The organism is Nitrosomonas eutropha (assembly GCF_900116685.1).
Lineage (GTDB): Bacteria > Pseudomonadota > Gammaproteobacteria > Burkholderiales > Nitrosomonadaceae > Nitrosomonas > Nitrosomonas eutropha_A.
In genome coordinates this window covers 1-57,671 of sequence record NZ_FPBL01000005.1, presented here as the reverse complement: position 1 = coordinate 57,671, position 57,671 = coordinate 1, and the positions used below count along the sequence as shown (strand labels likewise).

Here is a 57,671-nt window from a genome sequence, read left to right as displayed (position 1 = left end):
AGCCAAACGTTGCTCGCCTTGCCAGACAACAGGTGATATTGATTCTGACAAGAAATCAGCAGGCAGAAATTCGATTAGCCCACGGTAGCAGCGAATTTCCAAAGTATCTACCTTGAACCGAAAATGGGAATCAGTTTGTATGTTGTACAGCTGACGTAAAATCTCTTCCAGTTTTGCGGAACTTGGCAACCGCACCATTTGCTGTGCTAACAAATAACGCAGCAAATTTCTGGCACGGGAGAGATCGAGCTCACGCAACCCTCGCAAGCTCAATTTATCTGCAATCATAGTATTTTTAGCGTCTATTTTTGCCAGTTCATCCAGTAAATGGGCTGCTTCACCAAGATGTCGGACAGATCGGGACAATATTTTGCGATAGGAGGGGTAGCGCTGTTCTATTAAGGGTAAAATCCGGTGCCGTAAATAATTACGGTCATAAGAAATATCCAGATTGCTTTCATCAGTTACCCATGACAAACCATGCAACTTTGCATATTTCATGATTTCTGAGCGCGGAATGTTGAGTAAGGGTCTGAGTAATTTGATGACTTTGCCTGATTCAAATAATCTGACTGTCGGCATAGCACTGAGTCCTTTAACGCCCGCACCGCGCAATAATTGCAACATCAATGTCTCAACCTGATCATCCTGATGTTGCGCCAACAAGACATAATCTGCCTGAATTTGCCTGAATATTTGATAACGGGCCTCTCTAGCAACCGCTTCCAGGCTTTCTTGTGGCTGCCTGCTGATCTTTAATCGATGGATTGATAAGGGAATAGCGACACTGTCGCAAAGTGTTTGGCAGAAAGCGCTCCATTGACCTGAATATGTGCTGATACCATGTTCAACATGAATTGCGGACATATCCAGTTGCATTGATTTGGAAAACTTTATAAGCAGGTGTAGCAACACCACAGAATCCACACCTCCACTCAGAGCAACTGCCAGACAATCACCAGGTCGGATTTGTGCATTCAGGTTATGGAAAAAACAGCTGGTTATATCATCAGTCGGGTTTGTTAATTTTGAATCTACCATATCCAAGCAGCCGATCAAGGCGTTTCTGCAGTAATGTTTCCAAGGGAATATCCTGCAATTTCCGTAGTGATTCTTGCAATGCCTGTCTGACAGATTGCATCACAGCCGGGTAGTCACGGTGTGCACCACCAACAGGCTCGGGAATGACGGCATCGATTAGAGCCATTTCTTTGAGTCGGTCGGCAGTAATACCCAGTATCTCAGCTGCATCGGATGCCTTATCTGCGCTTTTCCATAAAATAGAGGCACATCCTTCCGGCGAGATTACTGAATAGACTGAATATTGCAACATTAGACTGGTATCACCCACAGCAATAGCCAATGCCCCCCCTGATCCACCTTCGCCGATAATAATACAAATAATAGGGATTCTCAGTCCTGCCATAACATAAAGATTTTTACCAATGGCCTCAGATTGCCCGCGCTCTTCGGCATCTATACCTGGATAGGCGCCTGGTGTATCGACAAAGGTAATCAATGGAATCGAGAATTTCTCTGCAAGACGCATGAGCCGGAGTGCTTTGCGATATCCCTCCGGCTTGGGCATACCAAAATTACGATAAATTTTTTCCTTGGTGTCGTGTCCTTTCTGGTGCCCGATCAGCATAACAGTCTGGCCATTAAAGTGCGCCAGTCCACCAACAATAGCCCGGTCATCCGCAAAATTTCTATCGCCATGCAGTTCTTCAAAATCCGTAAACAAATGTTTTATGTAATCAAGCGTAGACGGACGTAGAGGATGGCGTGCCACTTGTGAAATCTGCCAAGGTGTCAGTTTTGCATAAACACTTTTGGTCAACCCTTGGCTTTTTGCTTGTAAGCGGGTGATTTCAGCCGAGATGTCCAATGCAGAATTATCCTGGGCAAAGCGCAATTGCTCTATTTTTGCCTCAAATTCCTCAATGCCTTTTTCAAAGTCTAGAAAGACGTTTTTCATGCAGATTGATAAGGTTGAAAGAAGTGAAAAAGCGCGATGATACAGGATTAACCTATACCACCCATTGATGTCTAAAAGAACCGAACGGGCATGCAGCACCGAAAGCCAATTACCTTTATTATTATGACAGTTACTGTCTGATCACTTCAAATCCAGCGCCTTCTATTGCCTGGCAAAAAATTATATCTTCGCGTGAGCCATCGTGCTGAACGATTGCTTGTCCATCATTAAGAGATACCTCAACATTGCTTACCCCGGGAATCTTTTCTAATACAGTCTTGACACTGCTGACGCATCCTCCACAAGTCATTCCCTTGATATGAACAATAGTCGTTAGCATAAAAAATTCCTCTTACTAAAAGATAAAATGAGCAAAGTTCTTACTTGCCAGAATTTTTAACAGTATTGAACTGATGAGTGCTGATACGGCTAAATTAAGATCACATGCGCCCCTAGGTAACTCTTGATAGGTTATTTTAGGGCGCATGCGGACACAAACCTTATCCTCTCAACAAATAACTCTTCAGGAATTAATGAAGACAGTTTATTATTTTTCATCAAGTGATTAACTTCAGTCTCTTTCACCAAGTAATGCAAGCAATAACTGTATCAGACTTATAAATAAATTATACAGACTGAGATAAATACCCAGTGTCGCCATAACGTAGTTGGTTTCACCGCCATTTACAATCCGGCTTACATCAAACAGGATAAATCCCGAGAAAACCAGTATTGCTGCAGCTGAAATGATCAGTGAAATCGCCGGGATTGCCAGAAACAAATTAACTAGAGAAGCTAAAATAACTAATATCAGTCCGGTCAGCAAAAAATTACCAAGGAATCCGAAATCCTTGCGAGTTACCGTCGCTACACTTGCTAATGTAAAAAAGATGATACCGGTTCCTGCAGCAGCAAAACCAATCAGCTGGGTACCATTGTTAAACTGCAGAGCGTACTGAAGCAGGGGGCCTAACCACCACCCAGCAACAAAGGTAAACAAGAAAAGAAGAATTACGCCCCCAATGCTGTTGCGTGTAGCACTGACAGCAAACATTAAACCAACCATTACGGCCAGCATTATAAGTGAACCCATAATTGGGGATTGTGCCAAGAATGAAAAGTCCGTATTAATACCGATAGCCGAGCCAGCTATGGTTGGAATCATGGTTAATGCAAGCATCAAATAAGTATTTCTCAATACCTTGTTACGTATACTTGGACTTAATGCCCCTAATACAGGAGCCGCATATTTGGAATCAGATTGCATATCCTTTATTTCCCCTCAAAAATTAAATAAATAAATGTAAGCAACTTAGGCTACCTTGAGGAGACAAAAGTTGCAATTCGATTTTTAAGCCATCACACATATCCACTTTGATACAAAGGTTTTGGTGAATTATTTATCAAATTCCCTATATTTTCTGGTGAACAGGCTCTGTATAAAATGACAAAATAAAAAATATCCCAAGGCAGCAAAAGGCATTTGAGTACAAGAAGATAAAAAGAACAATATCCATGATACTAACAAGGATATTTTTTCTATAAAAATCATGCATCTTCCTTCTTGTGCAAGCAGCGTCCGAATGCTAAGATTGCCCCAAAAAATCGTCATCCGGCTCCTGCTTCTGTTTGTTGATCCGGTTGAACGGCTAGGCAAATATTCTCATGAGCAGCTAATTTTGTGAGGCGTGGAGAAACATTGCAGGATCACAGGCGAGCTGCTGAAATTGATTTGGTAATTAATGTGGGGGGTAAGATATGAAGGGTAGTAAGTTGATGGCGTTGCTATCAAATTTTGTAGTTCTTGGTTCTTATTCAGGGTTGGCGATATCGAGCAAGTATAACCTGCCTGAACCACAGACTCCGATTGCACAGGAGATATATGATCAGCACATAATGGCTCTATGGATCTGCCTGGTAATATTTATTGGTGTATTCGGTGTGATGGGTTATTCCATTGTTAAGCACCGTAAATCGGTTGGCTATAAAGCAGCAAATTTTCATCACAGCACGATCGTTGAGCTGATATGGACAGTTATCCCTGTATTGATCTTAATCGCAATATCATGGCCAGCAACCAAAACAATTATTGCGATGAAAGATACGAGCGAAGCAGACATTACTATCAAGGCTACCGGGTATCAGTGGATGTGGGGATATGACTACATTCAAGGAGAAGGTGAGGGAATCAGTTTTTACAGTCAATTAGCTACTTCCCAGGATCAGATCCGTAATCAGGCACCTAAGGGGGAAAATTATTTGCTGGAAGTGGATAATCGTGTGGTAGTACCGACTGGAAAGAAAATTAGAGTACTCATGACAGCCAATGATGTCATTCATGCTTGGTGGGTACCTGCACTTGGCGTAAAACAAGACGCTATACCTGGATTTATTCGTGATGCATGGTTTAAAGTCGAAAAACCGGGTATCTATCGCGGCCAGTGTGCAGAGCTTTGCGGCAAAGAACATGGATTTATGCCAGTAGTCGTAGAGGTAATGGAACAGGAAAAATACAGTCGGTGGGTTGTGGAGAGACAAAAGGCCGCATCAGCTGCAGTTGTGAATACAGCGCTCGTTAAAAATGGGGCGAGTAAAAACTGATATATCCAGATATGGTTAGTCGGGATATAGATCAATTAGATTAAAAAAGGAGAAGATAATGGCGGTAATACAAGACGTACATGGCCATACACATGATCATCCGACCGGTATAATGCGTTGGTTAACCACTACCAACCATAAAGATATCGGAACACTTTATTTGTGTTTCAGTCTGGCTATGTTGTTCGTGGGTGGTTTTCTGGCCATGGGTATCAGAGCAGAACTTTTTATGCCTGGTATTCAGATATTGGAACCAGAAGTATTTAATTCATTTACCACATTGCATGGCCTGATTATGGTATTTGGTGCCGTAATGCCAGCATGGGTGGGATTTGCGAATTGGCAGATACCATTAATGATAGGTGCTCCAGATATGGCGTTTGCTCGTCTGAATAACTGGAGCTTCTGGTTATTGCCGATTGCAGCATTGTTATTAATAACTTCATTTTTTGTACCCGGCGGGGCTGCAGCCGGTGGCTGGACATTCTACCCACCACTATCCACACAAGGTGGTATGGGAACAGACATGATGTTGTTCGCAGTTCATGTCTTTGGAATGTCTTCAATTATGGGTTCTATCAACATCATTACGACCATCTTGAATATGCGTGCACCAGGCATGACATTGATGAAGATGCCAATGTTCGTGTGGAGCTGGTTAATTACTGCATACCTGCTTGTATTGGTAATGCCGGTATTAGCTGGGGCTGTGACAATGGTACTTACAGATCGTAACTTTGGTACAAGCTTCTTCAATGCTGCTGGCGGCGGTGATCCGGTTATGTTTCAGCACATCTTCTGGTTCTTCGGACACCCAGAGGTATACATCATGATATTACCGGCGTTTGGTGTGGTTTCCGAGGTTATTACAACATTTTCACGTAAGCCTTTGTTTGGTTATACATCAATGGTTTATGCGATTGCCGCAATTGCATTGTTATCTTGCTTTGTATGGGCACATCATATGTTTACCGTAGGTATGCCTGTTACTGGACAACTGTTTTTCATGTACGCAACGATGTTGATTGCTGTACCAACCGGCGTTAAGGTCTTTAACTGGACCGCAACCATGTGGCGAGGCTCTTTGACCTTTGAAACACCGATGTTGTTTTCAATAGGGTTTATCGTTCTGTTTGTTATTGGTGGATTTAGCGGTGTTGTTTGCGCAATAGTCCCGATCGATGTGCAAGTACAAGATACATACTATGTTATTGCACACTTCCATTACGTGTTAGTTTCTGGGGCATTATTTGCATTATTTTCAGGCGCATACTACTGGTTACCTAAATGGACCGGCCATATGTACAACGAAACATTAGGCAAATGGCATTTCTGGCTGTCAATGATTTTCTTTAACGTAGCATTCTTTGTTCAGCATTTCCTTGGATTAGCTGGAATGCCTCGTAGAATCCCGGACTACGCACTCCAGTTTGCTGACTTCAACATGATTTCCAGTATCGGTGCATTTGGATTCGGATTGACACAGCTACTGTTTGTATACATTGTTGTTAAATGTGTGCGTGGTGGAGAAAAAGCTAAAGATAAAACATGGGAAGGAGCACATACTCTGGAATGGACACATTTGCCCTCACCGGCCCCTTACCATAGCTTTGAAACACCACCTGTCGTTAAATAAGCAGGTATAAGCAATGGCTGAAAATAAGGATACAGAATTACAACGCAGAAAATTACGTACTGCATCAATTCTAGTCATCTTGGTAATAGTAGTTTTTATAGTAACAGCTGTATTTAAATAGGAATAAAACAAGACGTGACCAAGGCCAATAACATAGATATATTAAAAAAGTTACTTATTTTTAGTGTGGTTATGTTTGGTTTTGGTTACGCACTTGTACCTATATACAAGAAATTCTGTGAAGTAACCGGTATATACGAGCTAGAACGTCCGGACACAGTATCTAAAAAGATCAAAGTAGATATTACGAGGGAGATCAATTTACAATTAGATGCAAATATACGTGGACTTCCCTGGAAATTTAAGCCACTGCAATCTCATATTCGTTTACATCCTGGTAAACTTACAGAAGTTATGTATGAAATCAGTAACGAATCTGAAGAGCCCCAAATTGGGCAGGCCATTCCAAGTTACAGCCCCAAAAACCTTGAAAGATATTTGAAAAAAGTTGAATGTTTTTGTTTTTCACAGCAAGAACTCCGTGGTAAGGAGACCAGGCAATTGCCAGTCAGATTTTTGATAGATCCAGAAATGCCTGACGATATTCATACCGCAACAATTTCATATACCTTTTTCAAAGTTAAAGCGAATTAAACAGGGAGTGCACAGATAAAAGTATTATTAAGGGTACTCTTCTATTTCAAGTTACAGAAGTTGTCTGGCTTTATTTATACCAAGATCAGCAATAATCAGTAACTTTGCATAGCATCATGCAGTTTTATTTTGAATTAATTATCAATAGTTGGGCTTGTAGCAGGTTAAGTTTAATAACGAGGAGGAAGATTATATGAGTCAAGGAACGGGTTATTATGTGCCCTCTCCATCCAAGTGGCCGATCGTAGGAACAACGGCTCTCTTTTTCATGGCGTTTGGAGCGGCGTTTACTATGAGTAAATTGCCTCTTGGATATGGCATGCTGCTCACTGGGTTGGCTATACTCGCCTTCCTGATTTATGGTTGGTTTCGAGAAGTTGCTCTTGAAAGTGAAGCAGGCAAGTATAAGGTTCAAGAAGATAAATCCTTCAGATGGAGTATGGGATGGTTTATTTTCTCCGAAGTTATGTTCTTTGCATCATTTTTTGGTGCGCTGTTTTATATGCGTGTTCTTTCAATACCTTGGCTTGCTGGTTCCGAACAAGAGCTGCTCTGGCCCGATTTTTCTGGGGTATGGCCAACAGCCGGCCCAGGATTTGATGAAAAATTTACTCCTATGGGAGCTTGGGGAATCCCTGCCATCAATACGACACTGTTGCTGACTTCTGGTATTACCATCACTCTTGCACATTGGGCATTAAAAAAGAATGACCGCGGTGCTTTAAAGCTGTGGTTATTTGCGACTATAGCATTGGGTATCACGTTCCTTGGTTTCCAGATATATGAATATGGACATGCATATGCTGACCTGAATCTCAAGATGACCAGTGGTGCATATGGATCAACTTTCTTCATGTTAACGGGATTCCATGGATTCCACGTGACGGTTGGCACAATTATGTTGATCGCGATCTTCTTCAGAAGTTTAAATGGCCATTTTACGCCGGAACACCATTTTGGATTTGAAGGGGTAGCTTGGTACTGGCACTTCGTTGACGTTGTCTGGTTGGCATTGTTTATATTTGTCTATTTACTGTAACACGAAGAAGTAAATAACGGAGAAAAGGTTCGATTCTGTCAGATAAAGAGAATCGAACCTTAAAAAGTTTATATGGTTGTGTACAAGGCTATCTGATGCCTGGTTTTCTACAACAATTCAAGCCATCGCTATGGTCAACAATAGTTACTGTATTTGCGATCGCTGTCTTTTTGAAACTAGGTTTTTGGCAATTATCCAGAGCAGAGGAAAAAGATAATCGTTTTTCTCTTATAGAATACTATGCCCAGCAACCACCCGTTATAATTCCAGAATCACTTGTAAAGCTGAGCGATTATTTATATCGTCGAGTTGAAGTTGATGGGTATTTTGATTCGGAGCGGAGTATATTTCTTGATAACAAAATTCATCAGGGAATTGCGGGCTATCATGTACTTACGCCCCTACGGTTAGCGAACAGCTCAATAGATATATTGGTCAATCGAGGCTGGGTAGCTGTAGGTAATGACCGATCAGTTTTGCCTAATATTCGCACTCCAGGAGGATTGGTTCATATCCTCGGAATCGTAGTATCACCATCAATCAAAGCGCTATCGCTTTCAGACGATGATATTAAAGGTAACGTTTGGCAAAATTTTGACCTGGATACTTATCAAGGCATGACCGGTCTTACCTTGCAACCCTTGTTACTATTGCAGCAAAATGATGCAACAGACGATGGTTTAATTAGGCAATGGGGAAATCCGGATTCTGGCTCTTCAAGAAATACAGGTTACGCTCTTCAGTGGTTCTCATTCGCCGCAATGACTTTTATCATCTACATTGTATTAAATGTCAAACGAAAAAGTAACGCGTAGTCGACTTACTCTAATTATATTAATACTGGTGATATTATCGCCAATCGTAATCTCATCCGTCTTGCATCGGTGGGATTTCCGTCCGGATCATACCGTAAATTATGGTGAGCTACTGGAAATCAAACCATTACAAGGGACAGCAACAAATCTCAAAGACAACACGATCTTCCGAAGTCGTCAATTAAAAGGTATCTGGAGTTTATTGATTATTGACTCGGGAAAGTGTGATGGATATTGTCAGGAAAAACTTTACATAATGAGACAAATTCGCTTAGCCCAGAATGTTGATAAGGATAAGGTTCAGCGAATATGGTTAATTAATGACGATATCAAACCTGATCCTGAAATAGTGGATAAATATGAAGGTACTAGATTGGTTCTTGCACAGGGAAGAAATCTATTGGATGAATTCCCCTTTATGAACAGACAGGATGACCACATCTATGTTATCGATCCGATGGGGAATTTAATGATGAGATATCCCAAGGATCCAGATCCAAAAAAGATGATTGGAGATTTGAAAAGATTGCTAAAACTCTCACATCCCGAGTATTAGCTGAAGATTCTCACATGGCATATTAGCGAAAAAAAGCAAACAGGTGTTATAACATCTGTAACTATGAATTAGTTTCATAAGGAGTGAGTGATGTCAACAAATCCATTAGTCTGGCAACAGGCGACTGCGCGTATTCAGCAGTTTTACCGACTTACCAAACCACGAGTAGTTTCTCTAATCGTTTTCACTGCTGTGATTGGTATGTTTTTATCGGTCCCTGGCGCGGTGCCCCTAGACAAGTTGCTCCTGGGTACGATTGGAATATCACTTGTTGCCGGTGCAGCTGCTGCGCTTAATTGCCTGGTTGAGTATAAGTTTGATGCAATCATGGCTAGAACAAAGGGACGACCCTTACCCCAGGGAAAAGTAAGTGTTCCTGAAACGCTGTTCTTTCTGGTAATGGTTGGTGGGCTTGGGCTCTTCATTCTCCACCAATGGATAAACCCTTTGACCATGTGGCTAACTCTCGGCACATTTGTGGGGTATGCAATTATATACACGGTAATACTCAAACCACTCACACCACAGAACATTGTCATTGGAGGCGCATCTGGCGCTATGCCACCCGTATTAGGATGGACAGCAGTTACAGGAGAAATTTCGGCTGATGCCTTGCTACTGTTCCTTATCATTTTTGCCTGGACACCCCCACATTTCTGGGCATTGGCGCTTTACCGTAAATCAGATTATGCAAAAATTGGGATGCCAATGCTCCCAGTAACACACGGTGAAGAGTTTACTCGCCTGCATGTATTGCTCTATACAATTATTCTTTGTATCGCAACAATTTTGCCTTATCTCACCCAGATGAGTGGTTTGATTTATCTTGCAAGTGTGCTGATTCTTGATGCAGTATTTCTTTATTACGCTGTCAGGATCTATTTGCACTACACTGACCAAATTGCCAGAGAAGCTTTCCGTTACTCTATAATTTATCTGGCATTGCTGTTTACTGCGTTACTGGTGGATCACTACTTTTATTTCTGATACCAGAAATAAGCGGATTCACTAAAACCAAACAAAAAGCAGCCTGATAAAGATTACATCTTTATCAGGCTGCTTTTTGTTTATCTCGTTGAAAAATATTCAAGGAAATAATTTTCCTGGGTTCAAGATATTACAAGGATCAAATGTTAATTTGATCTGTTTCATTAAAGTTAGAGTAGCCTCATTGAGTTCTTTATCGATATAAGGACGTTTTTCAGAGCCGATACCATGCTCACCAGAAAGTGTTCCATTAAGGTTGATCACCAGATCAAATATCTGATTCAAGCATTTATATGCACGTTCACTCTCTCCAGGATTATCCGGGTCAATCAGCAGATTAACATGAATATTTCCATTGCCAGCATGGCCAAAATTTACGTTGGGTATCTGATATTGCTGACATAATGAAGATAACCCAGTTAACAATTGGGGAATTTTATCAACGGGCACTACAATATCTTCATTTATTTTCTTCGGCGCGATATCTCTTAGTAAGGGTGATAACGTTTTTCTGGCCTTCCACAAATCTGCAGTATTTTGAACGGGTAATGCCTTTAACAGCCCGGAATTTTGGCAAGCAGCTAGGAGCTTGGTTGTTATTTCCAAAATTGCGTGTTCTGTACCATCGACCTCTATCATTAGCATGGCACGAGAATTGTCCGGCAATATCCCGGGATTCCTGGAACGAATAAGATCAAGTGCGCCGGAATCCAGAAATTCAAGCGCGCTGGGTCCTTGCGGCTCTTTCATAATAGTTGCTATCGCTGATGCGCAACTCACAGCATTCTGATAATGAGCAACCAGTCCGCTTCTTGCTGCAGGTAACGGGGTTAACTTAAGCGTTGCTTCGGTTATAACGGCAAGTGTGCCTTCTGATCCAATTAACAGCCGGGTGAGATCGTATCCGACAACCCCCTTGGTGGTATAGCTCCCCGTTTTAATAACATTGCCCTGCCCTGTTACTGCAGTCAGCCCTAATACATGATCGCGGGTTGTGCCATATTTAACAGCATGTGGCCCCCCTGCACAGGTGGCAAGATTGCCACCGATACTTGAAAAAGCAGCACTGGAAGGATCTGGTGGCCAAAAAAAACCAGAAGGCTTGACAGCCGTCTGGACAGATTCATTTAAAACACCCGGTTCTGCAACGAGTACTCGATTGGCCGTGTCGATCGATACGATCCGCGTCATGCGTTCCAACGAAAGTGAAGCACCTCCCTGCTCGGCGAGACTGCCGCCAGCAGTACCGGTACCTCGTCCACGCGGTGTTAAGGGAATCTTGAATCGATTACATAACCGGATTGTCTTCACGACTTCGTCAGTCGTCAAAGGGAAAATGACACACTCAGGCGGAAAATACTTCCTGCTGTTATCGTAGGCGTAAGCGTAACAATCAACCGGATCAAGATAGAGACGGTCGGATGGAATCAGATTCTGTAGTAACTGAATAAACTCAGCGGGCAGCAGCATTTATTGATGCCTGAAGATGTTCTGAAAAGGTACTTACTAATCAAGATATTCAAATACCTTAACCACCTTTAATACACTTTCCGTCGTACTGGCAATACGTGTAGCGGTGTCCCCCTCTTTTCTGGTAACCAGCCCCAGTAAATACACCACACCGTTTTCTGTAACAACTTTTATGTGGTTCATCTGGAACACCTTGTTATTAATGAAACGGGCCTTTACCTTGGAAGTAATTAAAGCATCATTACTGCGAGAAGATAACGAGCTCTTGGGAGCAATAGTAATTTCATTGGAAATATTTTGTACGTTTTCAATGCTCATTGCCAATTTCTCAATCTCTTTTTTGGTGAATTCATCGGGGGCCTCACCAGTCAGCAAAACGTTACGGTTAAAACTGGTGACATTGACATGCACTCTGTCGCCCAATCGTTCGCCAATTCTGCGACTGGTTTTAAGTTCAATTCCCTCGTCATCTATGTACATTCCACTACTACGGCGATCTTCTACCATTAACGCTCCGGCTCCCGCACCAACCCCCACGCCTGTTAAGATCATTGGCGCACAACCTGGTAGAAGGAACAATAAAGCCTGTATCCACAATATCAATCTGATGAAAGTGTTTTGCATAATGATTTAAACGTAAAATAAACTTAATCTATCTACCCAAAATAAAAGTCTGAAAACGCTCGGGCACAAGTCATTGAACTGGCAGCAAAATCGTACGAAAATACAAAGCACATAGTCTAACACCGCTTTAACCTATACTGATGATTAACCGCTGCGCTTTATTGTCTGCAGACAAAGCCTTAAAATACAAAGTTGTTATTTCTGCCCGGGTTTATTTGGATACCGTGTGAATAAATACAAATTTTACTGAGAATCTCGCATGACAGTCAGGACGATATTGGTAGTCGATGACTCACCGACAGATCGCCATATTATTTCCAGCATACTAACCCAAAATGGGTATCAGGTAGGTGTGGCTGAAAGTGGTGAGGAGGGTGTTACCAAGGCCAGAGAGACTTGGCCTGATCTGGTTTTGATGGATGTAGTAATGCCTGGAATCAACGGCTATCAAGCAACACGCATGCTTGCGCGAGATAGTGCAACTCGCCATATTCCTGTCATCCTGTGTACAACCAAAGATCAGCAAACCGATAAAATCTGGGGGCTGCGGCAAGGTGCGCAAGATTACATTACCAAGCCGGTTGTGGTTGCAGAATTACTGCAAAAAATTGCCAGATTGGGTTAATGTTTAAAAACAGATCACGCTGAATACCATGCTGGTTGAACAAATCAATAATAAAACTCAGGAAATTCCACTTACCATCCCCGTATTGGGGGTCACGATTGGTGAAGATCGCTGGCTGATTCCAATGAATGACATCAGTGAAATATTACTGGTCCCAAAAATAACACCGGTTTTTCTGACACATCTATGGTTTCTGGGCATTATCAATGTACGCGGCAATATTTACGGTTTATGTGATCTGGCTTATTACCTGGATAAGAAGCCAACCCGCATTAATGTGAAAACCAGAATTTTCCTGACGGCTTCCCGTCCGGGAACAGGCTATGCCATATTAGCTGAAAGTGTTCTTGGTATCCGGGATTTGATGGAATTTACTCGCCAGCCAGATCATGAGGACAAGCGATCCGTCATCGCCGATGTATACAATGACCGCCAGAACAGACTTTGGCGCATGCTGAACTTACCAACACTGGTACAGCTCAAATCCTTCCTTCAAGCAAGCAGTTAAATTGTCCTGGGCACTCGCACACGATTTCACCATAAACAATAGAATCTCTTTCCAACATGCAATCTTCCCTTGCCGTTAACGAAAAAGTCGAAATCCTCGCTGAGGCGCTACCATACATACGACGTTTCCATAATAAAACCATCGTAATCAAATACGGTGGCAATGCCATGACCGAGGAAATACTTAAACAGAGCTTTGCTAAAGATGTGGTGTTGCTGAAACTGGTCGGTATGAACCCGGTCATCGTCCACGGCGGCGGCCCGCAAATAGACAACATGCTGAAGCGCATCGGCAAGGAAGGCGTCTTCATACAAGGAATGCGAGTTACAGATGCCGAAACTATGGATATCGTCGAGATGATACTTGGCGGGCTTATCAACAAAGAAATTGTCAATCTTATCAACCGTCATGGCGGGCAGGCAGTAGGATTGACCGGCAAAGACGGAATGTTTATTCGCGCGAAGAGAATGCTGATTAAGGACAAAGAAGATGCCGATAAGTGGATCAATATTGGCCAGGTTGGCGAAATAGAGTACATCGATCCCTCGCTGATCAAGCTACTGGACGCCCGCGACTTCATTCCTGTAATAGCCCCTATCGGTGTCGGTGAAGAAGGTGAATCCTACAATATCAATGCTGATCTTGTTGCAGGCCGCCTGGCGGAAACACTCAAAGCTGAAAAGCTGATATTAATGACCAATACACCTGGTGTACTGGATAAAAATGGCAATCTGCTCACAGGCCTGACTGCCAGCCGAGTAGATGAGCTATTTGCCGACGGCACCATCTCCGGCGGAATGCTGCCCAAAATCAAATCAGCGCTGGATGCTGTAAAGAATGGTGTCAAATCCTGCCATATCATCGATGGACGTGTACAACATGCTCTTTTGCTTGAAATACTGACTGATGAGGGAGTAGGAACCCTGATCAAAAGCGAAGGATAAAGAACAACCGGAGCAGAAGTAATCTGCTCTGTCTGTCCTGATTTACTGGAGGGGAAAGTTGCTTGTCCTGGAGATTCTACAGAGTTGTTGGACACACCGCTGAAATGCGATCAGATGTCATTGTTGTGTGCTTCCTGTAGATTGCGCAACACTGCCGGGATAGCCGGACGCTGAGTTGTTTCAGGCAATCGATCGTACATTCACCATTTGCAATCTTATCGTCACGCTTGCTTCACAAGCTGTTTGCAGGCTTGTATGGCGTGTAATCTTTCCCGGCCATAGATTCTAGTTTCGATTGATCCGGGCAGAAAACAGGCTGGCAGATGCAATCATGAATCCCCCCGCCCAATCTCTGTTTGTCAGGTGTTCGTCGGTCAGAAAATAGGCAGCTACAGCTGCGACCACCAGCTCAAACAGCATGATTACAATAGCCTGATTGGCCGGTACATGAGTCATTCCGTACTGCAGCAATATACTGAGGAAAAAAACCAACCCGCCCGTACCGAGCAATATCAGCCATACGCTGGCAGGCAGATGGGTGATATCAGAAGTATTTCCCATGAACAGGGTGGCGGCAAATCCGGTCAAGGCGGCGCCAGAGAGTACCGCCAGCAGCTTTATGTGGATGCCGTGCTGCTGATCTTTGCGGATCAGAACATTGGTCAGCGCAAAAGCGAATCCACCCGATAGCCCCATCCAGTCACCGTAGGAAGTTGGCAAAGGTAATCCGCCTTTCGGTTGCCAGAGCAGAAGTAAGGCTCCCGTTAGAGATAACAAAATGATTAGGTAACCTTGTCTGCTTAGACGCTCTTGCAGCAGGATGCGGGAAAACAAAATGGTCCATAGCGGTGCCAGATAGAACAGGAGCAGGACCCGCATGACTTCGCCGTGAATAATCCCGAGCACATAGGCGATACTGGTCCAGCCTGCACCCAGATTGATCCAGAGCAGAATCCAGGCTGTCGTATTAAGTACTTCAGAGATCCGGATCTGTTTCCTGAACAAAGCCAGGCTGATCAACAATGCAATGGAGTAAGCCAGCGCAGTGGATAATTCGCCCTGCATACCGGCCTGTTCCAGTAGACGGTAAGGATACCAGGCTACTCCCCAAGCGGAAGCGCCCAGCAATATACTGGCTATCGGCAATAATTTTTTTTGTTTGGTCAACGTTGCCAGTGCCCTTTATAATTGCTACTTAACATTTTTGCTGCCCCTAACCTGTTCCACAAGCCCAACATTTGTGGACAATCCTGAAAAGTATGAACCCTTCACTGGAAAACCTTCAGTTATACCCGTTTCAAAAACTTACCAGACTGTTTGAGGATCTCACGCTGAATGATGCCTCTCTGACTCCCATTGGTTTGCATATTGGAGAGCCAAGACACAATACGCCTGAGTTTATCAGGCAAGAGCTGGTGAATAATCTTGAAGGGCTGGCACATTATCCCACAGTACTTGGAACCAGCCAGTTGCGGATCAGCATTGCGAACTGGCTGACACAGCGCTATCGCTTGGTTGCCATCAATCCGGATACCGAGATTATCCCGGTCAACGGCAGTCGGGAAGCATTGTTTTCATTTGCCCAAGCAGTTATTGATGTCGATGCGCGTGAGGTTACGCAACCTGTAGAAGTTTGCCAAAATCCTTTTTATCAAATCTATGAAGGTGCTGCATTGCTGGCTGGTGCCAAACCCTATTTTCTGAATCAGCTTCCAGAAAATGGTTTTTCAGTAGATACCGCTCAGTTGCCTGATTCGGTGTGGGAACGTACTCAGCTGACTTATATCTGTTCACCCAACAATCCGACTGGTAAGGTACTGACGCTGGATGAATGGCAACATCTGTTTGATTTGTCTGATCGTTATGGATTTGTAATTGCAGCGGATGAATGCTATTCAGAAATCTATTTCGATGAGGATCACCCTCCTCTGGGGGCGTTGGAGGCGGCGGAAAAGTTAGGCCGCAGCGGCTTTCCCCGTCTAGTTGTGTTCAGCAGCCTTTCCAAGCGCTCTAATGTACCGGGCATGCGTTCCGGTTTTGTAGCAGGGGATGCTGCTATTCTCAAAAAATTTTTGCTTTACCGGACTTATCACGGCAGTGCTATGAATCCGGCGGTGCAGGCAGCCAGCACCGTTACATGGGGCGATGAGCAGCATGTGATTGAAAACCGGCGACTGTATCGTGAAAAATTTGCCGGTGCCATGCGTATACTGGGAGATACCCTGCCTGTTAGCATGCCGGATGCCGGGTTTTATTTATGGTTAAAAGCGCCTGTCAGTGGTATCGAATTTTCCAGGCGTTTGTATCGGGAAGGAAGTGTTACCGTGTTGCCCGGTAGCTATCTGGCGCGAGAGGCGCACGGCATTAACCCTGGTGAGCATTTTGTGCGGATTGCGCTGGTTGCGCCGGTGGTAGAGTGCATGGAGGCAATGGAGCGAATCAGGGATATTGCTAGAAAGTTTTGATCTGATTATTTTTTAGTTAGGAGTCACATGGAGCAATTACAAGCTGTCATTGAGGATGCTTTTGAAAGGCGTTCTGAAATTACCCCTCGTAATGTTGAGGCCAATCTCAAGGAGTCGGTTGCCCAGGTTATCAATATGCTGGATACGGGCAAGTTGCGAGTTGCCGAGAAAATTAACGGCGAATGGGTAACCCATCAGTGGGTTAAAAAGGCTGTTTTGTTGTCTTTTCGTATGGAAGATAATTACTTTATCAAGGGCGGGTTCTCTAATTATTTTGACAAGATTCCATCCAAATTTGCTGATTACAGCTCACGTGATTTTCGTGATGGCGGATTTCGTGTGGTCCCACCAGCTGCTGTTCGTAAAGGAGCTTTTATCGCGAATAACGTGGTACTGATGCCGTCTTATGTGAATATTGGTGCGTATGTTGACGAAGGTACTATGGTGGATACTTGGGCAACTGTAGGCTCTTGTGCGCAAGTGGGTAAAAACGTTCATCTGTCCGGTGGCGTCGGTATTGGTGGTGTACTGGAACCGGTGCAGGCCAGCCCTACTATTATTGAGGATAACTGCTTTATTGGCGCACGTTCTGAAATTGTTGAAGGCGTCATTGTTGGCGAAAATTCAGTCATCTCAATGGGTGTATACATTGGCCAAAGCACCAGGATTTACAATCGTGAAACCGGGGAGGTTACCTATGGCCGGATTCCTTCAGGATCAGTAGTGGTTTCCGGGAGCCTGCCAGCTGATAATGGCCGCTACAGTCTGTATTGTGCGGTGATTGTGAAGCAGGTCGATGCAAAGACCCGTTCTAAAACCGGGATTAATGAATTATTGCGCGGTATCTGATTATTAGGATCGGTGAATGCTATCTGTTAGTAGTGATCTGTGGTATAAAAATAATCGTGTGAATTCTGCACAAAGTGTGGCGGGGTTCGGTCTGTAACATTAGTTGGCTTTACTCCCTACTTATTGTCGTATTGTTATAGAAAATTCATACATCTTGACCAACCAATACAAGAGGAGAAGCTATTATGAAAAGGACTCTGATAAATTTGATCGCAGCTTTTGCAACAGCATTGTTTATGAGTATGCAAGTATATGCAGCTGCGCCAACCCATTTGGATGAAGCATTGGAACATGCCGAAGAAGCTGTAGTACATGGTAAAGAAGGTCATGTTAAAGAATTACTTGAGCATGCAAAGGAAAGTCTGATACATGCCAAAGCTGCCAGAGCGGCTGGTGAAGGTAATACGCATACCGATCACGGTATTAAACATATGGAAGACGCTATCAAGCATGCTGAAGAGGGACATGTTGATGTTGCCACCAAACATGCTCAGGAAGCTGTCGATCACATGCGTGCTTCCGAGCCTTCTGAACATGAACATTCCGGACATTAAAATCATATCGGAAAATTGAAAAGCTGACGTGCTGCCTCTGATGTATTTTATAGAAAGCACGTCAGCTTACATAAGAGGAGAGGCTATTATGAAAAGAACTCTGATAAGTATGATCACAGTCTTTGCTGCTGCATTGTTCTTGAGCATGCAGGTATATGCAGATTCACATACCGTTCATGTGGATGAGGCGCTGAAGCATGCTGATGAAGCCGTGATACATGGGAAAGAAGGACATACCAGCGTACTGCTGGAACATGCAAAAGAAAGTTTGGCCCACGCCAAGGCTGCTGGTGAGAGTGGTGAGGCCAATGCGCATGTTGTTCATGGAATTAAATATCTGGAAGATGCCATCAAACATGCTGAGGAAGGCCATGTTGATGTTGCTACCAAACGCGTGCAGAAGGCTATCGAACACTTGCGTGCTTCTGAGCGTTAAGTCGGATTTATTTACAAGGAGGGGTGTGCCGCTGATAAGTTTTGCCGGAGGCATGTCGAGCAGCAAAAAAAGCGGAGTAATCCGCTTTTTTTGTTATGGTATATCTGATCAGGAAAGCTACAACAGCAAGATTGCTCGAAGTGAATGAATCAGTAGTGTCTACGAGATGTTGTTGGCCGGAAATTTAATATGAATCCGTTTGCATTTACCATCCTGAGAATGCTGAGTGATGGAAACTATCATTCCGGTACAGCACTGGGCCAAGCACTGAATGTTTCCCGCACCAGCATATCCAATGCGCTGAGTGATCTGGATTGCTACGGGTTAGTAATACACAGGATTCGTGGTCGAGGGTATCGCTGGTTGAATCCAGCGCAATGGCTGGACAGTGAACAAATACGCCACTATCTTGCCGAATATGCGGATTCCATACAAATAGAAATCGTGGAAGTTGTTGAATCTACTAATTCACTACTATTGCAGCGCGTGATTGATCAGGGCGCTTCTGCTGGCAGATTAAAGCAGGTTCTGGCTACGGAGTTACAGACGCAAGGACGCGGGCGGCGCGGACGTACATGGATATCAGGGTTGGGAGACAGCCTGACTTTCTCCGTTTTATGGCCATCACAATGTGCAGTCAATGTTCTTTCCGGGTTGAGCCTGGCGGTGGGTGTGGCGATTGTTCGTGCACTGACATTATTCGGAATTCGTGACATTGCACTGAAATGGCCGAATGATGTGCTATCCGATTACAACAAGCTGGCAGGAGTGCTGATCGAGCTGCATGGAGATATGTTGAGTCCGGGTACCGTGATTATTGGTATCGGGCTGAATCTTAGACTCTCTAACGTTACAAAAGCTCAGATTGATCAAAAGGTAACTGATGTCGCCAGTGTTGCAGGGCAAATGCCGGACAGAAATCGGCTGTTGGCTATTTTGTTGAAAGAGCTGGTCAAGATACTTGATACATTTGAGCAGCATGGTTTCGAGCCTTTTGCGGAGGAATGGGAGCGTTATCATGCTTATCAGGATAAGGCTGTGCGGATTAGTTTGCCAGATGGTGCCATCAAAAATGGCATCGCAATCGGTGTTGCGCCCGATGGCGCCTTGCAGATCAATACCCCGGCAGGTGTTGTGCAGTTGAGAAGCGGAGAAGTTTCTCTGCGCGGGCTGATCTGATACGGGTATCAGAGATTCCCTAATTGAATGAACGTATCCTCTTTTCTGCTGGCGATTGATTCCGGTAATACTGCTATCAAATGGGGGTTGCACACGGGTGATCAGTGGCTGGTGCGTGGCAGTGCACTGCAAAGTGAACGCATGGTACTGAAACGAGCTTGGGCGGTACTACCAGCACCTGCATCAGTGCTGATTTCCAATGTGGCCGGATTACAGGCTGCAGACGATCTAACAGCGTTGTTAAAACCATGGTATGTACAGCCGCAGTGGATCACGGCAAGTGCCAGTCAATGTGGTGTAACCAGCCGTTATGCCAAACCGGAGCAGCTGGGCTGTGATCGCTGGGCAGCATTGATTGCCGCTTGGTACAGGGTGCAACGGGCGTGCCTGGTTGTGGATGTGGGTACTGCCATGACAGTCGATGCGCTGTCCTCCACGGGTGAATTTCTGGGGGGTATTATCGTACCTGGGCCGGATGCGATGAAACAGGCACTGACAGGCCGTGCTGGGACATTAGCAGTATCTGTTTCCGGCTGCTTCCAGAATTTTCCGATTAATACTGAAAATGCGTTGTACAGCGGCATGATTCAGGCATTAAGCGGTGCGCTGGAGCGAATGTATCATCTGCTTTCCAGCTATTCGGAAAACCAAACCTTGATGGAAGTTATCATGACGGGAGGCGGTGCTGCGCTGCTGGATCAGCATATTCACATTCCTCACCAGATTGTCGATAGCCTGGTGCTGGAGGGGCTGGCTATTATTGCGAAATCGGGCAATCCCGGTTACAACAAAAAATAAACATCAGGACAACGCATTATGGTACACCCGCTTTTTAGGTACGCTGAATTCTACACGACAGTCAACCATCTCAAGGACTTACCGCAAGCGACTGGTGTTGAGATTGCTTTTGTCGGTCGTTCAAATGCAGGAAAATCAAGCGCGATCAATACGTTGGTGGGGAGAGGGCGGTTTGCTTTTACCAGCAAAACACCTGGCCGGACGCAACATATTAATTTTTTCCGGCTCGGAGAGGAGCGTTTCATGGTTGATCTTCCAGGATACGGTTATGCACAAGTACCTCTAGCCATTCGTCAGCACTGGGTACATTTGCTGAGCACCTACCTGCAAACTCGTCAGGCGTTGTACGGTATGATACTGATCATGGATATACGCCATCCGCTGACCAAGCTGGATTTACAGATGCTGGAATGGTTTGCGCAAACGGGGAAATTGGTGCATGTTCTGCTGACCAAAGCTGACAAGCTAAGCCGGAGTAAGGCGCTCGCGGTATTGGATGAGGTCAGGCAGTTCTTATCTGTTAGTTACTCTGGCTGTACAGTTCAAATTTTTTCCAGTTCAACCTCTGAGGGAGCAGAAGAGGCTTCCAGGTTGTTGCAAGACTGGTTTGATGAGGGAGGGGCTGGAATACAGCGGTTGAATAACGGTAAAATCAGTGATCAAAAAAAAACCCCGGCTAAAGGGGATTAAGCCGGGGAGAATCGCCTTGCTTGTAAGGCCTCGCCTCAGGGAGGGAAGGCGAGAGGCAGTTATCAACAACCACCTATTTAATAAGAGAGAACTAATTGGAGTTAGTTCCGTGATGCATCAATTTTTTTATTTTCAGATATAAACATGACATTTTTCAGCCAGTTTCCACAAAAAAGAATGCGTCGTAATCGCCGAGATAATTTTTCTCGTCGCCTGGTTCGGGAAAATCACTTGCGGGCGGATGATCTGATCTACCCAGTATTTGTACTGGATGGCCATAAGCGCGAAGAGCAAGTAGCATCAATGCCCGGCATTGTCCGGCAGAGTGTTGATCTGCTTTTGTTTCAGGCAGAGAAATGTCTGCATTTGGGAATCCCTGCGCTGGCAATTTTTCCGGTTATCGATGCTTCCCTGAAAAGCCTGACCGCTGATGAAGCCTATAATCCTGATGGCCTGGTGCCTCGCGCCGTAAGGGAGTTGAAAAAACACTTTCCAGAATTGGGTGTAATTACCGATGTGGCACTTGATCCGTATACTAGTCATGGTCAGGATGGTCTGATTGATGCAAATGGTTATGTGTTGAATGATGAAACTGTCAGTGTGCTGGAGCGGCAGGCGTTAATGCACGCCCAAGCCGGGGCGGATGTCGTGGCACCTTCTGACATGATGGATGGTCGGATCGCAGCGATCCGATCGATACTGGATCGTGATCGCCTCATTCATACGCGAATACTGGCTTACTCAGCCAAATATGCCTCCAGTTTTTATGGCCCGTTCCGGGATGCGGTTGGTTCGGCTGCTATGCTGGGGGTAGGCAATAAATATACCTACCAGATGGATCCGGCCAATTCAGATGAAGCATTATGGGAAGCAGGGTTGGATATCCAGGAAGGCGCAGATATGATCATGGTCAAACCCGGTATGCCTTATCTCGATATCGTACGCAGAGTGAAGGATAAGCTGGGTGTACCCACTTTTGTTTATCAGGTAAGTGGTGAATATTCCATGCTGAAAGCAGCGGCAATGAACGGGTGGCTGGATGAAAAAGCCTGTGTTACCGAAGCACTGCTGGCGTGCAAACGTGCTGGTGCCGATGCGATCTTGACTTATTTTGCGCCGGTAGTTGCCAGCTGGTTACAGGAGAATGCTTGAAGCCAGATTATCGAAGTTGCGGTAGCATCAGTATCAGCTGATTCAACCTTTGTGAATGCTCCAGAAAGTTGATAAAACTTCAAAGAAATATCACGGACATAAAAAATAGGAATTTCCCTAACCGAACCGACCGGTTATGTAATCCTCTGTCTGTTTGTTTTTTGGCTTGATAAAGATATTGTCAGTAGCGCCAAATTCAATTAATTCCCCCATATACATGTAGGCAGTGTAGTCCGAAACTCTGGCTGCCTGCTGCATGTTATGAGTCACAATCAGAATCGTTACTTTATTTCTGATATCTGAAATCAATTCTTCGATACTGGCAGTTGCGATTGGATCCAGTGCAGAAGTGGGTTCATCGAACAACAGAATTTCTGGATCGGTTGCTAGTGCGCGTGCGATGCACAATCGTTGTTGCTGACCCCCTGAAAGATTAAATGCGAGATCTCCCAGCCGATCTTTGACTTCCCCCCATAAGGCGGCATTACGTAGCGCATTTTCTACTCTTTCTTCCAGAATTGAGCGACGCTTGACGCCTCTTATCCTGAGGCCATAGGCTACATTTTCAAAAATTGATTTAGGGAAGGGATTAGGTTTTTGAAATACCATACTGATCCGCATTCTGACTTCGATTGGATCAACCTCGGGTGAGAGAATATTTTCGTTGTCCGGGTACAGGAGAATCTCACCTTCGTAATGGTTATGTGGGTAAAGATCATGCATGCGGTTAAAGCACCGCAGAAAAGTTGATTTGCCACAGCCTGATGGCCCGATCAAGGCAGTTACCTGCTTTTCATGAACCACCATATTAATATTCTTAAGTGCCTGATAACCTCCGTAATAGAAGTTCAGTTTATTAACTGCTGCCTTTTGAGCAGTTGGAGAAGCAGCATTGGCGGGTTTAAATATTTGCATAACTTTGATTTACCACTTAATTTTTTTACGCAGATGGTAGCGCAGATAGATAGCCAACCCGTTCATCAATAATGTCATGAGGACCAGCACCAAGCCGGCTGCAGCAGCATTATGCTGGAAAGCTTCCTGGGGTCTTGAGATCCAGTTGAACATTTGGATGGGCATGACTGTAAACGGCTCCATTAACCACTCGAAGGACAGAAACGGAAATTGATCCTGAACAGGGGATGGAGGCAGAAAAGCGATAAATGTCAGTGCACCGATAGTGATGATCGGCGCTGTTTCTCCGATCGCCCGCGCCAGTCCGATAATGATACCAGTCAGAATGCCAGCGGCAGAATAGGGCAATACATGATCTGCAACCGTTTGCCATTTGGTTGCGCCCAGCGCATAAGCGCCTTCACGAATAGTCACAGGGATGGATCGGATCGCTTCACGTGTTGCCACAATGACAATTGGCAGGATCAGCAGCGCAAGCGTTAATCCGGCTGCAAGGATACTCTGCCCAAGTCCAAGCTGATAAACGAATAATCCCAGTGCCAGCAAGCCGTAAATGATGGAAGGTACCCCTGCCAGATTGGTAACATTAATTTCAATAATTTCGGTAATAAAATTTTTCGGTGCGTACTCCTCAAGATAGACACCGGCTGCTACGCCAAGGGGAACAGCGGCTACTGCCGTTACCAGCATGACCAGTGTCGTACCGACCCATGCAGAAAGAATCCCAGCAATTTCTGGCTTGCGAGATGGAAAAGAGGTGAAAAATTCCCAAGTCAGACGAGGCATTCCGTCGATCACCATGTTGCCAAACAATGCAATAAATGTCAGAACAGCGATCATCAGTGCGATGATACCTGCTACCAGCGCCAGCAGATCCCAGCGTTTGTGGCGGGCAATAATGGTGCGAATTTCATTAATATTGTTTGTGTTATTCATGGGTGTCAGTGAATTAAATCATTCTGCATGCGCTGTCAGTACCTGGTAGCGACTGTGAATGAATCATGGCGTATCAATAAACTTCCCGGAATCGCTTACGCAGCAGATGCCCCAGGATATTGAAAATCAGCGTTAACAAGAGCAGCGTTAATCCCGCAGCAAAAATGGTTTGATACCCTACGCTGCCATGCGGCAGATCACCCAGACTGACCTGCACGATGTAAGTGGTAATGGTCGCAGCGGGTTCCATGGGATTCCATACCAGATTCGGCTGCATACCTGCTGCGATTGCAACCACCATGGTTTCCCCGACTGCGCGGGAAATACCAAGGATATAGGCGGCAGCAATGCCGGATAGTGAAGCGGGCATTACCACCTTGGCAGCTGTTTGGAAGCGTGTGGCACCGATAGCATAGGAACCCTCTCGCAGATGCATGGGTACAGAACGCATGGCATCTTCCGTCATTGAGCTGACGTAGGGGATAATCATAATTCCCATCACCAGCCCTGCAGATAAAAGACTGAAACCAGGCAGATTCGGAAAGATGGTTTGCAGCATGGGAGTAACGAACAGTAACGCAAAATATCCGTAAACGACTGTTGGAATACCGCCAAGCAGCTCAAGAAATGGCTTGGCGATCTCCCTCACCGCAAAGGGGGCAAATTCTGAGAGATAGATGGCAATGATCGTGCCGAAAGGAAGGGCAATAGCAAGCGCGACCAGCGAACTGACGGCTGTTCCGGAAACGAGAGGAAGAATTCCGTAATGAGCATCGTCAAACAGCGGTGTCCATTGCGTATCGGTCAAAAAATCCCAGAGGGAAACATGCTCGAAAAATACCAGTGACTCTGAGATCAGCAGGTAAATAATCGCGAACGTAATAAAAACAGAAAAGGAAGCTGCTAAAAACAGCAGCAGCTCTATTATTCGCTCTTTCAGATGGCGTTTGTGGTTGCGACGTAGACTTTTGGGTGGATGACTGATAGCTGGAACAGGCACTCTAACCATGAAATAGCAAGCCGGTTATGTTGAAGAAATTTATTTTAATTTTAGAAACCAATTATTACAATTTGATGAAAATATGAAAATGAAGAACAAAATAGCGGTTGATATTACCAGCTGGTACTGCGAGTTACTTCGCAGGTGTATGACATATTCAGTTACAAACGGCTAAACCCGTAATAGGCTCAAGCCGATACTGCAAAATAACCACCTTGTTGGAAGTTTGAAAGGAGTACGTTTATGACGCTGAAAAGCACTCTAAAAGAATTTGCCGCTTTTCTGGGTAGCCAGGAATCAATTCTTGACAGAGACTATCCAAGGGTTGCGGATCAGCTCAAGCTATTGTGGGGTTACGCAGAATTTTCTCTTTATCTGGAGAAATTGCTGGTTACAGAAAAAGGGCGAGATCGAGCTGGTTTTTCATTTGAAGTTATCCTGGAGTTGGACAAACTGAAAGAAATCCACGAACGTCTATTTCCCCGAGAAAACTGATTTATCGATCAATCTGATTGATGCCTGTCTACTGGCAGCATTGAAGATGCTACCAGGCCGTCTCCGAAGAGGCAGCCCGACAAGCGTCATAAAATATAAAAATGCAGATTGCTTATAGTTGAAATATCTCTATTAGAGGATCTTTAGTCAGCCTGTTTTCTAAGGAAGGCAGGAATATCCATCGGATCCATTCCTGCTTGCTGCATGGCAGTTACAGCGGCGTTGCTTCTTCTTCCGGTTCTCATTACAGCGGGCTCATCTACCTGATGAGAGGATACTCTGTCATCAGTACCGGTACGGGTATGGATGATGGTCATGGGTCTCTGGGATTGCTGGGAAATATTGCCAAGTCCCGTTGCAACGAGTGTGACACGCAGACTGTCACCCATATTCTCGTCAATAACTGTACCAACAATTACGGTTGCATCTTCAGCCGTCATTTTTTTGACGGTATCCATAACTTCCTGTACTTCACGCATTTTCATGGCTGAACTGGCGGTGATGTTGACCAGTACTCCGCGTGCTCCCGTTAAAGTGATTTCTTCGAGCAGTGGACTGGCAACAGCCTCTTCTGCGGCCATGCGTGCACGATCAACACCGCCGGCAGCTGCAGAACCCATCATGGCCATACCCATTTCGGACATGACGGTTTTAACGTCGGCAAAGTCCACGTTAACCAGCCCCGGGCAATTAATAACTTCTGCGATTCCTGCTACAGCACCATACAACACATCATTTGCCGCCTTGAAGGCATCCAGCATGCTGATATCATTTCCCAGTACTTTCATCAGCTTGTCATTCGGAATAACGATCAGTGAATCAACGTGTTCTGCCAATGCTTCCATTCCAGCCTGCGCAGCTTTCAAACGTTTACCCTCAAAAGAGAATGGTTTGCTGACGACTGCAACGGTCAAAATACCCATTTCCTTGGCAATTTGAGCAACAACCGGAGCAGCGCCTGTACCGGTACCACCTCCCATTCCGGCAGTAATGAACAGCATGTCGGCACCTTGAACGATTTCGGCGATACGATCCCGATCTTCCAGTGCAGCCTCCTTACCAATATCCGGATTGGCACCAGCGCCCAGCCCCCGGGTAACGCTTGTACCCAGTTGTATTGCGGTTTGTGCAAGGCTGCCTTGCAATGCTTGTGCATCAGTATTCATGCAAATAAATTCGACACCTTTAACCTCGTTGCGAATCATATGATCCACGGCGTTGCCACCACATCCGCCAATACCTATGACTTTGATGACAGCTTCCAGGGATTCGCTATTTGTGATCTCAAACATTACATTTCTCCTCTTGCATGGTGAATTTTCAAACAATATTTTGCTAACAGAACTCTTTAAATCCAATTTAGAAATTTTCCTGAAACCAGCCTTTCATTTTTGCCAAAATCTGTCTGGTGGAACCACTTTTCAGTTTTGCCTGATGATGGTGAAGATGATCTTCCATACCTGTCATCACCAGGCCGATGGCAGTCGAGTATCTTGGTGTCCGTACAACTTCTTCCAGGCTGCCGTTATAGACGGGCAGCCCGAGCCGAACGGGCATATGAAAAATCTCTTCTCCCAGTTCAACCATACCCAGCATGGAACTGCTGCCACCAGTGATAACAATGCCCGATGAAAGCAGCTGCTCAAACCCGCTACGCCTCAACTCTGCCTGAATCAGTAAATAGAGCTCTTCTACACGTGGTTCGATAACTTCGGCCAGGGTTTGTCGTGATAATGGGCGGGCGCCACGATTGCCCACATCCGGGACTTCAACCATTTCTCGGATATCAGCCAGCGTGCGTAAGGCAGTGCCATAACGGCATTTGATATCCTCTGCATCTTTTGTCGGAGTGCGCAACGCCATGGCAATGTCATTAGTGATCTGATCGCCAGCCACCGGGATCACTGCAGTGTGCCGTATGGAGCCATCTGTAAAAACAGCAATATCAGTCGTTCCGCCACCGATATCGACCAGACATACACCCAAATCCTTTTCGTCCTCGGAAAGCACGGCTGTAGCCGAAGCCAGCGGTTGCAGGATAAGATCCCGCACGTCCAATCCGCAACGATTGATGCATTTGGCAATATTCTGGGCGGCGGATACTGCTCCGGTTACGATGTGAACTTTGACTTCCAGCCGGATACCACTCATCCCGACTGGTTCGCGCACATCTTCCTGGCCATCGATAATAAATTCCTGTTGCAGAATGTGCAGTATTTGCTGATCAGTCGGAATATTGACCGCTTTGGCGGTTTCCATTACTTTATCCACATCCGCTTGGGTGACTTCCTTATCTTTGATCGCCACCATGCCGTGTGAATTAAAGCTCTTGATATGGCTACCGGCAATCCCGGCATATACTTCGCTAATCCGGCAACCCGCCATCAGTTCAACTTCTTCAAGTGCACGCTGAATGGCGTTGACGGTTGCTTCAATATTGACCACTACGCCTTTTTTCAGACCTCGCGAGGGATGACTACCCAGACCAATAATCTCGAAACCACCCTCGGGCTTTATTTCGGCGACAATAGCCACGATTTTCGATGTGCCGATATCAAGACCGACAATCATGTTCTTGCCTTCCTTGACTTTACTCATTTGAAAATCCCCCGATTTCATAGTTATGGTGCTCTGTTTGCCTTGAATTGAATACACAAACTCAGTGTATGCGAACAGCAAACCCGTTGGCATAACGCAAATCTACATAAGTGGAGTTGCCGTACCAATCCAGACTTTCGTTATATTGCGTATGAACTGCCACATAACGTTTTAAACGTTGTTCCATCTGTTTTCTTCCCAGTTTAAGCCAGGTTCCAGTGTTCAGTCGTATGTGCCATGCATGCCGTGGTGTCAGGGCGATTTCCGTGACCATGTACCCAGTCGGCTGCAGCAGTTTGTTAAAAATATGATACTGGCGTGTAATCAAATGATTGCTTTTATCGGGACCTGTAAACATCGGAAGACGCGCATTATCCATTATCGCGTGAAATATTTCTCCATTCGTATTGACCAGTGCCGCCTCTCCCCAAGATGCAAGCGGTTTATGCTCTTCGAGTAATATGTCCAATGCAGGTGGCCAATCGCGCAAAATTTTAACTGAACGTACCCATGGCAGCTCCATGAAAGCTTTTTGTAAAATCTTTAGATCGATCATTATGAAATTACCATTCGCCGAGTTGTGTATAACCTGTTCAATCTGGTCCCGGGTGATGTGCGCCAGGCGCGTATCGCTTGTCTGGCTCTTATCCACCGCCTCTACCCGAACCTCGCGTAATGAAAAAAACGGCAATGCCAGTACCCTGATTCCTACTGCGTAGATCATGGCCAGCAAGACACCTGTCAGCAGTATATTTGCCAGAAGATTCAAGGATTGATGATCGTTCCACATATGTCCTGGTTACAGTATCAATTTGCCTTGATCACCTTGATCCGGATTTCTGTCTTTAGGCACGCTCACAACTCAACTCCAGAATTTGTATCACGAGTTCATCAAAGGAAATGCCTGCAGCCTGTGCCGCCATCGGTACAAGACTGTGATCAGTCATTCCTGGTGAAGTATTGGCCTCAAGGAAAAAAGGGTGTCTATTTTTATCCAGAATCAGATCCACTCTGCTCCAGCCGGTACATCCCAGTATCCGATGAGCATATAAAGCCTGTTCCTGGATGTGGGTTGTCAATGTTTCCGACAACCCGCTTGGACAAGTGTAGCGTGTGCTTTCAGAAAAATATTTAGCCTGATAATCATATAGACCTTCTGTCACATCGATGCGTACCAGTGGAAGGGGCATATCATCCAGAATGGCTGCCGTCAGCTCAACTCCTTGAATGAACTGCTCTGCCATTACAAGTGAATCGTGTTGTGCGGCAATCTGATAGGCAGATTGCATATCCTGTTCGTGATCCACTTTGCTCAACCCGATAGTTGAACCTTCCCGGGCAGGTTTTATGATGAGTGGCAATCCCAGTCTATCAGTCACTTCCTGGAAATTGCTGTCAGCATCCAGCATGACGTAGTCAGGTGTGCTGATACCTGCCGCCTGCCAGATCATTTTTGTGCGCCATTTATCCATTGCCAGTGCGCTGGCGAGTATGCCGCTGCCGGTATAAGGCAGATCCATCAGCTCCAGCGCCCCCTGGACAGAGCCATCTTCACCATAACGGCCATGCAGCGCGATAAATACCCGGTCAAAGCCCTGTTTTAAAAGATTTTCCAGAGGCTGCCCGACCGGATCAAATGCGTGCGCATCAACCTGGCTTCGCTGTAGTGCTGCCAGTACGGCATGGCCACTTTTAAGTGAGATTTCACGTTCAGCGGAACGTCCACCCAGCAATACAGCTACTTTTCCAAGGTCGCGAATGTTCACGGTTCATTTCCTTTGTGTTGCCCGATAATGCGTACTTCCGTGACTAGCCTGATTCCAGTTTTCTTGTAAACGATAGCCTGCGCAGTATTAATCACTGTTTCGATTTCGGTAGCAGTAGCGTGTCCACAGTTAATAATAAAATTGGCATGTAACGTAGAAATCATGGCATCACCGATACGGAACCCCTTCAGATCACATTGTTCAACTAACCGGGCGGCGTAATCTCCTGGCGGATTGCGAAAAACCGATCCTGCGCTGGGAAATCCCAAGGGTTGCGTTTTGATACGTGTGCCAAGTAACGCTTTGACCGCCTGACGGGAAGATTCCTGCTGACCAGGACGAAGTCTGAACCAGCCGCCGACAAACCAGCCGCAAGACGTATCGGGCGGCATGGCCTCATGTAATTCGACCTGACGGTAGCCGATACGGTAATCCCCAGGTGTTCGCTCATGCAATGTACCGTCGCGATCAATGGTTTTGACCCGCTCTACCCGTTCCCATGTTTCAGAGCCGTAACACCCTGCATTCATCGCCAGTGCGCCGCCGACCGTACCGGGAATACCGGCCAGAAATTCTGCACCGGCCAGGTTATGTAATGAAGCAAACCTGGCCAGCTTGGCGCAGGGTACCCCCGCTCCGACATAAATCAGGCCACTATCCTTATCTTGTTCAACCAGTAGCAGATCGTTAAGTTTTGCATGCAATGCAATGATTACTCCCGGTAATCCACCATCCCGAACCAGCAAATTGCTGCCAAGGCCAATCATCACGACAGGTTCGTCTTTCGGCCAGAGGCGTAAAAATACAACCAAATCTTCCAGATCTGCCGGTTGGTAAAAACAGGCAGCGTGTCCACCGGCGCGCCAGGAAACATGCTGCTTCATGGGTTCATGCTGACGTAATTCGCTGCGTAGCAGACGTGTGTCGATACCGGGCGTAGGGGGTTGCAAGCTCGGAACATTTATATCGACTGGCAGTCGGGCTTCTGTCTGCATATTTTTCAATCAGCCTGTTATCAGTGTCAGTTTCATCGTTGGTTCTGCCAGGTCGGGTGCGACTTTTCCAATGGATCCGGCCCCCATAATGAGTACTACGTCACCCTCCTGTACAACGGTATGAACGGCGGATTTCAGCTCGTCGATGTGCTCAATATAGATAGGTTCAACCTTTCCCTGCACCCGGATCGCCCGAGCCAGGGATTTGCTGTCGGCAGCAATGATTGATTCTTCCCCGGCTGAATATATTTCAGTCAGCAACAGTGCATCCGCGCTGGATAACACCCGGACAAAATCCTCGAATAAATCTCGTGTACGACTGTAGCGATGTGGTTGAAACACCAGAACCAGGCGGCGATCGGGAAAAGCGTTGCGGGCAGCTGCTATCGTGACAGCGATTTCAGCCGGATGATGGCCATAATCATCAATGAGGGTAAAAGATCTTCGATCCGGCAGGCGTATCTCACCATACTGCTGAAATCTTCTATCGACTCCGCCAAAGGTTGCCAGTGCTTTTACCATTGCTTCATCCGGTACATTCAGTTCGTTGCCAACCGCAATGGCTGCCAACGCATTCAGAACATTGTGTTTACCTGGCAGATTTAATGTGATGTCCAGCGTTCGTGCCGAGCCATTGACGCCAATATGGGCACAGAAATGCATCTTGCATTGATCGTGGCGAATATCGGTAGCACGTATTTGTGCATTTTCAGATGTAATGCCATACGTGGTTACTTGCTTGGAAATCATCGGTATGATGGCGCGCACATGTGGATCATCTGCACAAAGTACCGCCATGCCATAAAAAGGCAGGTGTTCAATGAATTCGACAAAAGTCTGTTTGAGCCGGTTGAAATCATGCTCGTAAGTGCTCATGTGATCTGCATCGATATTGGTCACCACGGTCAGCACTGGTTGCAGATAGAGGAACGAAGCGTCGGATTCATCCGCCTCAACCACAATGAATTCTCCTTTGCCCAGCCTGGCGTGACTATCGACTGTTTTAAGTCTGCCACCTATTACAAACGTTGGATCTTGGCCTGCTTCCGCCAGAATACTGGCAACCAGACTTGTGGTGGTGGTTTTACCGTGAGTGCCTGCGATTGCAATGCCCTGGTGCAGGCGTAACAACTCAGCCAGCATCATAGCCCGAGGTACCACGGGTATACGGCGTTCACGTGCTGCAATAACTTCCGGGTTATCCGGCTGGATAGCAGTTGAAATGACGACGGCATCCGCAGACTGGATGTTTTCAGCCGCATGGGTGTGATGAATGACAGCACCCAGGCATTGCAGGCGTCTGGTGGTTGAATTGCCATTCAGATCCGAGCCGCTGATCTGGAAGCCCTGGTTGATCAGCACCTCAGCAATTCCGCCCATTCCCGAGCCACCAATCCCTACAAAATGAATGCGTTTGATTTTATGTTTCATGGGTTTGTCTCATCAATAAGTTGTTGACAAACTTTGACTACTCTTTGTGCAGCTTCAGGCATGGCCAGTGTGCGTGCATTGGTTGCCATTGTTTGCAGTTGTATGCGTGTACAAGTCATCAGCCATTGTGCAAGTGAGTTTGCGGTCAGTTCGGATTGAGGCCATAAAACAGCCGCATTGTGTTCACTCAGAAATCGCGCATTAGCCGTCTGATGATCATCCACTGCGTAAGGGTAGGGCACCAGAATACTGGCTACCCCTGCAGCAGCCAGTTCGGCGATCGTCAGTGCGCCGGCGCGACAGATTACCAGATCACAATTCTGGTAATGCACGGCCATATTCTCAATGAATGCGACCAAATTACCTGTGACACCATGCTCAACGTAAGCCTGTTGCAGCGTAGCCAGATGAACTTTTCCGGACTGGTGGGTAACAAATGGCCGTTGATTTCCAGGAATCATGCTCAAAGCCTGCGGCAGCACGGTATTCAATGCCTGTGCACCAAGGCTGCCACCCACCACCAGGATGTTCAGCTTGCCTGTCCGTTTTGCGTAACGTACTTCCGGTGACGGGAGCTGTGCGATCTCTGCTCGTACCGGATTGCCAGTAACCTGAATCTTGTCTGCCTGGTCCGTAATGGTGCCGGGAAATGCCAACAGGATACGGCTGGCAATTTTTGCCAGTATTTTGTTGGTTAGTCCTGCGATTCTGTTTTGCTCATGAATCAGCAGTGGCTTGCCAGACAAAACAGCCATTATTCCTCCAGGAAGCGCCGGATAACCCCCCATCCCGAGTACAACTTGCGGGCGTTGGCGACGCAAGATGCGGAAACTTTGCCAGCAGGCTTTTGCCAATCTCCAGGGGAGCAACAAATAGCTGACCAGTTTTTTGCCGCGCAGCCCGGAAAAATTGATCAGTTCAATAGTAAAACCATGTTGTGGTACCAGTGTGGCCTCCATGCCATTACGAGTACCCAGCCAGATGACTCGCCAGCCCTCAGCCTGCATGGCACGAGCTACCGCAAGCCCGGGAAATACATGTCCGCCGGTTCCCCCCGCCATAATCATGATTGTGCGGGACAAGCTGTGAACTCCACATGTGGTGTATGCCATGAACCAGATTGCAGGTGTTTATTCATACAGCCAGTCCTCTGCGTTTTTGTCGGTTTTCCCAATCAATCCGCAGCAATATGGCAATTGCAATACTGTTGATAACGATACTGCTGCCGCCATAGCTCATGAATGGCAATGTCAAGCCTTTGGTAGGGATCAGGCCCATATTGACACCCATATTAATGAAAGCCTGAAAACCCAGCCAGACCCCGATACCCTGCGCGACCAGTGCCCCAAATTGATCTCCCAGGGTGGCTGCCGCACGGCCGATTCTGAATGTGCGGATCAGCAGAAAGAAAAACAGCGATATAACAGTGGCCACGCCTGCAAAACCAAGTTCTTCGGCCAGTACCGCAAACATGAAATCAGTGTGGGCCTCGGGCAGATAATTTAATTTTTCTACACTGCCTCCAAGCCCCACTCCCCACCATTCACCGAGCCCGAATGCGATCAATGCATGGGTGAGTTGGTAGCCTTTGTTGAATGGATCATTCCAGGGATCAAAAATAGCGTTGATCCGATCCATGCGATAAGGCTCGAATATAATTAGCAGAATTAGCGGAATTGGTATCAGGCATAACAGCCCCAGAAACATTTTTAGGCTCATTCCGTTGATGAACATGACGGATAGCACGATGGCAGCTATGATCACTGTAGCCCCCAGATCCGGTTCCATCAGCAAAAGCAGGGAAACAATAGCCAGTAATGTAAGAATGGGCAGAAAACCTTTGAAAAAATGATCTTTGTAAGCGGTTTTGCGTACAACGTAATCTGCTGTGAAAATCAGAATGAGTAACTTCATCAGTTCGGAAGGCTGGAAGTTAAATATCACCAGAGGAAGCCAGCGACGGCTGCCATTGATTTCAAGGCCGATACCCGGGATCAGCACTACGAGCAGCAGCACGATACCTACTGCAAGCAGATAGTGAGAATAAGTTTGCCACTGGCGTAACGAAACCTGGAAAGCGATCATCCCGGCAAATATTCCCAATAAGATGGAAAGAGCTTGCCGGACAAGAAAATAATAAGTACCGCCCTCACCATATTTTGATTCGGCAATTGCAATCGAAGCGGAATACACCATGACTAGCCCCAGGCCCAGCAATAGCAGAACAGCTGAAAGCAGATGCAGATCCAGTTTGGGCTGGATTGGCTGATTATGTGTAGTGGATGGGTTTATCATACGGTTAGTGACATGTCTGTGCCGTGAGCACAAATTTGCGTTCGATTCCCTGGACAGCAGCTGTAAAAACCTCGGCGCGATGGATGTAGTTATTGAACATATCAAGACTAGCACAGGCCGGGGAGAGCAGAACGACATCGCCACGCTCTGCCAGCAAAAAACTTACCCGGACAGCTTCGTCCATGGTTGCCACGCGATGTACCGGCACATTGCAGCCCTGGATTGCCTGTGAAATTTTCTCAGCATCTCTTCCCAACAGCACAATGCTGCGTGTATGTTTGTTGATAGACCGTTCCAGAGGTGAAAAATCCTGCCCTTTGCCATCTCCGCCTGCAATCAGAATCACGTTTTTACGGAAACCATTCAGTGCGGCAACGGCGGAACCCACGTTGGTGCTTTTGGAATCATCATAAAAAGTCACGCCATTGAACTCGGCAATTTTCTGCATGCGATGCGGCAATCCCCTGAAGATGTGCAAGGCATGCAACAACGGTTCAAAAGGCAGATCAATCGCCCGGCATAATGCCAGTGCTGCTAGTGCGTTGGCCGCGTTATGTAATCCTGCGACAGCAAGTTCGCTGACTTTCATCAAGCGGGTGGTGCCTTGTGCCAGCCACAAATCCGATCCGCTGGGTAGCACGCCGAATTCATCGTCAAATGCCGGTGCAGACAAACCGAAAGTTAATTGTTTGTTGTTTTCGCGGGCCATGGCGTATACCCGAGTGTCATCCCGATTGAGTACCTGTACGCAGCTGTTGTGTGGATCGGGAAATATCTTTGCTTTTGCAGCTGCGTATTCCTCGATAGTGCGGTAGCGATCCAGATGATCTTCGCTGAGGTTTAATACAACGGCAGCATTGGGATGCAGACTGTTGGTAGTTTCCAACTGAAAGCTTGACAGTTCAAGTACCCATAAATGCGGCCATTTTCCTGTATCCATTCGCTGCATCAGCGCATCTAATGCCGCCAGGCCGATATTACCCGCTACTTCGACGTCCCATCCGGTATTCCCTGCCATTTCACCCACCATGGTGGCAACAGTGGTTTTTCCATTGGATCCGGTGATCGCCAGAATTTTCGTGCCTGGTGGCGCGTGCTGATCAAGTGCAATGGCAAATAGCTCGATATCTCCGATGACTGACATGCCCAGTTGCAACGCTGCCTGTACCAGTGGTTCGGCAACTGCCACACCGGGGCTGATAGCAATTGCATCAATTCCCTTGAGCAGCCCCGCCTTGAACGGACCACAGAAAATGGCTTCACGCGGTACCATTTGATTCAACAGTTCAAGATTTGGCGGAGTGGCACGAGTATCGGCTACGGACACCCGGGCTCCGGCACGGGAAAGCCACTTAACCATGGACATACCGGTTTTACCCATACCCAGAACCAGCACATTTTTGTCGGCGTAATTCATCGCAGTTTCAGTGTTGATAAGCCGATCAGCACCAGAATGATGGTAATAATCCAGAACCTCACCACAACCTGGTTCTCCTTCCATCCCTTGAGCTCGTAATGATGATGCAGCGGTGCCATGCGGAAAACACGCCGCCCGAATAACTTGAAGGAGGCGACCTGGATCATGACCGATAACGCCTCCATGACGAACACCCCTCCCATGATGACCAGTACTATTTCCTGTCGAACAATGACTGTTATCACTCCCAATGCCGCTCCTAGCGCCAGAGCACCAACATCGCCCATAAACACTTCTGCCGGATTGGCGTTAAACCATAAAAATGCCAGTCCGGCGCCAGCCAGCGCACCACAGAAAACGGCCAGTTCACCTGCACTGGGAATATGTGGGATACCAAGATATTTGGCAAATATGGCGTGGCCGGCAACATAGGCAAAGATAGCCAGCGCGCCACTGATCATGACAGTGGGCATAATGGCCAAGCCATCTAATCCGTCCGTCAGGTTGACTGCATTACTGCTGCCAACGATAACCAGATAGGTCAAAATGATGAACAGAAATGATCCCAATGGAATGGCGATTTCCTTAAAAAATGGCACGATCATATCAGTATGCTGAGGAAGTTCAGCCGTCATGGCAAGATACACTGCGACCAGTAACGCAATAATTGATTGCCAGAAAAACTTGGCTGAAGCTGGAAGTCCTTTGGAATTATGTTGTACGACCTTGCGATAATCATCTACCCAGCCAATTGCACCAAAACCCAGGGTTGTTAGTAGTACGAGCCAGATATAACGATTACTCAGATCTGCCCACAGCAGTGTCGTAATAATGACTGCCATCAGAATCAGTGCGCCACCCATGGTCGGAGTGCCTGCTTTTGCCAGATGGGATTGGGGACCATCACTACGCACGGACTGGCCAACTTTACGCGCAGTCAGGCTGCGTATCATGGCCGGACCGATCAAAAAGGAGATGCTCAATGCAGTCAGCGCTGCCAGCATGGTACGCAACGTGATGTAACTGAATACATTGAAAGCACGGATATCTTCCGCAATCCACTGAAAAAGCGCCAATAACATTCTACGGTTCCCGTTGCAATGTCCGGTCGCAGACATGAAAAACAGTTTTAATTAGACAATCCCCCGTGTTCCTACTTAACATATCTATCCTGCAGTTGCTCGATCACACGCTCCATTCGCATGAATCGCGAGCCTTTGACCAGAACAGAAACATTCTTTCCCAGATAGTCTTGTGCTTTTTTCAGCAATGTATCCAGATCGGCAAAATGCTGTGCCCCACTGCCAAACCCTGCAACGGTTTGCTGGCTTAATTCTCCCAGCGCCAGTAGCGCATCCACGCCAGCTTTTGCAGCCTGTTGGCCGATGGTATAGTGGAATCTTGCAGCATCCGTACCAAGTTCCCCCATATCCCCCAAAATTAGGATTTTTTTGCCGGGCATCTCTGCCAGAACATTCAGTGCTGCCTGCATGGAATCCGGGTTGGCATTGTAGGTGTCATCAATCAGAATAGATTGATGTAATCCCGCTTTTTTCTGCAAACGTCCAGGAGTACCCATGAAATTATGCAGACCCTCGGCAATGGAGGTTGTGCTGATACCGGCGGCCGTAGCAGCTGCCGCTGCAGCCAGTGCGTTGTAAATATTGTGACGGCCTGGCACCTGCAGCGTTATTTCAACTTTGTCGTCTGGTAGTTGCAACAACCATGCAGCTTCTGATGAGCTGGAGGTTTGTTGCGCACTGATTGCAGCAGGATTCGTTATACCAAAATCCAGAATTCGTCTGCTTCCTGCCAGCTGTCGCCACAGCTGGGCGTAAGTATCATCCGCGTTGATGACTGCAACGCCCTGTACTTCCAGTCCTGTGAAGATTTCTCCCTTGGCGCAGGCAATCGCTTCGGTTGTGCCCAGGTGTTCGATATGTGCGGTACCAGCGTTGGTGATGACGGCAATCGTGGGCGCAGCCAGTTGGCTGAGATAGGCAATTTCGCCAGTGTGGTTCATGCCCATTTCAATCACTGCGCAGGTATGCCTGGTATTGAGCTGCAACAGCATTTGCGGAACACCAATGTCGTTATTCAGGTTGCCGGTTGTTGCGAGAACGTTTTCTGATCCGAATTCGTGTCTGAAAATGGCTGCAATCATTTCCTTGACAGTGGTTTTGCCATTGCTGCCTGTCACGGCAACCAGCGGAAGTGTAAAGTGCTGACGCCAGTTTGCTGCCAATTGGCCGAAGCCAAGACGGGTATCGTTTACTTTGATCCAGCCGAAATCAGATGTTGTCGGGATGATGGCCGTATCGGTCGAAACCATTGCGGCAACGGCACCTTTTTCGATGACAGCAGAAATGAAGCGATGGCCGTCAAACTGCTCGCCGGATAACGCGATGAAAAGATCACCTGGTTTCAGGGTGCGACTGTCTGTGCTGACCCCAGTGAATACCGGGTTGCCACCAGACCAATTTGTATGCAGAGCCAGTGCAGCCTCCTGTACGCTCATCATCCCTGTACCTGCAATTTCGGGCCAGCCAGGTCATGCAACACCTGTCGCACTACCTCGCGATCATCGAATGGATATTTTTTTCCTTGTACTTCCTGATGAGTTTCTGCACCTTTGCCGGCGATCAATACAATATCGCCCTTGCGCGCCCCATGAATGGCCCGGTAAATGGCTGCAGTGCGATCCGCTTCAGCCGTGCAGTGCTTGCCACTGGCTCCAAGCATGATTTCATTGATAATATCTGCCGGATTTTCATTGCGCGGATTATCGCTGGTAATGATGACTTCATCAGCCAGGTGTGAAGCAATCTCTCCGATCAACGGGCGCTTGCCGCGATCTCTATCTCCCCCACAACCAATCACACAAACCAGTTTTGCCTGGTTTTTCCGTATCCGTTTTTTCATGCGCGTGCCAGCCAGTGTTTCGCGCAAGCCGGTTAATACTTCGCTTAATGCATCGGGTGTATGCGCATAATCAACGATTACGATGGGCTGATCGCCTCCTCCCAGTTTTTCCATTCGCCCTGGAACTGGTTGCACTTGTTGCAAGGCAGTTATTGCATCATCAAGATCAACATTACTGGCGAGTAAAGTGGCTAGTACAGCCAACAGGTTATATGCGTTATAACGACCGGTTACATTACATTGCAGACTGGCGTGTCGATTACAAAATTCAACATCGAAGCCAATATGCTGTGTAGTAAATCGCAGGTTGCTTCCATAGAGTATTTTTTGGTTACCGGTTGTACGGGTTGATGGATCAGGTTGCCTGAAACCGTAACCCAGGATTGACACATCTTTCCAGGCCAGCTGTTGTAATAGTTCCACGCCCAGTACTTCGTCCAGATTAAGAACAGCGTGTTGCAGCCCTTCCCAGAAAAAGAGTTTTGCCTTGGCAGCGGCATAGGCATCCATGCTGCCGTGATAATCCAGATGGTCACGCGTCAGATTGGTCAGTACGGCAATCGAAAATTCTGAGCCGGTCAACCTGTCTTGAGAAAGACCATGCGAAGAGGCTTCCATCACCAGGGAGCGAGCGCCTTGCTGTAAATAGCCGGCCATCAGCTGCTGCAGATATACTGCATCCGGCGTTGTGTGGTTGGCATGATTCAACGCTCTCGGGAAGCCATGTCCCAGCGTGCCGATGATGGCTGTCTTTTCCCCCAGTGCCATCATGGCCTGAGCATACCAGTGGCTGCACGTGGTTTTTCCGTTGGTGCCCGTGATTCCAACCAACCGTAAATGTCTGGATGGATGGCCGTACACCTGGCTGGCAATTTTTCCGGCCTCATGGCGTAATCTGGTGATACCCAGATTGGGTATCTTCCACTCCGGTTTCCAGGAAAACCCCTGTTTTTCCCAGATAATTGCATTGACGCCCAATGCAATTGCTTGTGGAATATCGTTGCGTGCATCATGCTGTTCGCCAGCACAAGCCAGGAAGGTATCGCCCGATTTCAGTTTCCGGCTGTCTGCCACCAGACGCTGTATCTTGACGCTCAGCCGATCCAGCAAGCAAGCGAGATAAGTTTCATCTGATCCAAAGCTGGACGAAGTGCTCATCCCTTATCTTCCAGCTCTGCGGGAACAGGTGATATAACCAGATTGCCCAGTGGCCCATCAAACGGCACGTTCAATATACGCAACGTACCTTCCATTACCCGACTGAAGACGGGGGCGGCTACTGTACCGCCGTAATAATTTCCGCTTGAGGGCTCGTCAATCATGATGGCGATGATTACGCGCGGATCAGATGCCGGAGCGAAGCCGACAAATGAAGAGATATAACGATCTTTGGCATAACCTTTCTGACCTTTCAGGCGTTTGTGTGCTGTACCGGTTTTCCCTGCAACACGGTAGCCGCTGATGCGTGCACTATTACCTGTGCCTTCAGGCTGAACAGCGAGCTCCAGCATTTTTCTGACCGATTGTGCAGTTTCGCGCGAAATAACTTTCTGGCCAACGGCAGGTATATCACGCTTTAGCAGTGTGACAGGCTTTAATTCTCCATCAGTGGCGAACAGCGTATAAGCACGCGCCAGCTGCATTAAACTGGCTGAAATGCCATGGCCATAGGACATGGTGGCCTGTTCGATCGGTCGCCAGGTGTTATATGCACGTAACCGCCCGCTTGCTTCGCCGGGAAATCCAATACCGGTTTCAGTCCCGAAACCTGAGCGGTTGAGCATTTCCCAGAAAGTTTTTGGCGGGAGCAACAAAGCAATTTTTGCAGCACCAACATTACTGGAAGCCTGAATAACCTGGGAAACGGTCAGGTTGCCCTTGTCACGCACGTCATGTATGACAGCTCTGCCTATTTTCAGTTTACCCCCGGCAGTTTCCATCAGCGTATCCGATTTGATTCGGCCGGTTTCCATTGCCACAGCCACGACGAATGGTTTTAGTGTTGAACCGGGTTCGAATGTATCGACCAGCACGCGGTTGCGAATTACTTCATTATTCATGCTGGCACGCTGATTGGGATTGAAAGCCGGGTAGTTCGCCATAGCCAGTACTTCACCGGTTTGTACATCCAGCGCTACGATGCTACCCGCTTTAGCATGCTGTTCTTTTACTGTGCGCGCTAATTCCCGGTAAGCGAGGTATTGTATTTTGCTGTCAATTGACAGAACGACATCCTGACCCGGTTTCGGGGATTGAATCTGCTCGACATCTTCCACAATACGTCCGATCCGATCCTTAATCACGCGCCGTTTACCATCCTCGCCGGTCAGCATGTCCTGCCACGCCAGCTCCATTCCTTCCTGCCCCCGTCCATCTATATCAGTGAAGCCCAGAATATGCGCAGCCAGCTCGCGTGCCGGATAGTAACGATAGAACTCGTGCTTGAGATTTACTCCTTTTATATTGAGTTCAGCCACCTTTTCTGCCAATTCTGGAGGGAGCTGCCGTCTTAGGTATACAAATTTCTTTCCGCTGAGGATACGCTGCTGGATGACTGCTTCTTCTACGCCCGTCAAACCGGCTAATTGTCTGATTTGTTCCGGTGTTGCGTTCACTCTTTGAGGTTCAATCCATACAGATCTGACAGGTGCGCTAACGGCAAGGATTTCGCCATTGCGATCCTTGATATTGCCGCGCTGCATATTTTGTTCAATAACCCGTTCGTGACGCGACTGCCCTTGTTGCTGCAGGAAATCCTTGTTCAGTGCCTGTAAATAAATTGACCGGGAGATCAGTACGATCAGGCACGTCAGTAAAAGTCCCAGCACCAGGCGTGAACGCCATTCCGGGACAGGGGAGGTTGTTTTACGGGAAGGATTGAACAAAACTTTCATTCGGTTGTGCCCGGAGTGTAATCAGAATGAATAGCCAGAATATTGCCGGTAGCAGGCGGCGTAACCATGCCAAGTTCTTTCCGGGCGATTTTTTCTACACGCGCAGGCATGGCCAGTGTGCTTTGCTCCAGTTGTAGCTGACTCCACTCGGTTTCCAGCTGTTCAGTTAATTTTTGTTCCTTTTCCTGTTCCATGAAAAGTTTGCGTGCCTCATACCGTGCGGTCACAATACCCAATCCACAGATAATCAATATTACGAATAGAAAAATATTCAGCTTGATCATCTGCTTATCGCGTTGCTGGTTTCCAGTTTTTCTGCCACCCGCATGACAGCGCTGCGTGCCCGTGGATTGGCGGACACTTCATCCGATCCCGGGCGAATTTTTTTACCGATAATTCTTAATTTCTGCCGGTTGTATAAACGGCTTTCCTCCTCCCTGACAGGCAATCTTCGCGGCAGGGTATCAGTGCCGGTCTGCATACGCATGAAACGCTTGACGATGCGATCTTCTAACGAATGGAAGCTGATCACCACCAACCGACCGCCTGTATTCAGCAACTCCACACATTGTGGCAATGTCATTGATAGTTCTTCAAGCTCCTGGTTAAGGTGAATCCGTATCGCCTGAAAAGTACGTGTCGCCGGATGCTGTCGATCGTCTCGGTGGCCGCGCTTGCGCACAACTGTTGCAACGATCTCGGCAAGCCGAAGCGTGGTGCTGATGGGCTGGCGTGCCTGCTCCATAATAATTGCACTCGCAATCTGCCCTGCGTACCGTTCTTCACCGTAGGTTCTGATTATTTCCTTTAATTCTGCTTCTGACGCTACAGTCAGCCACTCTGCTGCTGTTTTGCCTCGGCTGGAATCCATACGCATATCCAGGGGGCCATCATGACGAAAGCTGAATCCACGTGAGGCTTCATCCAGTTGCATCGACGATACACCGAGGTCCAGCAAGATACCGTCAACCCGGTTTATGCCCAGCGACTGGAGTGCTGCGTACATTTCGGTATAACTGCTGTGTACTGCCTGAAATCTTTCATCCAGGATGGATCGAGCTTCGGAAATGGCTGCCGGATCCTTGTCAAATGTGATTAACTGACCTGACTTGCCCAGTCGCGACAGGATCAGACGACCGTGGCCGCCCCGGCCATACGTTCCATCCACATAGATGCCGTCTTTTTGAATATTCAGCGCATCTACAGCTTCTTCCAGCAGAACGGATATGTGCACGGCTTTACCGGCACATTACAGTGAGAATCCTTCCAGTTCGGGAGGAATATCTCCATCCTTGTAAGCAGTTGCTGTGTCGATTTCCAGATCCCATTTCACCATATCCCAGAGTTCAAATTTCTCGCCTTGTCCCGCGAGCACGACTTCTTTCTGCAAACCGGCAAACTGCCGCAAGGGAGTGCCGATCAGAATGCGACCGGAGCCATCCATTTCCACGTCACAGGCATTACCAATAATAAGTCTTTGCAAACTTCGAATTTGTGGGTTGAAGCTGGAAAAGCCGCTTAGTTTTTTTTCAATTGGTTCCCATACGGATTGAGGGTATATCAGCAGGCACCTGGAGGGATCAGCGGTCACGACGATGTTGCCTCCACAATTGGCAAATAATTCATTCCGATATTTGGCGGGAATCGCAAGTCTTCCCTTACTATCGAGACTTAATTGAGTGGAGCCACGAAACATTTCATCCCTTTTGATTTCAATGGAGGTGTCTGTTTAATATTTGAATCGTATTTACTCCACTGGCATCCACAATTTCACATATTTCACCACTTTTTACCACTTTACTCAATAAAATTTTCAGGGTCAAGTCAGGAGGAATTTTTGTATTGTTGTGACAATTACTTAACAGATTTTTCCGGTAATCATTTCAAATAAAACTACCCCATAAAGACGGTTTATTTCTGGATTTGAATGCGGCATGGTATAAATTGGGAAAATATTTAGAATCAGACTGATATGGCTTTGGTATTTTGGGAGCAGGCAGTTAATGACTTGTCGGCACGTGATCCGGTGATGCACCGAATCATTCAGTGTTACAGCAATTCAATGCCTGAAGAGCGGGGCGATGCTTTTACCACACTGGCACGCGCAATTGTGGGTCAGCAGATATCAGTCAAGGCAGCAGCCAGTGTCTGGCAGAAAGTAACCACTTCAATCCCGGAATTTACTCCGAAAGAACTGATTTCCACAGAAACCGATGTATTGAGAACTTGTGGGTTGTCCGCGCGAAAAGTGGATTATTTGCGGGATTTGTCCCATCACTTCTTGAAAGGAACACTGGTAACAGTAAATTGGCATGAACTGGATGATGAAACCCTGATCCGCAAGCTGATTGAAGTAAAAGGCATTGGCCGGTGGACAGCAGAGATGTTCCTGATTTTTCATTTGCATCGTCCGGATGTGCTGCCGTTGGATGATGCTGGTCTACAACGCGCTGTCAGTATGCATTACCACGCCAGTCAGCCAATCAACAAACACGCGATTCGTGTCATTGCCGAAAACTGGCAACCCTGGCGATCCGTTGCGACCTGGTATCTATGGAGAAGTCTGGACCCTGTCCCGGTTATCTATTGAGCAACAACACAGTCAATACCCACCTGTTTTGGAAAACAGGTTCAGTATGATGACACCGGCTACGATCATCCCGATTCCTGCTAAACCTGGCAGATCAATCCTTTGCCCAAAAACCAGCCAGGCAATCAGTGTTACCAGAACGATTCCCGCCCCGGACCAGATTGCATAGGCCACGCCAACGGGGATAGTTCGCAACGTGAGTGAAAGGAAGAAAAAGGCACAGCCATAGCCGATGATGACAATCAAGGATGGCCATAAACGAGTGAATCCCTCGCTGGATTTGAGCAATGACGTGGCGATGATCTCTACGGTAATGGCAGCGGAAAGGTAAAGCAGCTCATTTCAGCTTTCCGGATCTACATAAGAGAATCCCGCAACAATGCATATTGCCGTTATTGGTGATCAGGTCGCTTATGGGCAAAGCGAAGTTGTCCACCAGTTGGTAGCAGCGTTTCTCCGGCAACGCCAGCGATTACCTGCCCATACAACTTGCCATATATCGTTATTCTTGATCAGATCTGCCCTGATCTCTTGCGCTAGAACAGAGTCATCTTCTAAATTATCGGTAGCAACTATTACAGTAGCGGTTGCAGGATTCGCAAAAAAGACATGAACCTTATCAGGGACAGTGCCATCGGGATTCGGAAAACCAGCCAAGTACAAAGCTAGAGCAATTGGATCTTTGATCCAGTAATTGTTACTGCTGCTTGCTTTCATGTATTCCTCAACAAACCGGGAATATGGAGGTTCTTCAAAATCAAGTGGCCGATAACTGTCCTTACTTTCAGGCTGAGAAGGGGAGCTATGCCAAAGCTGCATGCCTGCTATGAGCAAAAGGGCTGTGATGATGCTTCCCAACAGAAAACTTGTTTTTGGCGACATAGGTATATGCTATTCAGAATTACGATTATCGTGCAGGCTCGATAAAGTGACAATCTTTACTCATATGCATCCATATGCGCAGAACCCCGAGAAAACTGTATAGACCAAGCGACGTTGAATATTGATGCGCCATGAGTTACCGGCAAGATTGCTCACCAGTTTCTCATATGATGGTGAGTTTTATGCTAGGGAAAGGAAGTGTAGTGTTTCCTGGATTACCTCCCGAGCCTCAGCCGAAAGAAGAACGGCATTTGTTGGTTTTCCGGTAATGTAGATTGATCGGTATGATTCGGTGACTTGATCAATTAGCTGATACAAATTGGTGCGTACTGCACTTACAGTAAGGATGGTCATCTTCATTCATCAAATAAAAGAGATGAAATGGTACGTAAATGTACGTTTCTGTTGTTTAGTAATTTTGTTTTTCAACCGGGGCAGGTTGTTTAAGATCAACCAGAAATGATGCAACGTTTATCTGTCAGCAAATGGTCACGTCGTTTCTCAGCACTATTCTGGGATGGTGTTGCAGCGCTGCTGGTGCTCGGTCTGATCGTTTTTCTCGCCCAGGCCAGCAGTGACTTTATGCAGCCTCTGGTGGAATCAGAGCACGATGTCATCAGTCTTGATCCATCTGCTTTACCGGAGTATGCGTTGCGAACATCGCTCAGAATGTTGCTGGCAATGGTGTTATCGCTGCTTTTTACCTTTACCTATGCAACCTGGGCGGCCAAGAGTCGGCGCGCCGAGCAAATCCTCATCCCGTTGCTTGATATCCTTCAGTCAGTACCGATATTGGGTTTTATCTCGATTACGGTGGTGTTCTTCCTGTCCTTTGCACCTGGAAAAATGCTGGGGGCTGAACTGGCCTCAATCTTTGCTATCTTTACCAGTCAAGCCTGGAACATGGCGTTCAGCTTTTATCAATCGCTGCATACCGTTCCGAGAGAACTGGATGAAGTATCACGCTCGTTTCGGCTCAGTCCCTGGATGCGCTTCTGGAAGCTGGAAGTACCCTTTGCCATGCCAGCGCTCATCTGGAACATGATGATGTCCATGTCAGGCAGCTGGTTTTTTGTCGTGGCCTCCGAAGCAATCAGTGTGGGTGATACGATCGTCACGCTGCCGGGGATCGGTTCTTATATTGCGCTGGCGATTGATCAGCGTGATCTTGGCGCGGTTGGCTGGGCAATTGCAGTCATGTTGATCGTAATCCTGATTTACGATCAGCTCCTGTTCCGACCACTGGTGGCCTGGGCAGATCGTTTCCGTTTTGAGCAAGAAGCCGGCGTGCCACCGCCGCACTCCTGGGTACTGACAGTGCTGCGCCGTTCGCAATGGGTGGCGTTTACAACGGCCCTGTTTGCCAAAATTTGGTGTTGGACTTACCAGAGATCGCAACAACCAGCCTGGAAAGCGGGATTTAGCTGGAAGAAAACTGAGGTAAACCTGAAACCATGGGTAGATTGGCTGTGGTACGGCATGATTGCCGTAGTTTGTGTGGCTATTTCATGGAAAATTACGTTCTTTGTTTTGCAGGAAGTGGCGCTGGCGGAAGTGGGGACAGCAGTGTTCCTGGGTTTTATAACCATGATACGTGTTTTTGTGCTGATCACGGTTGCCAGTGTTATTTGGGTGCCGGTGGGTGTCTGGCTTGGATTACGCCCAGGCGCAGCACGTATTGCCCAGCCAATTGCCCAATTCATGGCGGCATTCCCGGCTAATCTGCTGTTCCCGCTGGCGGTATATGGAATCGTGACGCTGCAGCTTGATCCGGATATCTGGTTGAGTCCACTGATGATCCTGGGGACGCAGTGGTATATCCTGTTCAATGTCATTGCGGGTGCATCCACTATTCCCGGTGAGTTGCGCGATATCAGCGCCAACCTTGGTGTCCGGGGCTGGTTATGGTGGCGACGCATTGCACTGCCAGCAGTATTTCCCTTTTACATGACAGGTGTTATTACTGCCTCTGGCGGATCATGGAACGCCAGCATCGTTGCCGAAATAGTCAGTTGGGGAAATACCACGCTGCAAGCGCATGGCCTGGGTGCCTATATTACGGAGGCCACTGTTGCCGGAGATTTTCATCGTGTTGTACTCGGGATTGCCGTCATGAGTGCGTTTGTTGTCATGATCAACCGCCTGTTCTGGCGTCCGCTGTATGTGCTGGCCGAACGTAAATTCCGCTTGGGATGAAAGGAGAATCACATCGATACCGTGTTGCTGGATATTCGCGAGATTCATAAATCATTTCACAAGCCGGATGGCAGTGAGTTGCTCGTACTTGATGGCATCAATCTTGCTGTTAATAAAGGTGAAATTATCGGTTTGCTGGGTCGTTCAGGCTCAGGTAAATCCACGTTGTTACGCTTGATCGCTGGACTTGCATCGCCGTCGGCAGGTTCGATTATCTATCTTGGCAACGAAGTGACTGCCCCTCCACCTGGTGTGGCGATGGTTTTCCAAAATTCGGCCCTGTTTCCCTGGCTTACCGTGCTGGAAAACGTGCAACTTGGTCTGGAGGCACTGGGGCTGCCGATCAATGAGTTGCGCCAGCGTGCTATCAAAGCGATTGATCTGATCGGGCTTGATGGGTTTGAATCAGCCTATCCGCGTGAATTGTCGGGCGGTATGCGGCAACGTGTCGGCTTTGCACGCGCGCTGGTAGTTCACCCTAATATCCTGCTCATGGATGAACCCTTCTCAGCACTCGATGTGCTGACAGCAGAAACACTGCGTACTGATTTTCTTGATCTCTGGTCGGAAGGCCAGCTTCCCATTAAGGGTGTGATCCTCGTTACCCACAATATTGAGGAAGCTGTGCTGATGTGTGATCGCATCTTCATTTTTGGCAATAATCCCGGCCGGATTATAAATGAGATCAAAGTTGAACTGACGCACCCGCGCGCCCGTCTTGATCCAACCTTCCGCGATCTGGTCGAGCACATTTATGTGGAAATGACAACCCGCGCGGTTTCAACATCTGCCGGCAAACGCACAGAATATTTCCCCGGCACGGGAATCGGGACGAATCTGCCATCTGTAACCTCGAACTCACTTTCCGGTTTGATTGAAGCCGTAGCAGCTCCGCCCTATAACGGCGAAGCGGATCTTCCTGTCATTGCATCTTCCTTGCGTATGGAAATTGATGATTTATTTCCAGTAGCGGAAACACTGCAGATGCTGCGTTTTGCCGAAGTAGCCGGGGGTGATATCAAACTGACCACGGAAGGTCTGCAGTTCTTGGAATTTGATACTGATCAGCGCAAACGCCTGTTTGCCTGGCATCTGCTGACTTATGTTGCACTGGCAGCACATATCCGGCGCGTGCTGGACGAACGACCAACACACCGCGCGCCCTGGAACCGATTTTCAGATGAACTGGAAGATTACATGCCACAGGCAGCTGCCGAGCGAACCCTGCGAACCATCATCACCCTGGGGCGTTATGCAGAAATCTTCTCATACGATGACGAGAAGCACATCTTCAGTCTGGATAATCCTTGAAGCGTTGCTGACTGATTCCTGCTGCGATCTGTGACTTTACAGCTAAAGCGCGCTGCGTGTTCAGTATCTATATACAAGCTACCAAAGGAATCGAAGATTAATCTGTTAGTCACACGGGAGCGACACTGACTAAATGAGTAAATACTGGGCAACGCGAACTTTGGAAGCAGGAAAATAGGATTGTGCTTGAGCTTCAGAAATTTGATCTGTGGCTGCTTGTTGGAACTAAGGGAATTAAAACCATGTTTTGAAATATGCATAACTTCAGGAATCATAATGCTTGTTCCAAGCAGTTCAATTTTATTTGCCATGTCAATCTTCTTTGGCTTTCTTGATTCAAGGACTCAGTTCGGAGAAGGCTAATATCTTAATTAATCTGCGCCGCGTAGCGGCATCGGTTTGAATGAATTGTTAGATGTGCGCCTGATAAGATTAAAGCTTTGGCTCGTACTGCATCCGTCCTTGTTGACTCGGTATTGCTCTAGCGCATTGCTTAACTTCCATGGCCTTTCTTACCGCCTCGCGCTCACCGCGGACATTCGCGAGCTCCGTGCCTCAATGTCATCACCTTGCCCGTAACCGAGCCAAAAAGCTTGAACTTTGCTTGATTTGAGCCGCTGATCTTGGGCAATGACAAGCTGGCTTTCTCTTCGTGCCAAACTGTCAACCTCTGCTGTAAGTCGACCGCAGCCGAACTCTTCATACTTCAGGCCACTCACATATGTGCCTGTAATTTGTGAAGATTGAGTTGGAAGATTGAAGCAGCCGGAAACAGTGATTATGGAAGTGCAAATAGTAATTGCTTGATAAATCTTCATGGTTCTTCCTTTAATTGGTGGTGCACGTCTAACAAAATGATTTAACATCTTTGAGCCTGGTGACGACTTTAAGAGAGCAATCTTTAACAACAGCCACGACAATGCTGTTAGCCAAGAAATTGCTCGATGAGGTACATGAAAAAGTAAGGTGTTAACGCGGCAGCTTCGGTACAAAACACCCAGTTACATGAATGAAGTATTTTTTATGAAAAATATTGTTTTTCTAGTGGGCGGCGTGTATCCAGTTCAACGTGAAACCAGGCGTTATTGGCCATCTTACGAACAGGGATGAGTTTGTTTTTCTGATTCTGTAACTGGGAACTTCTGCCAGCATTGGCATACAATGTTTGATGCATTTAACGCTAAGGAAAGGCTGGTTAAAGTGGTAAACGTCATTGCGATTGCGAATGTAATGAAGCAGGAAGCATCTAGGTGACGGAATAAGTTAGTGTTTCTCTATAAATTTACCGGGAAAGAGGTATATGCGATTTCTACAGTTTTTGATCGTGCTCTGGTTGGGTATTCATGCGCAGTGGGTGCTGGCTTTTCTACCAATTCAACAGTGGCAGACAGCGAACGGGGTACGGGTTTATTTCGTTGAGAACCATGATTTGCCGATTCTAGATCTCAGTATTGAGTTTCCAGCGGGCAGCAGTACTGATACTGCTGCAACATCCGGGCGCGCCAGGCTGGTGCAACGGCTGATGGGGATGGGCGCAGGTAGTTTGTCGGAAGATCAGATTGCTGAAACGTTGGCGGATGTTGGGGCAGAGCTGGGGGGGGCATTTGATCTGGATCGGGCGGGTTTGTCATTGCGGACATTGAGCCATCAGCAGGAGCGCACTCGTGCGCTGGATATACTGGCGCAAATCATCCAGCGCCCGGAATTTTCTGAACAAATCCTGGAACGGGAACGTACGCGCATCATTTCTGCGCTCAAGGAGGCAGATACTAAGCCGGAAGTTATTGCAGACCGGACGCTGATGAAATTATTGTATGGCAAGCATCCCTATGGTTTGCGTGAATCCGGAGAGCCGGATACGCTCACCACGCTGAAACGTCAGGACCTGGTTGATTTTTATCGTGCACGCTATACGGCCGGTAATGCAGTTGTTGCAATCATTGGTGATATCAAGCGTGATGAAGCGAATCATATTGCGGAGATGTTGACTGAGAATTTACCCAGCGGAAAAACAGGCAATAGTTTGCCAGCCGTTGAAAAACCGGAGCCAATAACCCGAAAAATTGCGCATCCGGCGACACAAAGCCATATCCAATTGGCTTACCCGGGGTTGAGCCGCAAGGATCCTGATTATTTTCCTTTACTAGTTGGCAATTACATTCTGGGTGGGGGTGGATTTGTATCTCGCTTGATGAAGGAAATTCGTGAAACACGAGGGTTGGCATACAGCGTTTACAGTGCTTTTATGCCGTACCAAGAGAAAGGGCCTTTTGAAATCGGTTTGCAGACGAAGAAAGAACAGGCAGAACAGGCTTTGCAATTAACGCGAAAAACACTCAGTGACTTTGTTGAACAGGGGCCAACTAAGAAAGAATTACAGGCTGCCCGGCAGAATATTATAGGTGGATTTCCCTTGCGTATTGACAGTAACCGGAAAATACTCGGCTACTTGGGGGTGATCGGGTTTTATGACTTGCCGCTGACTTATCTAGAAGATTATGTGAAAGCAGTAGAAAAAGTGACTGTGGCGCAGATCAAGGATGCATTTCAGCGTCGGATTGATCCAACGGGGATGGTGACGGTAGTCGTGGGGGCGGAGTAGATTCCTTATTTTTATGTTGCTTAATGGGTAAAATTCGTATTATTGGCGGGCAATGGCGTAGTAGATTACTCCAGTTTTCTGATGATAAGTTGCTGAGACCGACGCCGGATCGTGTGCGAGAAACATTGTTCAACTGGCTAGGACAGGATTTGACTGGAAAAACTTGCCTGGATTTGTTTGCTGGCAGCGGTGTACTGGGATTTGAAGCAGCTTCGCGTGGAGCAAAACAGGTCACCATGATTGAGCAAAACGTAAAGACGGTGCGCAATCTACGCGACGTTATTGAGGAGCTGGCTGCTTCACAGGTGAAACTTGAACATACTGATGCCCGGACATTTCTTAAATCTAGTTCTGAACGCTACGATATTATTTTTGTTGATCCCCCGTATCAATCCGGGTTGCTGACCGAAGTATTGCCATTGTTATTTGCGAGGCTGGGGGAAAACGGGGTGGTTTATGCTGAAAACAGTGACAAGTTATTGCCCGATAACACTTGGACGATCTGCAAACAGGGGCGAGCAAGCTATGTTTATTACTACTTGTTGACTCTAAATCTTAATGGATAAAGTCATTTACCCGGGTACGTTTGATCCGATTACCCATGGGCATGAGGATCTGGTATATCGCGCGTCGAGATTATTTGACAAGGTAATTGTGGCGGTTGCTGCTAGCAGTGGCAAAGCTCCTTTTTTTTCACTAGAAGAACGGGTGGAAATAGCCAGAGATGTACTGGCTGGATATTCCAATGTTGAAGTAACAGGATTCTCTGGTTTGCTGATGGAATTTGCGCGGCAACAGGATGCTCATATCATTATTCGCGGTCTGCGTGCCGTATCTGATTTTGAGTATGAATTTCAACTGGCAGGTATGAATCGCGGCTTGTATCCGGATGTGGAGACCATTTTTCTGACGCCATCTGAGCAATATATGTTTATCTCTGCCACGATCGTGCGTGAAATTGCCCGCTTGGGAGGAGATGCAAGCAAATTTGTGCATCCTCTTGTGATCAAGCGGTTACGTCAGAAAAAGATAGAAATGAATAATGGAGAGTAATAAAAATGGCACTGATCATTACTGACGAATGCATCAATTGCGATGTGTGTGAACCTGAATGCCCTAACCGGGCAATTTCACAGGGAGAGGAAATTTACGAGATCAACCCGGATTTGTGTACAGAATGTGTCGGGCATTACACTACACCGCAGTGCGTGGAAGTTTGTCCGGTCAGCTGCATTATTGTTGATCCGGACCGGGTTGAGGATCATGAGCAGCTGATAGAGAAGTATCATTTTCTGACTACTGACGCGAACCGAGTTCCTCGGGGATAGCGTAACGTCGCTGACCAAAAATTGCTGTACCTATTCTGACCATTGTGGCCCCTTCCGCAATGGCGTTCTCCAGATCTTCTGACATGCCCATTGACAGCGTATCCAGGTTAAAGCCTTTCTGTTTGAGTTGCTCGTAAACCTCTCGCATCATCTGAAATTGTTCGCGTTGCAGTGCGGTGACAGCAGTCAGTTCCGGAACGGCCATGATTCCACGCAATTGCAGTCGTGGCAGTTCGCTGACAAAGGCAGCCAGTTCCGCAGCTTTTTCCGGATCTATTCCACTCTTGGTAATCTCTCCACTTACATTGACCTGTACACAGACTTGCAGGGGAGGTAATGATTCCGATCTTGCTGCTGAAAGACGGGTTGCGATTTTTTCACGATCAATGCCATGTACCCAGGAAAAATTCTCAGCAATCAGTTTGGTTTTGTTGCTTTGAATCGGGCCGATAAAGTGCCATTCGATTGGTAAATCGGCCAATGCACGAATTTTAACCAGGCCTTCCTGCAGATAATTTTCTCCGAACACGGTTTGCCCCGCTTCCCAGGCTTCTCTCAATTTATCCGGCGTATTGGTTTTGCTGGCTGCCAGTAACTGAATGGTTGCCGGGTCGCGCCCCGCATTTTTGGCAGCCTCAATAATACGATTTTTAACATTCTGCAGGCGTGAGGCAATTGTAGTCATAGCAAGTAGTGATCTGAATGAGTTGACAAATACGATGGATATTACAGGGAAAGTTTGGCCAATGTTCCCGAAATATATTTAATTCTGCCCGGTTTGATCCGTTCTAGATCAGATCGGCCCGGTGTGGCCGGAAATGACATCCAATGGTTGTCATTGACCAACCAATATTCCACGAGGCAGAAGGAACACATCGGATGAACATAGTAGAACTACTCTCATTTGTGGTCAAGAATAGCGCTTCTGATCTGCATTTATCTGCCGGCATGCCACCCATGATCCGGGTGCATGGAGAGATTCGGCGTATCAATCTTCCTGCACTGGAACACAAAGATGTGCATGACATGGTGTACGACATCATGAATGATAGTCAGCGTAAAGCTTACGAGGAGCATCTGGAATGTGATTTTTCATTTGCTATTCCTGGTCTGGCTCGTTTTCGTGTTAATGCCTTCAATACCCAGCGGGGGGCAGCCTCGGTGCTGCGCACCATTCCATCCAAAGTACTGTCGCTTGAAGAGCTGAAGGCGCCCAAGATATTTGCCGAGATTGCGCAACAGCCGCGTGGTGTGGTGTTGGTTACGGGGCCAACTGGATCTGGTAAATCAACCACGCTTGCAGCCATGATCAATGACATTAACGAAAATCAGTATGGTCACATTCTGACTCTGGAAGATCCGATCGAATTTGTGCATGAAAGCAAAAAATGTCTGATTAACCAGCGTGAAGTCGGACGAGATACGCACAGTTTCAGCAACGCATTGCGCTCTGCCTTACGGGAAGATCCGGATATTATTCTGGTGGGGGAAATGCGGGATCTGGAGACTATCCGCCTGGCGATGACTGCTGCAGAAACCGGTCATCTGGTTTTCGGTACGCTCCATACCAGTTCGGCTGCCAAGACGATTGACCGGATTATTGACGTGTTTCCTGCTGAAGAAAAGGAAATGGTACGTGCGATGTTGTCCGAATCGTTGCGTGCAGTTATTTCCCAGGCACTGCTGAAGACAAAGGATGGCAAAGGACGAGTGGCTGCGCACGAGATCATGATCGGTACACCGGCGATCCGCAACCTTATCCGGGAAGGGAAAGTGGCGCAGATGTATTCAGCCATCCAGACCGGGCAGGGAGTCGGGATGCAGACGCTGGATCAGAATCTGACAGATCTGGTGAAGCGCGGTGTTGTTTCAACAGCGGAAGCGCGCACCAAAGCGATGAACAAAGATAATTTCCGGGGTTAAGGGTAGAACATGATGGAAAAAGAACAGGCACTTAAATTCATGCATGATTTATTGCGATTGATGCTCAGCAAGAAGGCCTCAGACTTGTTCATCACAGCAGGCTATCCTCCGGCGATGAAGATAGATGGAAAAATGACACCAGTCACGCAACAGGCACTTTCTCCCATGCATACCGCAGCGCTGGCGCAGGCCATCATGAATGATAAGCAGGCGGCGGAGTTTGAGACCAGTAAGGAATGTAATTTTGCGATTAATCCTGAGGGGATCGGGCGTTTTCGTGTCAATGCTTTTGTCCAGCAACAGCGAACAGGCATCGTTTTACGGACGATTACCACCAAGATTCCGGATTTCGATGATCTCGGGTTACCATCAGTTCTGAAAGAGGTTGTCATGAGCAAACGTGGCCTGGTGGTTTTTGTCGGTGGAACCGGTTCGGGAAAATCCACCTCAATGGCGGCACTGATCGGTTATCGCAACAAAAGCAGCTATGGGCACATCATTACCATTGAAGATCCGGTCGAGTTTGTGCATGAGCATATCAACTGCGTCATTACCCAGCGGGAAGTCGGAGTTGATACAGAATCGTGGGAAGCTGCGCTGAAGAATACGTTACGGCAGGCGCCTGATGTTATTTTGATTGGCGAAATCCGGGATCGAGAAACAATGGAGCATGCGATTGCCTTTGCCGAGACCGGGCATTTGTGCATGGGTACCTTGCACGCAAACAGTGCTAATCAGGCGTTAGATCGCATTATTAACTTCTTTCCGGAAGAGCGGCGTGCGCAGTTACTGATGGATTTATCGCTGAATATGCGGGCATTGGTTGCACAAAGGTTGATTCCCAAAAAATCAGGCAGCGGGCGGGCTGCGGCAATCGAGATAATGCTCAATTCTCCGTTGATTTCTGATCTGATATTCAAGGGAAATGTACATGAAATCAAGGAAATCATGAAAAAATCAGGTGAACTGGGGATGCAGACCTTTGATATGGCGCTATTTGAACTTTACGAGAGTGGTGTAATTTCCTACGAAGATGCATTACGTAATGCTGATTCCATGAATGAACTGCGACTGCAAATCAAACTAAACGGAGCAGAAGCAAAACTTGCACATGCAGAGACGAATATCCAAAATTTAACCATTACCTGATTACACATTGTCGGTAATGATTCCTCCTCCCAGACAGACTTTGCTTTCATAAATCACTACAGATTGCCCGGGTGTGACTCCCCATTGTGGCGCTGCAAAGCCGATCTGGCAGGAATCATGCTCAAGACGGGTGATTGCGCAGGGTGCATCCGTCTGCCGATAGCGGATTTTGGCTGCATAAACCCAGCTTTGATGGGGCGATGCACCGCTGATCCAGGAGAGATCAACAGCAGTCAGTGAAGAGCGCAACAGTGCAGGATGATCGTGTCCCTGCACGACATATAACACGTTTGCTTGCATATCTTTTTCTGACACAAACCAAGGTTGCTCATTGCCTGCGCGAGTACCGCCAATACCCAGCCCCTGCCTTTGCCCGATGGTGTAATACATTAATCCCTGGTGCTCTCCAACGATCTGACCGTCCAGCGTATGAATTTCACCTGGGTTGACTGGTAAATATCGGTTAAGAAACTCACGGAAAGGGCGTTCGCCAATGAAACAAATTCCAGTGCTATCTTTTTTGGTTGAATTGGGCAGTCTGTGCTCGAGTGCAATTTTGCGTACCTCTCGCTTGTAGAGGTGGCCAATAGGGAAAATCGTGCGTGACAGTTGTTGCTGATTCAATCGGTAGAGAAAATAGCTCTGATCCTTGTTGCCATCTTCTCCTTTGAGCAACTGAAACTGGCCGTTGATTTCATGTGCCTGTGCATAGTGGCCGGTTGCAATCCAATCAGCGCCCAACGCCAGCGCGTGATCGAGAAAGGCTTTGAACTTGATCTCGCTGTTGCACAGCACATCCGGATTGGGCGTACGCCCTGCTTGGTATTCTGCTAAAAATAGGCTGAAAACCCGCTCCCGATACTCGGCTGAAAAATTTACCACTTCCAGCGGTATATCAAGGATATCTGCTACAGAAGCGGCATCAAGAAAATCCTGGCGGGAGGAGCAATATTCATCGGTATCATCACCTTCCCAATTTTTCATGAAAAGGCCCATTACATCATAGCCTTGCTGCTTAAGTAACAAGGCTGCAACGGACGAATCCACTCCGCCAGACATACCTACAACTACACGTGATTTATTCATTCCATCAGCTGAAGAAACATATGTGGCAATTCTACCTTGCTTCCGGGCTAGCGATAAATTATGAGGTCTTTATCTTGTGCCTGGATACTCGGGACAATGCTTAGTAGTGCGTATTCAGGATTTTTGCTCCAGCACTGGCTTCTTAAAATCTTGACTTGTCCCTGATGAGAAAGTAGTCTTGGGGCGCTGTGGTGTATAGAAGTGATTTTGGCTGGTTGCCTGGGAGGGATTGGGGTAACTGGTTATTGTTTGTACATTGTGAATACCGACAGGTAGATTACGGAGGAGAGAGATGAGACTAGGGGAGTATTTGAAGGGGATGCTGCTATGTGCGGGCCTGCTGCTGATTGGGCCGGTACAGGCGGACATATCGACGGTGC

At 47.1% G+C, this 57,671-nt stretch carries 61 protein-coding genes (1 of these 61 running past the window's edge); 28 read left to right on the top strand and 33 right to left on the bottom strand.

All coding sequences use genetic code 11. The features are described 5' to 3' along the window. The 4 genes from tilS to BM331_RS06955 all read right to left on the bottom strand — a co-directional run. Positions 1-1,041, bottom strand: partial view of a tRNA lysidine(34) synthetase TilS gene (gene tilS / locus BM331_RS06970; RefSeq protein WP_074928346.1) — the 5' portion only. 339 nt of this gene lie to the left of the window's left edge; only the first 1,041 of its 1,380 coding nucleotides appear in the window; the start codon lies at positions 1,039-1,041; the stop codon falls past the left edge of the window. Continuing rightward, on the bottom strand, positions 1,010-1,978 hold the full coding sequence (locus BM331_RS06965; RefSeq protein ID WP_074928479.1) for an acetyl-CoA carboxylase carboxyltransferase subunit alpha: 969 nt from the start codon (positions 1,976-1,978) through the stop codon (positions 1,010-1,012). Before BM331_RS06965 ends, tilS begins: the two co-directional genes overlap by 32 nt. Positions 1,979-2,108: 130 nt before the next feature. After that, positions 2,109-2,318, bottom strand: coding sequence for a heavy-metal-associated domain-containing protein (locus BM331_RS06960; protein WP_074928344.1), 210 nt, complete (start codon positions 2,316-2,318; stop codon positions 2,109-2,111). Between the two features lie 231 nt (positions 2,319-2,549). Then, on the bottom strand, positions 2,550-3,245 hold the full coding sequence (locus BM331_RS06955) for a Bax inhibitor-1/YccA family protein (RefSeq protein ID WP_074928342.1): 696 nt from the start codon (positions 3,243-3,245) through the stop codon (positions 2,550-2,552). A 491-nt stretch (positions 3,246-3,736) separates the two neighbouring features. On the opposite strand from BM331_RS06955, the gene coxB reads away from it, so the two are divergent. The 7 genes from coxB to cyoE all read left to right on the top strand — a co-directional run bounded on the left by coxB (position 3,737) and on the right by cyoE (position 10,266). Beyond that, entirely contained in the window at positions 3,737-4,579 is an 843-nt protein-coding gene (gene coxB / locus BM331_RS06950) for a cytochrome c oxidase subunit II (protein ID WP_074928340.1), read from the top strand. A gap of 58 nt (positions 4,580-4,637) precedes the next feature. After that, positions 4,638-6,215, top strand: a complete 1,578-nt coding sequence (ctaD, locus tag BM331_RS06945) for a cytochrome c oxidase subunit I (RefSeq protein ID WP_074928339.1) — start codon at positions 4,638-4,640, stop codon at positions 6,213-6,215. 135 nt (positions 6,216-6,350) lie between these two features. Continuing rightward, positions 6,351-6,869, top strand: coding sequence for a cytochrome c oxidase assembly protein (locus BM331_RS06940; protein ID WP_074928337.1), 519 nt, complete (start codon positions 6,351-6,353; stop codon positions 6,867-6,869). A 193-nt stretch (positions 6,870-7,062) separates the two neighbouring features. Then, positions 7,063-7,908 carry a cytochrome c oxidase subunit 3 gene (locus tag BM331_RS06935; protein WP_074928335.1) on the top strand — a complete coding sequence of 282 codons (846 nt, stop codon included), beginning with the start codon at positions 7,063-7,065 and terminating at the stop codon, positions 7,906-7,908. Between the two features lie 95 nt (positions 7,909-8,003). Continuing rightward, entirely contained in the window at positions 8,004-8,723 is a 720-nt protein-coding gene (locus BM331_RS06930) for an SURF1 family protein (RefSeq protein WP_074928333.1), read from the top strand. Beyond that, positions 8,698-9,279 (top strand): SCO family protein, encoded by a 582-nt coding sequence (locus BM331_RS06925; RefSeq protein ID WP_074928331.1) that lies wholly within the window; start codon positions 8,698-8,700, stop codon positions 9,277-9,279. Before BM331_RS06930 ends, BM331_RS06925 begins: the two co-directional genes overlap by 26 nt. A gap of 90 nt (positions 9,280-9,369) precedes the next feature. Beyond that, on the top strand, positions 9,370-10,266 hold the full coding sequence (gene cyoE / locus BM331_RS06920) for a heme o synthase (RefSeq protein WP_074928329.1): 897 nt from the start codon (positions 9,370-9,372) through the stop codon (positions 10,264-10,266). 99 nt (positions 10,267-10,365) lie between these two features. Here the strand turns inward: cyoE and BM331_RS06915 are convergent, their stop codons facing one another. Together BM331_RS06915 and BM331_RS06910 are read right to left on the bottom strand one after the other, a co-directional pair. Further along, complete coding sequence (locus BM331_RS06915; protein WP_371265347.1) at positions 10,366-11,733, bottom strand: FAD-binding oxidoreductase; 1,368 nt, start codon at positions 11,731-11,733, stop codon at positions 10,366-10,368. A 39-nt stretch (positions 11,734-11,772) separates the two neighbouring features. Next, complete coding sequence (locus tag BM331_RS06910; protein ID WP_041353589.1) at positions 11,773-12,360, bottom strand: BON domain-containing protein; 588 nt, start codon at positions 12,358-12,360, stop codon at positions 11,773-11,775. A 259-nt stretch (positions 12,361-12,619) separates the two neighbouring features. On the opposite strand from BM331_RS06910, the gene BM331_RS06905 reads away from it, so the two are divergent. From BM331_RS06905 to argB, 3 genes are read left to right on the top strand one after another with little or no spacing between them, the layout of a single operon-like run. After that, positions 12,620-12,985: a response regulator gene (locus BM331_RS06905; protein WP_074928325.1), complete on the top strand. Its 366-nt coding sequence runs from the start codon at positions 12,620-12,622 to the stop codon at positions 12,983-12,985. A gap of 28 nt (positions 12,986-13,013) precedes the next feature. Then, the gene (locus tag BM331_RS06900) at positions 13,014-13,493 is read left to right on the top strand and encodes a chemotaxis protein CheW (protein WP_074928323.1); all 480 of its coding nucleotides are present in this window, start codon (positions 13,014-13,016) and stop codon (positions 13,491-13,493) included. A gap of 56 nt (positions 13,494-13,549) precedes the next feature. Next, positions 13,550-14,437, top strand: coding sequence for an acetylglutamate kinase (gene argB, locus BM331_RS06895; RefSeq protein WP_074928321.1), 888 nt, complete (start codon positions 13,550-13,552; stop codon positions 14,435-14,437). Positions 14,438-14,722: 285 nt separating this feature from the next. On the opposite strand, the gene BM331_RS06890 is transcribed toward argB, so the two are convergent. Next, positions 14,723-15,604 carry a DMT family transporter gene (locus BM331_RS06890; protein ID WP_074928319.1) on the bottom strand — a complete coding sequence of 294 codons (882 nt, stop codon included), beginning with the start codon at positions 15,602-15,604 and terminating at the stop codon, positions 14,723-14,725. A 92-nt stretch (positions 15,605-15,696) separates the two neighbouring features. On the opposite strand from BM331_RS06890, the gene dapC reads away from it, so the two are divergent. The 8 genes from dapC to hemB all read left to right on the top strand — a co-directional run bounded on the left by dapC (position 15,697) and on the right by hemB (position 22,560). After that, positions 15,697-16,902: a succinyldiaminopimelate transaminase gene (dapC, locus tag BM331_RS06885; RefSeq protein ID WP_074928317.1), complete on the top strand. Its 1,206-nt coding sequence runs from the start codon at positions 15,697-15,699 to the stop codon at positions 16,900-16,902. A gap of 27 nt (positions 16,903-16,929) precedes the next feature. Then, the gene (dapD, locus tag BM331_RS06880) at positions 16,930-17,751 is read left to right on the top strand and encodes a 2,3,4,5-tetrahydropyridine-2,6-dicarboxylate N-succinyltransferase (protein ID WP_074928315.1); all 822 of its coding nucleotides are present in this window, start codon (positions 16,930-16,932) and stop codon (positions 17,749-17,751) included. A gap of 185 nt (positions 17,752-17,936) precedes the next feature. Then, positions 17,937-18,305: a small metal-binding protein SmbP gene (smbP, locus tag BM331_RS06875; RefSeq protein ID WP_074928313.1), complete on the top strand. Its 369-nt coding sequence runs from the start codon at positions 17,937-17,939 to the stop codon at positions 18,303-18,305. An 88-nt stretch (positions 18,306-18,393) separates the two neighbouring features. Beyond that, complete coding sequence (gene smbP, locus BM331_RS06870; RefSeq protein ID WP_074928311.1) at positions 18,394-18,741, top strand: small metal-binding protein SmbP; 348 nt, start codon at positions 18,394-18,396, stop codon at positions 18,739-18,741. A 189-nt stretch (positions 18,742-18,930) separates the two neighbouring features. Further along, complete coding sequence (locus tag BM331_RS06865) at positions 18,931-19,920, top strand: biotin--[acetyl-CoA-carboxylase] ligase (protein WP_074928309.1); 990 nt, start codon at positions 18,931-18,933, stop codon at positions 19,918-19,920. A gap of 27 nt (positions 19,921-19,947) precedes the next feature. Then, entirely contained in the window at positions 19,948-20,718 is a 771-nt protein-coding gene (locus BM331_RS06860) for a type III pantothenate kinase (protein ID WP_074928307.1), read from the top strand. Positions 20,719-20,736: 18 nt separating this feature from the next. Then, complete coding sequence (gene yihA, locus BM331_RS06855) at positions 20,737-21,408, top strand: ribosome biogenesis GTP-binding protein YihA/YsxC (protein ID WP_074928305.1); 672 nt, start codon at positions 20,737-20,739, stop codon at positions 21,406-21,408. 144 nt (positions 21,409-21,552) lie between these two features. Continuing rightward, positions 21,553-22,560: a porphobilinogen synthase gene (gene hemB, locus BM331_RS06850; protein WP_074928303.1), complete on the top strand. Its 1,008-nt coding sequence runs from the start codon at positions 21,553-21,555 to the stop codon at positions 22,558-22,560. A 117-nt stretch (positions 22,561-22,677) separates the two neighbouring features. Here the strand turns inward: hemB and pstB are convergent, their stop codons facing one another. From pstB to pstC, 3 genes are all read right to left on the bottom strand, one after another. Next, complete coding sequence (gene pstB, locus BM331_RS06845) at positions 22,678-23,475, bottom strand: phosphate ABC transporter ATP-binding protein PstB (protein WP_074928301.1); 798 nt, start codon at positions 23,473-23,475, stop codon at positions 22,678-22,680. Between the two features lie 9 nt (positions 23,476-23,484). Next, positions 23,485-24,411, bottom strand: a complete 927-nt coding sequence (pstA, locus tag BM331_RS06840; protein ID WP_074928299.1) for a phosphate ABC transporter permease PstA — start codon at positions 24,409-24,411, stop codon at positions 23,485-23,487. 73 nt (positions 24,412-24,484) lie between these two features. Next, positions 24,485-25,420: a phosphate ABC transporter permease subunit PstC gene (gene pstC / locus BM331_RS06835; protein WP_074928297.1), complete on the bottom strand. Its 936-nt coding sequence runs from the start codon at positions 25,418-25,420 to the stop codon at positions 24,485-24,487. Between the two features lie 234 nt (positions 25,421-25,654). Here pstC and BM331_RS06830 point away from each other — a divergent pair, with 234 nt between their 5' ends. Further along, positions 25,655-25,906, top strand: a complete 252-nt coding sequence (locus BM331_RS06830; protein WP_074928293.1) for a hypothetical protein — start codon at positions 25,655-25,657, stop codon at positions 25,904-25,906. Positions 25,907-26,049: 143 nt separating this feature from the next. On the opposite strand, the gene ftsZ is transcribed toward BM331_RS06830, so the two are convergent. The 16 genes from ftsZ to mraZ form a co-directional block, all read right to left on the bottom strand. Beyond that, positions 26,050-27,198: a cell division protein FtsZ gene (gene ftsZ / locus BM331_RS06825; protein WP_074928290.1), complete on the bottom strand. Its 1,149-nt coding sequence runs from the start codon at positions 27,196-27,198 to the stop codon at positions 26,050-26,052. A 67-nt stretch (positions 27,199-27,265) separates the two neighbouring features. After that, positions 27,266-28,504 carry a cell division protein FtsA gene (gene ftsA, locus BM331_RS06820; protein WP_074928477.1) on the bottom strand — a complete coding sequence of 413 codons (1,239 nt, stop codon included), beginning with the start codon at positions 28,502-28,504 and terminating at the stop codon, positions 27,266-27,268. 61 nt (positions 28,505-28,565) lie between these two features. Further along, positions 28,566-29,294, bottom strand: coding sequence for a cell division protein FtsQ/DivIB (locus BM331_RS06815; RefSeq protein ID WP_074928287.1), 729 nt, complete (start codon positions 29,292-29,294; stop codon positions 28,566-28,568). Between the two features lie 55 nt (positions 29,295-29,349). Next, positions 29,350-30,270, bottom strand: a complete 921-nt coding sequence (locus tag BM331_RS06810) for a D-alanine--D-alanine ligase (protein WP_074928284.1) — start codon at positions 30,268-30,270, stop codon at positions 29,350-29,352. Beyond that, on the bottom strand, positions 30,267-31,265 hold the full coding sequence (gene murB / locus BM331_RS06805) for a UDP-N-acetylmuramate dehydrogenase (RefSeq protein ID WP_074928281.1): 999 nt from the start codon (positions 31,263-31,265) through the stop codon (positions 30,267-30,269). Before murB ends, BM331_RS06810 begins: the two co-directional genes overlap by 4 nt. Positions 31,266-31,274: 9 nt before the next feature. Then, the gene (murC, locus tag BM331_RS06800; RefSeq protein WP_074928277.1) at positions 31,275-32,696 is read right to left on the bottom strand and encodes a UDP-N-acetylmuramate--L-alanine ligase; all 1,422 of its coding nucleotides are present in this window, start codon (positions 32,694-32,696) and stop codon (positions 31,275-31,277) included. Next, entirely contained in the window at positions 32,693-33,808 is a 1,116-nt protein-coding gene (gene murG, locus BM331_RS06795; RefSeq protein WP_074928274.1) for an undecaprenyldiphospho-muramoylpentapeptide beta-N-acetylglucosaminyltransferase, read from the bottom strand. Before murG ends, murC begins: the two co-directional genes overlap by 4 nt. Before the next feature lie 22 nt (positions 33,809-33,830). Then, positions 33,831-34,991 (bottom strand): putative lipid II flippase FtsW, encoded by a 1,161-nt coding sequence (gene ftsW / locus BM331_RS06790; RefSeq protein WP_074928272.1) that lies wholly within the window; start codon positions 34,989-34,991, stop codon positions 33,831-33,833. 4 nt (positions 34,992-34,995) lie between these two features. Continuing rightward, positions 34,996-36,408: a UDP-N-acetylmuramoyl-L-alanine--D-glutamate ligase gene (murD, locus tag BM331_RS06785; RefSeq protein ID WP_074928270.1), complete on the bottom strand. Its 1,413-nt coding sequence runs from the start codon at positions 36,406-36,408 to the stop codon at positions 34,996-34,998. After that, on the bottom strand, positions 36,405-37,490 hold the full coding sequence (gene mraY, locus BM331_RS06780) for a phospho-N-acetylmuramoyl-pentapeptide-transferase (protein WP_074928268.1): 1,086 nt from the start codon (positions 37,488-37,490) through the stop codon (positions 36,405-36,407). The genes murD and mraY overlap by 4 nt, the downstream gene beginning before the upstream one ends. 71 nt (positions 37,491-37,561) lie before the next feature. After that, positions 37,562-38,929: a UDP-N-acetylmuramoyl-tripeptide--D-alanyl-D-alanine ligase gene (locus tag BM331_RS06775; protein ID WP_074928266.1), complete on the bottom strand. Its 1,368-nt coding sequence runs from the start codon at positions 38,927-38,929 to the stop codon at positions 37,562-37,564. Then, positions 38,926-40,488, bottom strand: coding sequence for a UDP-N-acetylmuramoyl-L-alanyl-D-glutamate--2,6-diaminopimelate ligase (locus BM331_RS06770; protein ID WP_074928263.1), 1,563 nt, complete (start codon positions 40,486-40,488; stop codon positions 38,926-38,928). The genes BM331_RS06775 and BM331_RS06770 overlap by 4 nt, the downstream gene beginning before the upstream one ends. After that, positions 40,485-42,224 carry a peptidoglycan D,D-transpeptidase FtsI family protein gene (locus BM331_RS06765; RefSeq protein ID WP_074928259.1) on the bottom strand — a complete coding sequence of 580 codons (1,740 nt, stop codon included), beginning with the start codon at positions 42,222-42,224 and terminating at the stop codon, positions 40,485-40,487. The genes BM331_RS06770 and BM331_RS06765 overlap by 4 nt, the downstream gene beginning before the upstream one ends. Then, the gene (gene ftsL / locus BM331_RS06760) at positions 42,221-42,508 is read right to left on the bottom strand and encodes a cell division protein FtsL (RefSeq protein WP_074928256.1); all 288 of its coding nucleotides are present in this window, start codon (positions 42,506-42,508) and stop codon (positions 42,221-42,223) included. Before ftsL ends, BM331_RS06765 begins: the two co-directional genes overlap by 4 nt. Continuing rightward, a complete protein-coding gene (gene rsmH, locus BM331_RS06755; RefSeq protein WP_074928253.1) occupies positions 42,505-43,458 on the bottom strand; it encodes a 16S rRNA (cytosine(1402)-N(4))-methyltransferase RsmH in 954 nt (317 codons plus the stop codon). Before rsmH ends, ftsL begins: the two co-directional genes overlap by 4 nt. Before the next feature lie 15 nt (positions 43,459-43,473). Continuing rightward, the gene (gene mraZ / locus BM331_RS06750) at positions 43,474-43,920 is read right to left on the bottom strand and encodes a division/cell wall cluster transcriptional repressor MraZ (RefSeq protein ID WP_074928250.1); all 447 of its coding nucleotides are present in this window, start codon (positions 43,918-43,920) and stop codon (positions 43,474-43,476) included. Between the two features lie 276 nt (positions 43,921-44,196). On the opposite strand from mraZ, the gene BM331_RS06745 reads away from it, so the two are divergent. Further along, the gene (locus BM331_RS06745; protein WP_074928249.1) at positions 44,197-44,814 is read left to right on the top strand and encodes a DNA-3-methyladenine glycosylase family protein; all 618 of its coding nucleotides are present in this window, start codon (positions 44,197-44,199) and stop codon (positions 44,812-44,814) included. 12 nt (positions 44,815-44,826) lie between these two features. Here BM331_RS06745 and BM331_RS06740 read toward each other — a convergent pair whose 3' ends face one another. From BM331_RS06740 to BM331_RS12390, 3 genes are all read right to left on the bottom strand, one after another. Beyond that, on the bottom strand, positions 44,827-45,150 hold the full coding sequence (locus BM331_RS06740; protein ID WP_074928247.1) for a DMT family transporter: 324 nt from the start codon (positions 45,148-45,150) through the stop codon (positions 44,827-44,829). Positions 45,151-45,225: 75 nt separating this feature from the next. Further along, a complete protein-coding gene (locus tag BM331_RS06735) occupies positions 45,226-45,696 on the bottom strand; it encodes a hypothetical protein (RefSeq protein WP_074928244.1) in 471 nt (156 codons plus the stop codon). A 180-nt stretch (positions 45,697-45,876) separates the two neighbouring features. Further along, positions 45,877-46,050, bottom strand: coding sequence for a type II toxin-antitoxin system Phd/YefM family antitoxin (locus tag BM331_RS12390; protein WP_083414708.1), 174 nt, complete (start codon positions 46,048-46,050; stop codon positions 45,877-45,879). 105 nt (positions 46,051-46,155) lie between these two features. On the opposite strand from BM331_RS12390, the gene BM331_RS06725 reads away from it, so the two are divergent. Then, a complete protein-coding gene (locus BM331_RS06725) occupies positions 46,156-47,892 on the top strand; it encodes an ABC transporter permease (protein ID WP_074928242.1) in 1,737 nt (578 codons plus the stop codon). Positions 47,893-47,913: 21 nt separating this feature from the next. Beyond that, on the top strand, positions 47,914-49,203 hold the full coding sequence (locus BM331_RS06720) for an ABC transporter ATP-binding protein (protein ID WP_083414707.1): 1,290 nt from the start codon (positions 47,914-47,916) through the stop codon (positions 49,201-49,203). A 512-nt stretch (positions 49,204-49,715) separates the two neighbouring features. Here the strand turns inward: BM331_RS06720 and BM331_RS06715 are convergent. Next, positions 49,716-50,021, bottom strand: coding sequence for a hypothetical protein (locus BM331_RS06715; RefSeq protein ID WP_218154566.1), 306 nt, complete (start codon positions 50,019-50,021; stop codon positions 49,716-49,718). Between the two features lie 482 nt (positions 50,022-50,503). Here BM331_RS06715 and BM331_RS06710 point away from each other — a divergent pair, with 482 nt between their 5' ends. Genes BM331_RS06710 through BM331_RS06695 form a run of 4 tightly spaced genes read left to right on the top strand, consistent with a single transcriptional unit; the run spans position 50,504 to position 53,133 of the window. Beyond that, positions 50,504-51,805 (top strand): M16 family metallopeptidase, encoded by a 1,302-nt coding sequence (locus BM331_RS06710; protein ID WP_074928237.1) that lies wholly within the window; start codon positions 50,504-50,506, stop codon positions 51,803-51,805. A 23-nt stretch (positions 51,806-51,828) separates the two neighbouring features. Further along, positions 51,829-52,371, top strand: coding sequence for a 16S rRNA (guanine(966)-N(2))-methyltransferase RsmD (gene rsmD / locus BM331_RS06705; RefSeq protein WP_074928234.1), 543 nt, complete (start codon positions 51,829-51,831; stop codon positions 52,369-52,371). Then, on the top strand, positions 52,364-52,858 hold the full coding sequence (coaD, locus tag BM331_RS06700; protein WP_074928231.1) for a pantetheine-phosphate adenylyltransferase: 495 nt from the start codon (positions 52,364-52,366) through the stop codon (positions 52,856-52,858). The genes rsmD and coaD overlap by 8 nt, the downstream gene beginning before the upstream one ends. 5 nt (positions 52,859-52,863) lie before the next feature. Beyond that, a complete protein-coding gene (locus BM331_RS06695) occupies positions 52,864-53,133 on the top strand; it encodes a YfhL family 4Fe-4S dicluster ferredoxin (protein ID WP_074928228.1) in 270 nt (89 codons plus the stop codon). Here BM331_RS06695 and BM331_RS06690 read toward each other — a convergent pair. Then, positions 53,102-53,818: a YggS family pyridoxal phosphate-dependent enzyme gene (locus tag BM331_RS06690; RefSeq protein WP_074928224.1), complete on the bottom strand. Its 717-nt coding sequence runs from the start codon at positions 53,816-53,818 to the stop codon at positions 53,102-53,104. The two genes, BM331_RS06695 and BM331_RS06690, sit on opposite strands and share 32 nt — an antisense overlap. Positions 53,819-54,012: 194 nt before the next feature. Between BM331_RS06690 and BM331_RS06685 the strand changes: the two genes are divergently transcribed. Both BM331_RS06685 and BM331_RS06680 read left to right on the top strand, forming a co-directional pair. After that, positions 54,013-55,056, top strand: coding sequence for a type IV pilus twitching motility protein PilT (locus BM331_RS06685; protein WP_074928476.1), 1,044 nt, complete (start codon positions 54,013-54,015; stop codon positions 55,054-55,056). A gap of 12 nt (positions 55,057-55,068) precedes the next feature. Next, complete coding sequence (locus BM331_RS06680) at positions 55,069-56,205, top strand: PilT/PilU family type 4a pilus ATPase (RefSeq protein ID WP_074928474.1); 1,137 nt, start codon at positions 55,069-55,071, stop codon at positions 56,203-56,205. Here BM331_RS06680 and mnmA read toward each other — a convergent pair whose 3' ends face one another. Next, entirely contained in the window at positions 56,206-57,291 is a 1,086-nt protein-coding gene (gene mnmA, locus BM331_RS06675) for a tRNA 2-thiouridine(34) synthase MnmA (RefSeq protein WP_074928221.1), read from the bottom strand. It lies immediately after the preceding gene. 114 nt (positions 57,292-57,405) lie between these two features. Continuing rightward, positions 57,406-57,671: hypothetical protein (locus BM331_RS12040; RefSeq protein ID WP_218154565.1), on the bottom strand; the 266-nt coding region annotated here is incomplete at its 5' end.

Bases quoted from the DNA above. Each gene is read 5' to 3' on its own strand.
- BM331_RS06965 (WP_074928479.1), bottom strand. From the start codon at position 1,978: ATGAAAAACGTCTTTCTAGACTTTGAAAAAGGCATTGAGGAATTTGAG.
- BM331_RS06960 (WP_074928344.1), bottom strand. From the start codon at position 2,318: ATGCTAACGACTATTGTTCATATCAAGGGAATGACTTGTGGAGGATGC.
- BM331_RS06955 (WP_074928342.1), bottom strand. From the start codon at position 3,245: ATGCAATCTGATTCCAAATATGCGGCTCCTGTATTAGGGGCATTAAGT.
- coxB (WP_074928340.1), top strand. From the start codon at position 3,737: ATGAAGGGTAGTAAGTTGATGGCGTTGCTATCAAATTTTGTAGTTCTT.
- ctaD (WP_074928339.1), top strand. From the start codon at position 4,638: ATGGCGGTAATACAAGACGTACATGGCCATACACATGATCATCCGACC.
- BM331_RS06935 (WP_074928335.1), top strand. From the start codon at position 7,063: ATGAGTCAAGGAACGGGTTATTATGTGCCCTCTCCATCCAAGTGGCCG.
- BM331_RS06930 (WP_074928333.1), top strand. From the start codon at position 8,004: ATGCCTGGTTTTCTACAACAATTCAAGCCATCGCTATGGTCAACAATA.
- BM331_RS06925 (WP_074928331.1), top strand. From the start codon at position 8,698: ATGTCAAACGAAAAAGTAACGCGTAGTCGACTTACTCTAATTATATTA.
- cyoE (WP_074928329.1), top strand. From the start codon at position 9,370: ATGTCAACAAATCCATTAGTCTGGCAACAGGCGACTGCGCGTATTCAG.
- BM331_RS06910 (WP_041353589.1), bottom strand. From the start codon at position 12,360: ATGCAAAACACTTTCATCAGATTGATATTGTGGATACAGGCTTTATTG.
- BM331_RS06905 (WP_074928325.1), top strand. From the start codon at position 12,620: ATGACAGTCAGGACGATATTGGTAGTCGATGACTCACCGACAGATCGC.
- BM331_RS06900 (WP_074928323.1), top strand. From the start codon at position 13,014: ATGCTGGTTGAACAAATCAATAATAAAACTCAGGAAATTCCACTTACC.
- argB (WP_074928321.1), top strand. From the start codon at position 13,550: ATGCAATCTTCCCTTGCCGTTAACGAAAAAGTCGAAATCCTCGCTGAG.
- dapC (WP_074928317.1), top strand. From the start codon at position 15,697: ATGAACCCTTCACTGGAAAACCTTCAGTTATACCCGTTTCAAAAACTT.
- dapD (WP_074928315.1), top strand. From the start codon at position 16,930: ATGGAGCAATTACAAGCTGTCATTGAGGATGCTTTTGAAAGGCGTTCT.
- smbP (WP_074928313.1), top strand. From the start codon at position 17,937: ATGAAAAGGACTCTGATAAATTTGATCGCAGCTTTTGCAACAGCATTG.
- smbP (WP_074928311.1), top strand. From the start codon at position 18,394: ATGAAAAGAACTCTGATAAGTATGATCACAGTCTTTGCTGCTGCATTG.
- BM331_RS06865 (WP_074928309.1), top strand. From the start codon at position 18,931: ATGAATCCGTTTGCATTTACCATCCTGAGAATGCTGAGTGATGGAAAC.
- BM331_RS06860 (WP_074928307.1), top strand. From the start codon at position 19,948: ATGAACGTATCCTCTTTTCTGCTGGCGATTGATTCCGGTAATACTGCT.
- yihA (WP_074928305.1), top strand. From the start codon at position 20,737: ATGGTACACCCGCTTTTTAGGTACGCTGAATTCTACACGACAGTCAAC.
- hemB (WP_074928303.1), top strand. From the start codon at position 21,553: ATGACATTTTTCAGCCAGTTTCCACAAAAAAGAATGCGTCGTAATCGC.
- pstB (WP_074928301.1), bottom strand. From the start codon at position 23,475: ATGCAAATATTTAAACCCGCCAATGCTGCTTCTCCAACTGCTCAAAAG.
- pstA (WP_074928299.1), bottom strand. From the start codon at position 24,411: ATGAATAACACAAACAATATTAATGAAATTCGCACCATTATTGCCCGC.
- pstC (WP_074928297.1), bottom strand. From the start codon at position 25,420: ATGGTTAGAGTGCCTGTTCCAGCTATCAGTCATCCACCCAAAAGTCTA.
- BM331_RS06830 (WP_074928293.1), top strand. From the start codon at position 25,655: ATGACGCTGAAAAGCACTCTAAAAGAATTTGCCGCTTTTCTGGGTAGC.
- ftsZ (WP_074928290.1), bottom strand. From the start codon at position 27,198: ATGTTTGAGATCACAAATAGCGAATCCCTGGAAGCTGTCATCAAAGTC.
- ftsA (WP_074928477.1), bottom strand. From the start codon at position 28,504: ATGAGTAAAGTCAAGGAAGGCAAGAACATGATTGTCGGTCTTGATATC.
- BM331_RS06815 (WP_074928287.1), bottom strand. From the start codon at position 29,294: ATGTGGAACGATCATCAATCCTTGAATCTTCTGGCAAATATACTGCTG.
- murB (WP_074928281.1), bottom strand. From the start codon at position 31,265: ATGCAGACAGAAGCCCGACTGCCAGTCGATATAAATGTTCCGAGCTTG.
- murC (WP_074928277.1), bottom strand. From the start codon at position 32,696: ATGAAACATAAAATCAAACGCATTCATTTTGTAGGGATTGGTGGCTCG.
- murG (WP_074928274.1), bottom strand. From the start codon at position 33,808: ATGGCATACACCACATGTGGAGTTCACAGCTTGTCCCGCACAATCATG.
- ftsW (WP_074928272.1), bottom strand. From the start codon at position 34,991: ATGATAAACCCATCCACTACACATAATCAGCCAATCCAGCCCAAACTG.
- murD (WP_074928270.1), bottom strand. From the start codon at position 36,408: ATGAATTACGCCGACAAAAATGTGCTGGTTCTGGGTATGGGTAAAACC.
- mraY (WP_074928268.1), bottom strand. From the start codon at position 37,490: ATGTTATTGGCGCTTTTTCAGTGGATTGCGGAAGATATCCGTGCTTTC.
- BM331_RS06775 (WP_074928266.1), bottom strand. From the start codon at position 38,929: ATGATGAGCGTACAGGAGGCTGCACTGGCTCTGCATACAAATTGGTCT.
- BM331_RS06770 (WP_074928263.1), bottom strand. From the start codon at position 40,488: ATGAGCACTTCGTCCAGCTTTGGATCAGATGAAACTTATCTCGCTTGC.
- BM331_RS06765 (WP_074928259.1), bottom strand. From the start codon at position 42,224: ATGAAAGTTTTGTTCAATCCTTCCCGTAAAACAACCTCCCCTGTCCCG.
- ftsL (WP_074928256.1), bottom strand. From the start codon at position 42,508: ATGATCAAGCTGAATATTTTTCTATTCGTAATATTGATTATCTGTGGA.
- mraZ (WP_074928250.1), bottom strand. From the start codon at position 43,920: ATGTTTCGTGGCTCCACTCAATTAAGTCTCGATAGTAAGGGAAGACTT.
- BM331_RS06745 (WP_074928249.1), top strand. From the start codon at position 44,197: ATGGCTTTGGTATTTTGGGAGCAGGCAGTTAATGACTTGTCGGCACGT.
- BM331_RS06735 (WP_074928244.1), bottom strand. From the start codon at position 45,696: ATGTCGCCAAAAACAAGTTTTCTGTTGGGAAGCATCATCACAGCCCTT.
- BM331_RS12390 (WP_083414708.1), bottom strand. From the start codon at position 46,050: ATGACCATCCTTACTGTAAGTGCAGTACGCACCAATTTGTATCAGCTA.
- BM331_RS06725 (WP_074928242.1), top strand. From the start codon at position 46,156: ATGATGCAACGTTTATCTGTCAGCAAATGGTCACGTCGTTTCTCAGCA.
- BM331_RS06715 (WP_218154566.1), bottom strand. From the start codon at position 50,021: ATGAAGATTTATCAAGCAATTACTATTTGCACTTCCATAATCACTGTT.
- BM331_RS06710 (WP_074928237.1), top strand. From the start codon at position 50,504: ATGCGATTTCTACAGTTTTTGATCGTGCTCTGGTTGGGTATTCATGCG.
- rsmD (WP_074928234.1), top strand. From the start codon at position 51,829: ATGGGTAAAATTCGTATTATTGGCGGGCAATGGCGTAGTAGATTACTC.
- coaD (WP_074928231.1), top strand. From the start codon at position 52,364: ATGGATAAAGTCATTTACCCGGGTACGTTTGATCCGATTACCCATGGG.
- BM331_RS06695 (WP_074928228.1), top strand. From the start codon at position 52,864: ATGGCACTGATCATTACTGACGAATGCATCAATTGCGATGTGTGTGAA.
- BM331_RS06690 (WP_074928224.1), bottom strand. From the start codon at position 53,818: ATGACTACAATTGCCTCACGCCTGCAGAATGTTAAAAATCGTATTATT.
- BM331_RS06685 (WP_074928476.1), top strand. From the start codon at position 54,013: ATGAACATAGTAGAACTACTCTCATTTGTGGTCAAGAATAGCGCTTCT.
- BM331_RS06680 (WP_074928474.1), top strand. From the start codon at position 55,069: ATGGAAAAAGAACAGGCACTTAAATTCATGCATGATTTATTGCGATTG.
- mnmA (WP_074928221.1), bottom strand. From the start codon at position 57,291: ATGAATAAATCACGTGTAGTTGTAGGTATGTCTGGCGGAGTGGATTCG.